Source organism: Noviherbaspirillum autotrophicum (assembly GCF_000818395.1).
In the GTDB taxonomy this organism is placed as follows: Bacteria; Pseudomonadota; Gammaproteobacteria; order Burkholderiales; family Burkholderiaceae_D; genus Noviherbaspirillum; species Noviherbaspirillum autotrophicum.
Map to the genome: position 1 here is coordinate 1,071,740 of NZ_JWJG01000028.1, position 56,164 is coordinate 1,127,903.

A 56,164-nucleotide genomic window follows, 5' to 3' on the forward strand; every position below is an offset into this window, starting at 1 on the left:
ATCCTTTGTCTTACCTGAGTCGGTGAAGCCAGTCCGTGTTTAGTTGGACTAGGCGGCAAACACTTCGGAATCGTCGCGACCCGTCGCGCTTACCGTGTCGTGTGGCAAGCAAGCCTCGCCGCCTTCGAACAAGGCTGCTCCTTGCTGCAATTGCTTCGGCGAGCGACCGAACCAGCGCTTGCATGCCCGGCAAAATGCGCTTGGCTCGGAGAATCCAAGCTGGAAGCTCATCTTCTTCAAGGACAGTTCGCCCTTGCTGAGATACTGATGCGCCAGTTCGCGCCGGGTGTCGTCCACCAGCTTGGTGAAATTTGTGCCCTCTTCCGCCAGCCGCCGCTGCAAGGTGCGTTCACTCATCCTCAACTGCTTGGCGACATCTTCGCGCAACGGTTCCCCCTTGGGCAGCATGCCAGAAAGTAGCTGCTGCACCTTGGAACTGAAGCTGACACTGGGTACGACACGCTGTGTCTGGTCCATTTTCGCCAGCATGCGGCGAGTCCAGTCGCGCTGGGATTGCGCCAGCTCCGCCAGCATGTTGAGCGCCCAGTCCGCCGCCATCGGGCGCGCGGTGGTAATTGGCGCCGTCAAGTCGGCATTGTCGAATTCCATCGCATTGGCCGGCATGTCGAAGCGCACTGGGCAGCCAAACGCCTCGGCATACGCTTGCACGATCTGCGGTTGATCGGGTTTCGGAAAGGCGTAGGTCACCAGCGCCGGTTTCAAGTCATTGCGTGCGGCGGCGCACTGGATGGTCCGCAGCACCATGCACCAAACGAAGTCATAGTATTGCTGCGGCGAGTTGCGCTGCCGTCCCTGCAGATACAGGCCGACGCGAATACGGCCAGGCACATGTTCAATCGTGCTTTGAATAGCCGGGGACACCAGAGGTGTATAGCGCACCAGATTTTCGATAGCCGACTTCACGTCCGGCGACGCCCGCAGGATATGCCCCATCAACCCGGAGCGGTCCAGCGGCTGCGGCGACGACACCTTCAATCCGACCAAGGCGTCGTCCGACGCGTGCATGACCAGCTCCCACAAGTGACTGAGCTTGTCGGACAGCGTCAATGCGTCGTCGGCAATGCATTCGCCCTCGGCGAGCCCTGCCTGCTTGAACAATGCGTCAACGTCGAAATGACGCTCGGCCAAGCGGGCCTTGATGCCATATACCAGATCTATCGCTGACGAGTACCTCATGTTGTCCCCTCACCAAAGATGCATTCGCTGTACAGGGCAGTGTCACTGCCCGTCCTGGCCTGAAACGTCTCAAACATTGCTCAGGGCATGGAGGCAGTGCGCAGGCGCAGGCCGATACGCTGTTTCAGATCGGTCAGCTTGGGATTGATCGTCGGGCCAACATCACTCGCAACCTTCTGCCCCAACGCCTTTTCCATCTCGGGCAGCAGTGCCTCGTATTTTTTCTTCAACGGCGACTCCAACATGGCGATAATCTGACGAAGTTCGTCTTCGGTAAACCGATCAGCCAGCAATGGCACGACCGTCAGAGGGATGTACTTTTCCGCGCTTTTCTGCACCAATGGACTATTTTCTTCAACGAATTTCTTGGCTTCGGCACCGATGTCCTTCAGCGCGGCTGCCTGTTTATCGGCAGTCACGCGTCCCTGAAGCACAGCGTCTGATTGTTGCATTGCGTCGGCAACCGGACGCAGAAGCATTGCTTGGGCGATCGCGTCGGAATGCGTCAGTTGGGCAACACGCTTGGCAAGCTCCAGCTTGGCCGGAGACGCTGCTGCCTTAGCGGGTTCGGCGGCATTAGCCGCAGCGGCGCTGGCTGCGACGACGATGACTGCAATAGCTGATTTGAACATGGCAGTACTCCTATAAAGAGGCAAAACAAATCCCGAAGAGCTATGGGCTCGTTCAGAAGCGCTTGGTGAAATTGAAGCCGATGTACTTCACGCGGATGCCGCCTGACACATCCATTCCTGCATAAGGGTTGTAGATCGCATTGAAAAATTTGTCGCAGTTCAGGTTGCAGCTCGACCTGGCGGGCGCATCGAAATCGCCTTTCAGATAGCTGGCGCCGACATTGATGTCGGTGTCGCGGTCGATCTTGAGATTGAACCCGACGCTGTAGAGCTTGGTGTCCGGCAGAAGTGTCATCAGTGACATCTTGTCGGCGGGGATTGAACTCTTGCGCGGCTCGTAACCGAAGCGCAGCGTCAGTTTCTTGGTCGCTTGCAGCTGCAGGCCGAAACCCCAGTGCACAACGCTGCGAAAGCCCGTATTGATACTGAGCTTGCTGGGGTCCGTGATGCCCAATATGCGTCCGGCCTCCAGCAGCTTGATGCTCTGATCAAATTGGAGCGTGAGCGCGTCCCATTCGCTCCACTTCGTGTAGTTCGCGTCCACGTTGAACTGGACGCGCTTGACTGGTTTGAACTTGAAGCCAACCTGCCAATGCGCCGGAAACGGTATGGTCGCCGTCACATTCCCCTTTTGAACTTCCGGTATCGAGGTCGGCATGCCAGTTACTGCAGCGGCAATCGGGCCGAGCAGACTCGCGTACATGCCCTCGACGAACTTGCGCATCATCGGGTCCGCCCTGAATTCATATGTCCCCGTATGCACGGCCTTCGACCCGCCCTGATACACGACACCCAGCGCAAACCAGTCCTTCGGCTCCCACAATACTCCCAGGTTGATCGTGGGATCGATGGGAGCCGTCATGTCGACGTTCAGGTTCGCTACCCGCTTGAACGGATTGATCCTCCCCTCCGGGCCGCCGCCGCACAAACCGAACGCCAGCGTGTCAACTGGATTGCCGCCATCCCCACACCAGCCTTCCTGCAGCTTGCCGATAATACCCAATAGCTTGTTGGGCAAGCGCATGTCGGTATTGATGACCATCGCCTGGTGCGAAATCGGCACCGAAACGCCGACGCGCAGCGTGTCGGACACCTGATAGCCTACCGCTGGCGACAGCAATGCCAAGCGCTGCATCATCATCCGCTTTCCGTCGAAACGCATCGGATCGTTCGGATCCTTTGTGTGATCAACGGAGAAGACCGATTGCGGATAGGTGAGAGTTCCGAAAGTGAACGGTGATCCTTCGTTATTGAATGAAAAGCCCAGTGTCGCGGCGGCTGCCGCAGGCAGACGCCATCCCGGCATGCCATACCCTGGTACATACAGGTTGAGGCGAGTCGGCCCGCCGGTAGTACCGTTTACCGGATCGTTCTTGAAGCCGCCAATGTCGAAGTTATCCGGCTGATGAAACTTCGCAGTCGTATTGAGGGTGGCGAGGAAAATGTTGTGAAACTCGCGGTCACCCTTCACACGCGCTAACCCAGCCGGATTGAAGTGGATCGACTCGATCCCCGGCGGGTCGGCGGTAACAGCATTACCCAACGACATTGCAGTAACGCTGGTTAACAGATTTTCGTTAACTGCAGCATGAGTAGCCAGCGGCATGCCGACGCCCAGCAAGGAAGCCGCTGCCATTGCCCGCCTGATTCGCGCCCTGCGACGCGTATTTCGCCGTGTGAAGGTGTGATCCATCGCAGTCGCTTCCGATCAGAATTCCAGTGGCAGGCTCAGGCCGAGGGTAAAGTTGGGCGAATCGGCAGTCAGGCCGATGCCCGCAGTCAGATTGACCGTGGTCTTCGGCGACAGGCGCACGCCGAGGCCGAAGCTCATCACGCCGCCGGTCTGGATTTTTGTCTTGCTGGTCGTGCCATCCGCGTAGGTGAGCTTGGTGGATGACGAAATCGATTCGCTGATCGAGAACGAGGTCGTGATGTCATAGGAAAGCGCATACGCGAAGCCGAGTCCAAAGCCGAAGCTATTACCCGGCGCTACCTTTTTCAAAACGCTGCCGTCGCTTCGGATCTGGGAAAGATGCTTGGCCGGCAGATTGTACGTATAACTCACGTTGCCGAACAAAGCGACAGGGTCGATCACGTGGTTCAGGCTCACGCCTCCGGTGAAAGACGTGTATCCCGACCCGGTTGCCACGCCCTGGTTGGCATCGACCTTGAACGGGCTGCGTCCGGTAGGCAGCCGCACGCCCCCGGTCAGAGTTACTTGCGGCTTGCCGCGCTGGACTTCGAAGGGCTGGAAGCGTGCGTTAACTCCGATATCGCCGAGCGAATGCGACAATCCACTGAACGATGGATTTTCCGAATACTTGCTCATGATCGGCAGGCTCAGGCTGGCGGTCAGGTTGTCGCGCACACCATAGTCCACTGTCAGCGTGTTGGTGATGGTGTGCGAACTGTCGTTCTCGATGTTGAACAAGGTCAGCGTGCCGGTATCCCTGGAAAAGTTGGCATTGATCTTGTCCTGGCCGATATAGGTGTAGCCCAGGTCATAGGTTGCAGCCAGCTTGCCGCGCTTGAGCAGCGAATACTGCTTGTCGACCGCCGTCAGCGTCTGCTTGAGCAGCGTAGTCTGATCGGTGTCACCCTCTTGCTTCTTGAGTGCTTCACGCGCTGCCGCAGTACCCGGCTCGCCTTGATTGGCGGTGCCCCCAGTCGATGCCGATCCGGCTTGCTGCGCATAGGCCGGCAACGCGAGCGCAGCAACGATAAACCCAAGAAGTGGATATTTTTTCATGACGACTCCCTTGTAGTGGTTGTAATGGCTAGGTACAAATGCCGGCTGCGCTTACTGCTTGCGGACGTACACACCGCCGAAGCCGGAATTGATTGCGCGCTCCAGACGGTAGGTTGTTGCCACCGACGACTGGAGAGTGGCCGAGTCTTTGACGCGGTCCATGTCAAATACACCCAGTTCCTTATCCGTTAGCGCAAGCTGGCGTGCCGGAGGGGTGCTCTTGGGGGGATATACGATGAACAGCGTGTTGCGATCCCAGTGCTTGGCAAAATCGCTGACCGAGAACACATAATTTCCCGTTGATGGATCGGCGATATAGACCAGCCCGTCGCGCAATCCGCGAAACACCACGAAATGCTTGAAACCGGCATAGTCGATCGGCACGATGGCGGGCTGATCCAGCGTTTCGAGATCCTTGACCTCGGCACGAAAGCCTGCGCTTTCCACACCGAGCGAAGCCACATACCGCTTCATGTCAAGCAGGGAAAAGCCGCGGCGCTCGACGATCTTCTCTTTCTCGCCGCGTTCGAGCATGCCTTCCATGCTTTGCTGTTCAGTCACATCAAGACCGATGTGATATTTCAGGAGCGTCACCAGCGCTGCCGACCCACAGCTGTAGTCGTATGCCTGGCGCACGATATGCCGGTATTTCAATTCGGAATACGGTTCGACCTTCACCGATTGCACGACCGGCCCCGCACCAACCATTTTTTGCGGCAGGTCGATCTGTCCCTGAAGGCGATCGGCCGGCTCGTGCCTCGACCATGCAGCGGAACCACCAATAAGCGCAGCGATGGCGCCCAGTACGATCATGAGCATGTCTTCATCCCCTTCATGTCCTCTCCTTGAGTTGATGCTTTTGCGATGTCGCGATGTGCCTCGCGATCACCACGGGAAGCCTGCCGGACCTGCCATGCTTCCTATGACGCTAAGTCGTTCGCAATTCAGCACGGCTATTTATCCGTGAATCAAATGTCAACAAAACTGCGAAGTGGCATTAATGTAAGAGGGAAATTGACTTACCGAACTCGTCCGATCGGACGATATATGCTTGTGAAGCATCAATTCCAGCTCTGTTCACGCGCAAAGCAGTGCGCAAAATTGCAGCAGAGAAATTAAAAGAATTCCCAATGGAAATATTTGTAGGGATTGCGTGGAATTAAGGAGATGTTGTGACACTCGCACACGCATCTTGGTATCGCCCGATGGGATGTCCAATTTGCTAGTGCGAGAGATTCAGGATAAGACGCAAGATGCCAAACGGCATCCTGCGCCTGTGCAGAGAGTTAAGTAATGATGGACAGCTTGCGGGCCACCGAGATTGCTTCGGTACGCGTGTGGGCCCCCAGCTTGAGATTGATATTGCGCAAGTGAGTCTTGACCGTGGTGACAGAGACGAACAGTTTTTCGGCAATCGCCTGGTTGCCATAGCCCTTTGCGAGCAAGGTCAGTACATCCAGCTCGCGCCCGGTCAATTCGTTTTCCATTGCGGCGCGGGGCATGCGAGGCTCCACGACGGCATTCTCGCCGCCATAATAGGTCACAGCCGAGGCCCCGTTCTTCATTGGATTAAGGATGCGCTCCGCAAAAAAGTGAAGCGCACCGTTTTCCGCACTGGACGCATCTTTCATGCTCTTAAGCATGTCATTTACCAGAACCAGCAAAGCCGGCCCTTCATCCTTGAAGACCCGCACAAAGCCCTCGTTCAAGGCATCCTGCAAGGCTTCCTTTATGGTCCGCAATGCCGGATTGCGTTGACCGGCTTGATGCAGCGCCAGCGCGTAAAGCGCCTTAACCCGCAACGCATAACGCACGCAACTGCGGGCCTGTGCATCCTGCAGGTGTTCCTTGAGTACAGGCAGTGTGGCGGCGGCTTGCCCACCGTGTACTTGCAAACGCATGGCACCGAGCACCGGAGTTTCGATGTCCTCGGCAATCATCTGCAGATCGCGATGGCGCCATGGCGGGGACATACCGACCAGTGAAAACATTGCCTTAGCCGCATCCATATCGCCGTCAAGAACGGCGCCCCGCACCCGCTCCAGACGTGCGGAATCAATGATCCGCTGCAGATTGCGCTGCATGCCAAGCTGCTCGAGTTCCAGCAAGATTTGCAGCGCATCGTTCACGTTGCTCTCGGCGCGCAAAATTCGTGCGTAAATCACATGGCTCGCAATCAGCTGATCTGGAATGCCAGCGTCCTTAATCAAGGGCAGGTACAGTTTCAGCAGGCGCTTCGATTCCTCCAGCGCATCCATCTCATACAGTACTTCTGCCAGATAAATACTTGCAAAGCCAGCGTCGGCGCCGTACCGGCGGTTCGACATGTCGGATTCAACACCCATGATTGCGCGCAAGCGCGGCGCCGTTCCCCGCAACCGCACCTGCGACTCGTCACCGATCAGGGCACGCAGGCGAGCCCCTGCGGCGCGCAATTGTCCTTGTCGCAAATCCAGCATGCCGTGCATATAACCAGCCAGCGTCACGCTGAACAAGGGCCCGACGGCCGAATGTTCACGCGTGGCCTGGTCAAGAAGCATGCGCGCTTCCTGATATCTCCCGGCCGTCGCATAGTAGTAGGCGCAACCGATCATCAACATGCTGCGCAAGAGCGGCTCTTGTGCGGCGCCTCCGAGGATGTGCAGGTCTTCCCACATCGGCGCCGTCTGCTCCACACGGTCAAGCATGACCAGGCTAAAGGCGCGGAGGACATGGTAAGTCGGATGCGAAATCGGCGAGGCGCCGTCTTCATTGGTCACCGTCTCCAGCAACGTCAATGCCTCTTCGCTGCGGTTGATATGAATGAGCACCCATGCATAAACCGATATCAGCTTTGGATACGCAGCCAGACTGGCACGGTCGAGTGCGTCGAGCCATCGTGCCAGCAGGCGAACGCGCCCCTGCAGAAACAAGGATTCCGCATTCTTGCTCAGCAAATCGAATAACAGGTCTTTATCCCCTGATGCAATCGCATGATCAATTGCCGGAATCGGACGTTCCTGTTCAACATACCACATCGCGGCGCGACGATGCAGCGACGATGCAAGTCCCGGATATTGCCGACCAAGCTGGGCACGTAAAAAACCCGCAAAAAGCGGATGATAACTGTACCAAACATGCTGCTCGTCAAGCGCGCTCATAAACATGTTGGAGCGCTCAAGCTCTTGCAACAAAACGCCGCTATCCTTGCGTCCAGTGACCGCATTGCAACTATCGGCGCAAAATTTGTGCAGTATGCTGGTTTGAAGAATGAAATCCTGCACAGGTTTGGGCCTATGGGACAGAACGTCCTCGGCAAGATAAGACGCAACGACCGTATTGGAGCCAGAAAACGTCCGGATATATTGCTTCGGGTTGTCGTTACTCTCCAGCGCCAGTGATGATAGCCACAGCGCCGCAGCCCATCCGCCAGTCACTTCGTACAGCCGCTCAACATCCTGGCCGTCAAGTATTAAATTACGCTTGGCTCGTAAAAATTGGCTCGTTTCTTCAAGACTAAACCGAAGCTGTGCAGCATCAATCTCCAGCATTTGCTGGCAGATGCGCAGGCGTCCCACGCTTAATGTAGGGAATTCGCGTGATCCGATCACGATTCTCTGTTGCGGACCGAGCATTTCGAGTAATTGCTGGACAACCGCGAGCGCGGCGGGATTATGCAGGTGCTCGAACTCGTCCAGCATCAACATGAATGGTAGTGGCGTCGCAGCGATGGCATGCGCCAGCTCAAATACCTGATCTTCATCGGGGCTTTCAAGCCCCTGCATTTCCATCAACTCGGATGGCAAAATCCGGCTGACTTGAGCAAATGCCTGGCCGAGGCAACTCATGAATCGATCCAGGTCATTATCCCCCGCATCAAGCGTCAACCATGCGATTGCGCAGCCATCAGCCCTGAATGAATCGTAAATATGGCGCAACAACGTCGTCTTGCCGAATCCCGCAGGCGCCTGCACCAATATAAGTTTGGCGCCTTCTGCCAGCCTGATCCGCTCGACCAAACGTTCACGTGCCATAAAGGGAGCTCCCATGGCGGGAGGCCTGAACTTGGAGGGCGGCGTCCGCAACACCATTATTTTTTTCCGTGCGCGTTAAAAGTTTCTTTTAATTTAATACCAACGTGCGTCAGCAGACCGCACATGATTATGCCGCCCTTGAAGCCTTTGGGAAATAAAAGCCGGGAGTGATTTCCCCAAAATACTAGAGGCATATATCTAATATGCACACAATTGTAGTGCCACGCCCAAAGCCAAGTATGGGGTAGCTACGACTGGCAAGAAGTCGTAGCCGGTGCATTCAAAATGGGAAATACCCTTCCCAAGGACAGAAAACCCTGCTTCTGGGCTGCCTGAAAATTACACGAAGCTGCCCCGGCCAGCGACAGTCTGGCGCTGGAAGGCATAACGAGGCCTTCTGGAATGCCGCTCAGAACGGAAGTACCCACTGACACCAGCATTCATAAAGGTGTCTTGATGCTATCCAGACTTACCCCACTGGCTCTCGAAGCCAATGCTTTGGCCTCAGCGGTCAGCGCGAAACGCTCGGTTCATTCTTAACAATATTCTAAGATGAAGTCTCTTAATATTGCTTCAATGTTAAGAGCAGCAAGACGCGATGCACCACCGAAATTTGACACGTTGACAATACGCGTCGGAGATCGCAAGCCCCCACAAGGAGCACAGAGCAAGCGTCTGCAAGACTGAAATAAAAACTTTATAGAAATTCTTTTACCATTTTGGAGACTACATAATGAAACTGATCAAGAAATCCGCTATCGCTCTGGCCCTGTCCGCAGTTTCCTTCGGCGCCTTCGCAATGACCTCCATCGACGACGCAGCACTGAGCCAAGTGAGCGGCCAAGACGGCGTGTCGATCGCTGCTGACCTGAACATCAACATCGGTTCGTTCACCTACACCGACAAGGGTGCAACCGCTGCTGAGAACGGTTCCGTATCGTTCAACAACATCGCCGTCCGCGGTGCGTTCATCATGCAAATCGACGTGCTGGCTGCTGCAGCTTTCAATACTGACGCAGTTGGCTCCTTGGCTGTTCTGCTGGCCCCCACCTCCGGCGCTACCGCCGTCGCCGACGCAACCACCCTGGCAATTGCTACCAGCAATGCCTTGGGCCGTACGGTTGACGCCACTGGTCTGGGTCCGGATGCTGGCGACGTAGTTCGTTTCGCCTTCCCGAAAGTTACCGGCGCAGAATCGCTGGCACACAATGCATCGATGTCGATCACGGTTGACTCGATCACTACTGGCAACGGCGGCAAGTCCTTCGGTAGCGTTGCTCTGAAGAACTTCGACCTGCAAGGCACCAAGGTCTGGATGTTCGGTCACTAATCTCTTCTTGTTGCTGAAACAAGAATCTGACCCGGTAGTATGAATACGCCCCCTTGCGCAAGCCGGGGGGCGTTTCTATCAGTAGGTTTGAAAATCTTTCTGCAAAGATACTGCGTCTGGTGACTAACATGATAAGTCTGATCCGAACTGGTCTTGTATGCTTGAGTGCAGCCGCAGCATTGCTCAATGCTGGCCCGGCCTCGGCACAGCTGCGTCCACTGTCGGAAAAAGAATTGTCGGCCACCTATGGTCAAGGTTTGCTGGATCTGACCAACAGCAGCTTCGTCTCCAACGGCGACACGCTTTACAGCACCCGCATCGCCATCGGCGCCGATGTCCTGCTGAATGCGAACTTTGGAAAAATCAACCTGGGCGCGAAGACGACCGGCGGCGTGACCGACTGGAGCACTGCCTATATCGACATGCCGGTGCTGCAGTTCGGCCGCCTGGACAGCACGGCAGACAAACGCCTGGTGCAAATTACCAATCCCTATTTCGAATTCGTCTACAAGAATGCGCCGGATGCAGCGACACGCGAAGTAATCGGCATGCGCATGGGCTTCGAGGGAATCAAGGGCGACATCGGGCTGACGATCAACACGCTGAGCGGATCGATGCTCATCGGCGGGGCGGAATACAAGGGTTCTAAAACTACAGGTCCTGCGGTCCCGGGCGTCACCGCCGGCGACGCGAACGGCGCCAGCCGCGACTTCTGGATTTCGGCGCTCAAGACCGCCGTGCAGTTTCCGACGACGTCCGGCATGGCCGAACCGCCGTCTGCCGCACAGGCGGGATTCTGGCTCAACTGGCGCGATAGGCTGACGGCCCTGAGCACCGCAAATGGCGCGCCGCCCCCCAATGCCTTCAGACGATAACGCAAGGTGCGCCCGATCATGAATCCCAGCCGATTTATGCCACGCACTCGCAGCATTACACTCGGCGCACTGCTTCTGTATTCGGCAATAGCGTGCCAACAGGCGGGTGCTGCCAGCATGGAACCGCTGAGCGATGCGGCACTGTCGACAGTGCGAGGGGGCGATGGCGTCAGCTTCGACTTGAACAATTTCTCGCTGTCCGGCAACGCGAAGATCACCTATACCGCACCGACAGGCGCCAGCGCGTATATCAGCAATATTTATCTTACGCGCTCGGACGACACCAGCAATCCGTTCGGCGATCCCTATACCCTGGATGTCAGAACGGCATCCGGGCTGTCAGACGTGATCGAGTTGATGTTCCCGAAAAATGCTGCGGGACTCGCGAAGTGGCAGTTCGCCTACGATTGGGGTGTCAATGCCAATGACATCGCTTTCGAGGGCGGCAGCACCGTTTTCAAGGATGTGGTGTTCTACGGTGGCGGTCTACAGCTTTTCCCGCCCCGCGTCGGCGAGGGCATTGGCTTCGGCCTTGGTCTGCGCATGGACATCGGTGAAATCCTGGTACGTCCGCGCGGACGCGACGACATAACGAATCCTGACTCGACCGCCGAACAAATGCGGTTCAGCAGGATTCGGGTAGGCGCCGTCGGCAGCGATGGCATCACCATTACCTCGTCGCCCTGGCAGATTGCGGATGCAGGCGCACAACCGGGCGTGATTAACGCCGTGACCGATCCCAACGATCCGTCCAAGTCGCGCCTCCACATTGGCATCGGCTGGCCGGACCTTGATCGCGCACCGAATGGCGCGGCGGTCGGTGGCATAGAAATCGGAAATATTTCATTCGGGAACAGCACGGCGCCATTCGATCTCGGTGCCAGCCGCATCGGCAATATACAGATTCAGTATCTCGACATTAAATTCAAGCCCTGACATGTACAAAAAATTGCTTAGCTTTGTTGCGGGATTATGTGTCAGCGCCGGAGCACTGGCCCAGGGCCTGCGTCCGCTCGACGATGGCGAGCTGTCCAAGGTGAGCGGCAAGGATGGCATCGGCATCATGATGGATCTGCAATTAAACATGACATCGCTGACCGACACCAGCGCCAACAGCCATGTGGCACTCGGCTTCAAAGGCGAGGATGGCAAGACCAACTACATTGTTGTCAAGAACCCACGCGGCGCACTGTTCACTAGCATAGGCATCGATGTCAAGAAGCGGACGGACGGCGGCCCCGACTACGTTGCTGTGAAACTGCCTAGTGATAGTATATTCAGCAACTTCGGCTTCGAGTCGATCAATGCACAACCCGATCCGACGACGGTAGTGCCGTTCAACCAAACCCTCGGCGGTTTGAAGATTGATGGCAAGATGTCCATGACGGGCGAACTCAGGCTCTGGTCGCATTAATCCGGATGCCAAACCCGCCACGCGATAGCGCCCGACCTGCCGAATGGAGCGCGTCCTCTTTGTCCATTCGCCTGCGACTTGTTAGACGTCATAAGCGCCTGCAACGTATTCGTCATCGATTCACCAGACGCGCCGCTGCGTTGCCGGCAAGCCGTCCCATCCCGTAACACCGACAGAAGCCCCCGAGGTCGTTCACTCCGGTATCGTTTTCCCTGATGCCGCCGTAGTCATACCGGGCAGGGAGAAGCGGCTTCCTTTTCTTGGAGGTGCATGGATGCGGCCTCCGGCTGCATGACGGCGTAAAATGCCTTTTTCAGAAACGCGTTGCCATCATGCTTTTCGACCTCACCGATCTGCGCCTGTTTATCGCCATAGCCGAGCTCAAGAGCATGACGCGCGCGGCCGAGCGCCTGCATCTGTCGCTGGCGGCGGCCAGCAGCCGCATCAAGGAACTGGAGGCGCGCTTCGGCGTGCGCCTGCTCTATCGAGAGAACAAGGGCGTGCAGCTGGCGCCGGCCGGCGAGACGCTGCTGGTCCATGCGCAGCAGTTCATGCAGCAAGTAGAGCGGCTGAAGAGCGACATGCAGCAGTACAACAATGGCATCAAGGGCCATGTCCGCATCTTCGCCAATACCACCGCCGTGACGGAATTCATGCCGGAACTGCTGGGCGACTTCCTGGCAAAACACCCACAGGTGAATGTGGCGCTGGAAGAAAGGCTGAATCACGATATCGTGCGCGCGGTCCATGAGGGCACCGCCGACATCGGCATCGTTGCCGGCGACATCCAGTCGCCCGGTCTGCAGATACTGAATTTTTCCACCGACCGGCTGGTGCTGGCGACCGCGTCCGCCCATCCGCTGGCCCAATCCGGCCATATCCCTTTCGCCGCCACGCTGGAATACGACCACATTGGCTTACATGAAGGAAGCACGCTGCAGCATTTCCTGAATCGCATCGTTGCCGAAAACGGCAAGCAGCTGAAGATGCGCATTCAGGTGCGCAGCTTCGAAGCAATGTGCCGCATGATCGAAGCGGGCGTCGGCATCGGCATCCTGCCGCAATCGGCGGCGCAGCGCCTGAGCCGCTCAATGCGGCTGGCGCTGGTGGAGCTGGACGAGCCGTGGGCGGTACGTGAGCGCAGCGTCGTGGTGCAACAGCTCGAGACGCTGCCGCATTACGCGCGCGAACTGGTCGATTGCATTTGCCGCTGGGAGCAGGCCAGGTAACACCGCCCCGGCGACAGCATCAGGCATCCTTGCGCAGCAGGTCGACCCGCATCGGGATCTGAAAGAAGGCGCCGTCCGGCGTCATGTGACGCTCGAATCGCTCGCGCACCTGGTCGTGCAGTTGTGGCGACAGCCGGTGCGCGGTGTGGGTGACGTTGAGCACGCCGCGCTCGAATTGCGCAAAGTCGCGAAAGCGCAGCGGCGCCTTGAAAAAGACTTGCCTGACCAGCGCCAAGCGACCTTCATCGACGGCACGCCGGATTGCGTCGAATGCGGCACGGCGCACCTGCTCCTCGTCATGAAACAGGCGCATGATTTCGTTATAGTCACCGGCAAAAATCGGTTCCGACAGATAGGCCAGGCCGCCCGGCTTGAGGACACGCCTGATTTCGTCGAGCGCCCTGTCCATTTCCGCCAGCGGTACATGGTGCAGCGACTTGAACATCAGCACGATGTCGAAGCTCGCATCCTCCGCCGGGATGACCTGCGCGCCGCCGGCGGCGAAGCGTACCTGCGGCAAGTCGGCGACTTGCATGTTCTTCGCATGCTGCACTTCGTCGACTTCGAGCGCGAGGATGAAGTCCGCCTTGCCACTCTCGGCGATCGCGCGGGTCTTTTCCGCCTTGCCGCAGCCCAGTTCAAGCACGCGTGCGCCGGCCGGCAGCACCTCGTTTACCAGTTGCATTTCGTCGCAGACGAGATCGATCGTGTCGGGCGACAGCAGCATCCGTTTCTCCTTTCGTGAATCAGCGGCGGGGCAAGCAGCACGGCGTGCCCATCCCCGCCCGTAGCGATTATTTGTAACCGAGTGCCGCCGATTCCTTGTTGACCGCATTAATCAAGTCCTTGCCGATACGGTCGGCCATCTGCGTCTGTACCGGCAACAGCGCCTTGCGCCATTCGGCGCGCTCATTGTCGTTCAGCACATAGACGTTCGTCTTTCCCGCCTTTTTGATGTTTTCCAGCGCCTGCTCGTTTTCCTGCTGTGCGATCGCATTGGTGTACTTGGTGGCGTCCTTCATCGCGCCTTCCAGCGCGGTGCGTATATCGGGTGGCAGGCCGTCCCAGAACTTCTTGTTGACGATCACCGCATAGCCGATGTAGCCGTGCTTGGACACGGTCATGTTGCTCTGGACTTCATGCATCTTCTGCGTATAGATATTCGATGGCGTGTTTTCAGTCCCGTCCACCACGCCGGTCTGCAGCGCCTGGTACACCTCGGAGAACGCCATTACCTGCGGGTTCGCACCGAGAGCGCGGAACTGCGCGTCGAGCACCTTGGACGACTGGATGCGCATCTTCAGGCCGCGAAAATCGGCGGGTTTATGCAGTGGCTTGTTGGCGGTCATGTCCTTGAAGCCGTTGTCCCAGTAGGCCAGGCCGCTGATGCCCTTCGACTCCAGCTTCTTGAACAGACTCTTGCCGATCGGGCCTTCGGTCACGCGGTACAGCACTTCCCGGCTCGGAAAAATATACGGCAGGTCGAACACCTCGAATTCCTTCACGCCGAGCGGGCCGAACTTGGCCAGCGACGGCGCCAGCATCTGGACCGATCCCAGCTGCAGCGCTTCGAGCTCTTCCTTGTCCTTGTACAGCGTGCTGTTCGGGTAGACTTCGACCTTCACGCGCCCGTTGGTCGCCTTTTCGGCCAGTTCCTTGAAGCGCACGGCCCCCTTGCCTTTCGGCGTGTCATTGGCCACCACGTGGCTGAACTTGATCACGATCGGACTTTGCGCAAATGCGCTGCCGCTGGCAATCAGTGCAGCGAACAGCGCAGCGTGCAATTTATTCAGTTTCATCCTTGTCTCCTTTGAATTGAACTATGTACTAGAGTGCATCCGATCCGCCGGGTGCCTGCGCGCCGCTTCGTCCGCAATCTGCCGTGCGCGCAGAATGACCGGACGGTCGACCATTTTTCCATCCACCGCCACTGCCGCGCCGCCGCTGGCGGCGCTCGCATCGAGCACCCTGTGCGCCCAGGCGACTTCCTCTTCCGACGGGCTGAAGCAGCGGTTCACCGTCGCCACCTGCTTGGGGTGTATGCACAGCTTGCCGCCGAAGCCGAGCCGGCGTGCGCGCAGCGTGTCGCGCGCCAGTTCGTCCGCGTCGTCGATCGCGGTGCTCACGCCATCCACCGGGGATTGGGCGTTCGCCAGGCGCGACGCCAGCACCAGCTGCGAGCGGAAATACAGCAGCGCGTCATCGTCGCCCTCGATACCCAGGTCAAGCTTGAAATCGATGGAGCCGAACATCAGGCGCTGCACGCCCGGCGCTTCCGCAAGCAGGCGTGCGTTGTCCAAGCCCTGTGCGGTTTCGATGAGCGGATAAATCTCTTTCGCGCCGGCGTTATGCAGCGCGAGCAGCTCGCCCGGCTCGCCTGCCTTGGGCAGTACGACACCGGCCACGCCCGGCATGCGGCACAAGGCCAGGTCATCATCGAACCAGCGCGTGTCGGCGCCGTTGATACGTACCAGCACGGAACGCGCGGGCGACAGCCAAGCCGCCAGCGCGGTGCGCGCCGCCTGCTTGTCGCCCGGCGGCACCGCGTCCTCCAGGTCGACGATCACGGCATCGGCGCCAGCGGCGCAGGCCTTGTCGAAACGCTCGGCGCGATTGCCGGGAACGAACAGATAGGAGCGTGCGACCAGTGAAGTTTCGGCTCGCGACATATTGGGCATCCCTCAGGTGAGGAAATAACCGACGGTGGGCGCATGTTCGATATCCCACAACTGGTGGAATGCCGTCTGCATTTCATGCACCGAGGCCCCGCCGCTGAACTCGGCCAGGCGCAGCGCCTTTTGCTCGAGCTCTTCGCGCGACAGAGTGTTGCCCGGATCGCCCTTCGGTTCGTCCACGCGGCCGGACAGCATGCGCCCATCCACGGTGTGCACCGCGACCTTGCCGATCCAGCGGGCCGGATAAGCGCCGTCGACTTCGGGATCGAGCACCATCGTGACCTTGCTGCGGAATGCGGCAACGCGCGCATCGTTGAAGTGATCCTCGAATTCCTTCATGCCGGCGCGCTGGAACTGCGCGATCAGGCCGAGCACGGTGCCCATCGAGAATTTCGCCTGGTGCACCGTCTGCGGATTGACGACCGGCCCGAGCACATCGATGGCGCCCTGGTGCACGTAGGCGGTCACGCTGGCGATCTGATCCGGAGCCAGCTTGTGTTCGGTGACGACCTGCAGCAAGGCGTCGGCAGCGGGATGGGTATGGCGGCACGAGGCGTGGAACTTGAACGAGGTTTCCGCCAGCGCCCAGCGCTGCCCGAGGCGGTCGACCAGCCGAGCCGCATCCGGCTCGCGCGACATGCCGGCGGCCATGCCCTGCGCGCCTTCCAGGATGCGCTTGGCGCCGGTGAATCCGTCCTTGGCGAGATAGGCGGCGGTCAGGCCGGCGGCGGCGGCATGCGCAGTATGCAGCTGCTTGGAATCGGCCGCATCGCGCAGGAATTCCCACAGGCCGGCGGCCTGGGTGCCGGCGGAGCCGAAGGCGTCGAGCATTTGTTCCGGCGTGAGCCGGAGCAGGCGGCCGACGGCGGCCGCAGCGGCGACGGTGCCGACCGTGCCAGTCGTGTGGAAAATTTTGTAGTGCGAACGCCCGAGGAATTCACCGATGCGGATGCCGACTTCGTAGCCGGCGACCGACGCCGTGAGCAGCTCGCGGCCGGAGCAGCGCAATTCCTGCGCCACCGCCAGGGCCGGCGAGAACACGACTGTTGCCGGATGGAATACGGAACCGTTATGCACGTCGTCCTGTTCGGCCACATGGGATGATGCCGCGTTCACCATCGCCGCAAATAATGGCGAGGTGCGGCGGCGTGCGATCAGGACTTCGGCGGCTCCACTGTCCGGCCCCATGTGCCGGGCGAAGCGCTCGATGGCTTCCACCGGGCGGGCGCCCTTGCCGGCGACGGCCGAGCCGAACCAGTCGAGGAGCAGGTCTTCCGCACGCCGCACCACCTCGTGCGGAATGTCTTCAAAGCGCAGGTTGGCGGCGAATGCCGCGAGGGTCTTGCTGGGATGATCGGTCATGTCGGCGTCTCGTCGATGTTGATTCAGATAGCTTTTTGGTCGCGCAGTTTCACGATGGCGTCGTCCGCATAGCCAAGTTCGCGCAGAATGCTGTCGGTATGCTGGCCCAGCGCGGGAATCGGATCCATGCGCGGCGCATAGGCGTCGGGCACGCCGGGCGGCAGCAGCGCGGGGATCTTGCCGACCGGTGTAGCGACTTCGGTCCAGCGTTCGCGCGCCTTCAGCTGCGGGTGCTGCCACAGGTCGTGCATGTCGTTCATGTGCGCATTGGCAATCTGGGCATCGTCCAGGCGGGCGATGACTTGCTCGGCGGTCATGGCGGCAAACACGTCGACGATGATCGCGCGCAGCTCCGCGCGCGCCACGGTGCGGCGCGAGTTCGATGAAAAGCGCGGGTCGGTCGCCAGTTCCGGCTGGCTCAGCACCTTGTCGCAGAAGGCCACCCACTCGCGCTCGTTCTGCAAACCGAGCATCACTGTCTTGCCATCGCCGGCAGGAAACGGACCGTAAGGATAGATCGTGGCATGGGCGGCGCCGGCACGAGGCGGCGGCGAGGCGCCGTTATAGGCGTAATACAGCGGATAGCTCATCCACTCGACCATACTTTCCAGCATCGATACATCGATGTTGCAGCCTTTGCCGGTTTTGCCTCGTTGAATCAGGGCCGCGAGAATATTGCTGTAGGCATACATGCCAGCCGAAATGTCGGCAATCGAGCAGCCGGCCTTGGCCGGTTCTTCCGGCGTGCCGGTAATCGACAGGAAGCCCGATTCGCTCTGGATCAGGAGGTCGTAAGCCTTGCGGTCGCGGTAGGGGCCGTCCGAGCCGTAGCCGGAAATGTCGCACACGATCAGGCGCGGGAATTTTTCGCGCAAGGCGTCATACGACAACCCGAGCCGGGCGGCGGCGCCGGGCGCCAGGTTCTGCACCAGCACATCGGCGCCTTCCAGCAGCTTGTTCAGTACCACGCTCGCCTCCTCGTGCTTGACGTCGAGGGTCAGGCTTTCCTTGGAGCGGTTGGTCCACACGAAGTGCGATGCCAGGCCGTTGACGCGTTCGTCGTAGGCACGGGCAAAGTCGCCGACGCCGGGGCGCTCGACCTTGATCACGCGCGCGCCGAGATCGGCCAGCTGACGTGTGCAGAACGGCGCGGCAATCGCGTGTTCCAGGGTGACGACGGTAATTCCATCCAATGGGCGCATGGTCATCTCCTCAGAACGAACGCGGCAGGCCGAGCACGTGTTCGGCCACGTACGACAGGATCAGGTTGGTCGAGATCGGCGCGACCTGATACAGGCGGGTTTCGCGGAACTTGCGCTCGACGTCGTATTCGTGAGCAAAGCCGAAGCCGCCGTGGAACTGCAGGCAGGCATTGGCCGCTTCCCACGAAGCGTCGGCCGCCAGCATCTTCGCCATGTTGGCTTGGGTGCCGCACGGCTGCTTCGCGTCAAACAGCTCGCACGCCTTGTAGCGCATCAGGTTGGCCGCCTCCAGGTTGATGTAGGCTTTCGCGATCGGGAACTGCACGCCCTGGTTCTGGCCGATCGGGCGGCCGAACACCACGCGCTCGTTCACGTACTTGGTCACCTTGTCGATGAACCAGTAGCCGTCGCCGATACATTCGGCAGCGATCAGCGTGCGCTCGGCGTTCAGGCCGTCGAGGATGTACTTGAAGCCCTTGCCCTCTTCGCCGATCAGGTTCTCTTGCGGGATTTCGAGGTTGTCGAAGAACAGCTCGTTGGTTTCATGGTTCACCATGTTCGGAATCGGCTGCACCGTCATGCCCTTGCCGATTGCGTCGTGCAGGTTGACGATGAAGATCGACATGCCTTCCGATTTCTTCTTCACGTCCGCCAAGGGCGTGGTGCGCGCCAGCAGGATCATCAGGTCGGAATGCTGCACGCGCGAGATCCACACCTTCTGGCCGTTCACCACATAGCGGTCGCCCTTCTTCACCGCCGTGGTCTTGATCTTGGTGGTGTCGGTGCCGGTGGTCGGCTCGGTGACCGCCATCGACTGCAGGCGCAGTTCGCCGGTCGCGATCTTCGGCAGGTACTGGCGCTTCTGCTGCTCCGAGCCATGGCGCAAGAGCGTGCCCATGTTGTACATCTGGCCGTGGCAGGCGCCGGAATTGCCGCCGGAGCGGTTGATCTCTTCCATGATGACCGACGCTTCGGTCAGGCCCAGCCCCGATCCGCCGTATTCCTGCGGGATCAGCGCGGCGAGCCAGCCGGCGTGGGTCAAGGCGTCGACGAACTGCTCGGGATAGCCGCGCTCTTCGTCGATCTTGCGAAAATATTCGGCCGGGAATTCGGCGCACAGGCTGCGCACCGCGTCGCGGATGTCCTGGTAGGCGTCATGCTGGACTGTCATTGATGTACTCCTTAATTATTTCTTGAGCGTGGCTGTGGCCTGCATCGCAAGCTCGCCGCGACTATTTTTGGCCCAGAGGTGAACGGTGCGGCCGTCGGCATCGGGTTGCCCGCACACCTCGAACGGCTCGATATCGAAGATCGGCCCGACGGCGCGGAATTCGAATGCAGCCAGTTGAGCGTCGGGCCGGTTGCGGTACAACAGGTCGACCAGCAGCGTGGCGATCAAGGGGCCGTGCACGATCAGGCCGGGATAGCCCTCGACCTCGGTGACGTAGCTGCGGTCGTAGTGGATGCGATGGCCGTTGAAGGTCAGCGCGGAATAGCGGAACAGCAGCACCGGGTCGGGCGTGACGGTGCGCGACCAGACGGCATCGGGCGGCGCCATTTTGGGCGCCGGTGCTTGCGCGCCCTTGGCCGGCATGTCGCGGTAGACGATGTCATGCTCTTCGGTGACGGCGATGGTGCCGCCGTGTGCGATCTGGTGCTGCACGGTGACGAAGGCCAGATTGCCGCTTCGGCCCTGCTTGGCGGTGACGCTCTTGATGCGCGAGGTGCGGGTGGCGGGCGCGCCGATCGGCAGCGGCGCGTCGAATGTCAGGCGGCCACCGGCCCACATGCGGCGCGGCAGCGGCACCGGCGGCAAAAATCCGCCGCGCTTCGCATGTCCGTCCGGGCCGACTTCGGATTGCGCATGGATGGACCAGAAATAAATCCAGTGCCACAGCGGCGGCAACGCGTCGCCCGGCTGTGGCGCAACCGCGCGATCGAGCACGGCAGCCAGCGCGGCGGCCATGTTGGTGGAGATGGTGTCGTGATGTTGCTCGGTTTTGCCTGTCCACTGTTGCAGAAAGGCCAAGTCGAGGGAAGGGCTATCCATGATGATCTGTGCAGGAATCGTGTGTTGACGGTCCTGCGCAGTGTGTGCCAGCGCTGGCGAAGTGACAATCTGGATTTTTGGAAGGGGGGCTTTGCCTGCGCTTGAGTAGAGGATGCTATGCCACGGACCGCACCAGTTGCACGGCCGGCGCGACCAGTTCTTCGAGCATGCCCACCCGGTCGCGCTCGATGGCGCGCAGCACCAGTTCGTGGATGCCGCCCACCACTGCCAGCGCCATGTCCGCCGACAGCGGGGGCCGTTCGCCATTGCCGGTGCGCTGCCCGTTCACCACGTCCAGCATGAACCGGACGATCTGGTCATGCGCGCGGCGCCGCGCCTCCAATCCAGCCGCGCCGAGGCCGAGAATCTCGATGAACAGGGTGCGGATCAGCACCGGATTCTGCGACAGACAGCCGAGGTAGGCGCGCATTGCCTGTTCCACCTGGTCGTGCCAGTCGCGGTCGGGATCGAGCGCATGGCGCAGCACATTAAGCGCATTGAGGCTGGCCGATTCGTACAGTGCTATCAGGCAATCGGCCTTGGTAGCAAAATGTTCGTAGAACGTGCGCCGCGACACACTTGCTGCGCGCACGATGTCGGCAATGGTGGTCTCGGCGTACCCCTTGCTGGCGACCGCATGGGCCATTCCCTCAAGCAAGCGTGCTCGATGTGGACTAGCGGCAACTTCGCTGCTGAATGTTTGATTCATCTTCGTGGCAAAGCAATCGGTACTTGACAGTACCAAGGATGTACACGACCATTATCGCATGGTACTGAGCAGTACCATTTCCGATGCCGAAGAATAATGTGCAATAAATGGGGACTCCATCATGACCGACCTCGTCGTGCGCCGCCTGCTGATCGATCTTGAAACGCCGTTTGAACGCCACTGGCATGGCGGGGATGCGTTCCGCTCCGCGTTTTTCAATGCGCTGTCGATGAGCTTCCCGGTCGGCGAGCAGTTCTTCATCGATGCGGTGCGCAACGGCTTCAAGGCGCTGCCGCTCCATAAGCAGGAACACTTCCGCAAAGAGGTGCAGGGCTTTGTTGGCCAGGAAGCAACGCATCGCCGCCTGCATGGCCTGTTCAACGGCCACCTTGAACAGCAGGGGCTGCAGAATGCGTGGGGACCGCGCGCCCTGAAACGCCAGAAGCTGATCGAGGGGCTCGATCCGCGGCATGCGCTGGCCATCACCACCGGCTATGAGCACTTCACGGCGATTTTTGCCGACTGGATGTTGCGCAACCATGACTTGCTGGATGGTGCCGAGCCACGCCTGAAAACCTTGTGGCTGTGGCACAGCGCCGAGGAGTCCGAACACAAGAGCACCGCGTTTGACCTGTACTATGCGCTGGGCGGGTCGCATGACCGCCGCCTCGCCTGGTTCCGCCGCGCGACCTTCTTCTTCCTGACCGATGTACTGCGCCAGACCATGAACAACCTGCAGCGCGACGGCACGCTGTGGCAATGGCGCACCTGGAAGAGCGGCGCTAGCTACCTGTTCGGCAAGCGCGGCGTGCTGCGGCAATCCTATCGGGCGTGGCGCGAGTATTTCCGAAAGGATTTCCATCCGTCGCAGCAAGAGAGCGACCTGTCGCGCCGTTGGCTGGAAAGCAATTCCAGAAACTTCTCCGTAGTCGGCGCCTGATCGCCTCTTTTTCCTTGCCCTGTCCTATCTCAGGATGCCCGGCCGGCCCGATTGCATAATCGTCGGGTCTTTTTACTCTTCGCATACCACTGGATATGGACAGGCAGGCGCAGCCGCTTACCTTTTTTCGGCGCGTGCGCGCGCTCGCCCTGTGCGCCGTCGAGCAATGGTTTGCCGACCGCGCTTCCAGCAAGGGCGCGGCGCTCGCCTACTACACCCTGTTTTCCCTGGCGCCGGTGCTGATCATGGTGCTGGCCATTGCCGGCGCCGTGTTCGGCGACGATGCGGCGCGCGGCGCCATCTTCGCGGAATTGAACGGACTGGTCGGGCCGGCGGGTGCCGAGGCGATCCAGCTGCTGCTTGCCAATGCGCGCAATCCGAAGGCCGGCGCCATCGCGACCGTCTCGGCGGCCGTACTGCTGTTCGTCGGCGCTACTACGGTGTTCAGCGAGCTGAAGGACAGCCTCGACGACATCTGGCGCGTGCCGCGCACGCACCAGTCGGGGATCATGGCCTTCGTGCGCACCCGCCTGCTGTCGTTCAGCCTGATCCTCGTGCTCGCTTTCCTGCTGCTGGTGTCGCTGACGGTCAATGCCGCGCTGGGCGCATTGCAAAAATACCTCGGCGGCTTCTGGGATGGCAGCGGCGGCATCCTGGTGCCGGTGTCGTCGCTCCTGTCGTTTGCGGTGATCGCCGCGCTGTTTGCCGCCATCTTCAAGCTGCTGCCGCAAACCCGCCTGCCGTGGCGCGACGTCGCCATCGGCGCGATCGGTACCGCCGCCCTGTTCACCGTCGGCAAGAACCTGATCGGACTGTATCTCGGCAACAGCAACATTGCGACCAGCTATGGCGCCGCCAGCTCGGTCGTCGTGCTGATGCTGTGGGTGTATTACTCGGCGCAGATTTTTTTCCTCGGCGCCGAATTCACACGGCAGTACGCGCTGTGGTTCGGCAGCCTGCGCGACACGCCACGCAACCCGCCGCCGTAAGCGGCGCGCTTATGGCACGTACCCCGGAATCCGGCTCTCGTCGACTTCGTCGATCTGCGCCGGGTCCATGAAGCGCCGCGCGTATTGCAGGTACACCTTCTCGCGCACGAACACGTCGAATAGGTCGGGGTCGATATGGTCGCGCACGCAAAAGCCGCCCAGGATCTGCAGCGATTCGCTCAGCGTCTTGCCCTTCTTGTACGGGCGGTCCTTGGCGGTCAGCGCCTCGAAGATATCGGCAATCGCCATCATGCGCGCCTGCACCGGCATCTGGTCGCCGCGCAGCCCGCGCGGATAGCCCTTGCCGTCCATGCGCTCGTGGTGGCCACCGGCGTATGCCGGCACGTTCTGCAAATGCTTCGGCCACGGCAGCGCTTCCAGCATGCGGATGGTGACGGAAATGTGATTGTTGATGATGTCGCGTTCGGCCGCGTTGAGCGTGCCGGCGCGTATCGTCAGGTTCTCGATTTCATCTGCATCCAGCAGGTCGCGCTCGTTGCCGTCGGGGCCGATCCAGCGCCGTTTCGCGATGTCGTTCACGCGCTGCTGGTCCTGCGGCGACATCGCCTCGGACCCGATATTGGCGCGGCGCAGGAAGTCGCGCTCCTCGTCCAGGCAAACCAGCTCCCGCGACAGCAGCGCGTCAATCTCCCCGTGGCGCCGCGCGTCGCCGCCGACAGTCAGTTTTTCCTTCAATGCGCGGATTTCGGCATCGCGCTTCAATACCTCGAAGCGGGTGTCGACCGTGTGGATGCGGTCGACGATGGTTTCCAGCTTGGTGCTCTTTTCGACCACGTGCACCGGCGTGGTGATCTTGCCGCAGTCGTGCAGCAGGCCGGCCAGCCACAACTGCTTGCGGTCGCGCTCGCGCATCGTGAATTCCGCGAAAGGGCCGCGTCCGGTGCGATGCACCGCGTCGGCCAACATCATGGTCAGTTCCGGCACATGCTCGCAGTGGCGGCCGGTGTGCGGCGACTTTTCATCGATGCCGATGTTGATCAGTTTGACAAAGGATTCGAACAGATTTTCCAGCAGCGCGATCAGCTGCTGGTTGGTGATCGCGATGGCGGCCTGCGACGCCAGCGCTTCGATCAGCCGCTGGTCGGTTTCGGAAAAAGCGCAGGTCTTGCCGGTCGCCGGATCGGTCGCATTGATCAGCTGCAGCACGCCGATCAGCTCGCCTTCATGATCCTGCATCGGCACAGTCAGAAACGATTGCGAGTGATAGCCGTAGGCCTGGTCGAACTTGCGCATCCCGGAGAAGTTGAAGACATCCACCTGGTAGACATCCTGGATGTTGACCGAGAGGCCGGTGTTGGCCGCATAGGCCGCGACCGCTCCCAGGTTCTCGCCACCCGACGCCGTAAACAGCGGGATGTTCGGGATGTCGACCGCGTTGCCGCTTGCGCCGCCCTGGTACATGCCGAGCGAATCGTTGATCGAGATGTGGAAGCACAGGCCTGTCCGGTCGGCGCTGACCCGGTACAAGGTGCCGCCGTCGGCATGCGTCATGTCCTTGGCCGCGCGCAGGATACGCTCGAGCAGCTGGCCCGTGTCGCGGTTGCGGCTCAGTTCCAGGCTCAGGTCGGTCAGCTGCTCGAGCCGCCTGGCGATGTCGGAATGCGTCAGTTCTGCCATGGGTTCTTCGGACACTGCCGCATGAGGGATGATTGGATATGCATCTGCTGGTCTTATTGTTTTTTCGGCAATGCCGTCGTTCGCTCAGAAAGTGAATGTGTCGCCGCACTGCAGCGCCCTGAGCGGGCGGCCGCCGGCAGCCGCCTTGAGTTCAGCCATGATCGCGTCCTCCTGCCCCGGCTTGAGGTGGTAGATCAGGAATTTGGTCGCATGCGGCATCGCAGCGATGTCGTCGAGCAGCGCCTGCGGGCAGAAATGCATGGATTTCCTTGCCAGTTCCGCTTCCCCATTCGGGAAGGAGCAATCGACGACCACCGTGCTCAGCCTGTGCTGTTCCAGCAGCGCGCGCCACAGTTCCGGCGTGCTGCTCATGTCGCCGGAAAACAGGAAACCGTCGCGCTCGTTCTGCACCCGGTAGGCAACTGCGCCCGGCATGTGGTTGACCGGGTGGGAAGTGATCGTGCGGGCGCCGAGCCGGATGGCCTCGCCCGGGACGAACGGCGCCCAGCGAAGGACCGGCGCTTGCGCGCTGGGGATGACGGAAAAATCGGGCCACAGCACCCAGTTGAACAGATGCTGCTGCAGCGCGGCGATCACGTCGCCGGAAGCGTGGACGGTCACCGCAGTGCTGCGCCGGCCCACCACCGAATCGGCCAGCAGTGCCAGGCCGGCGACATGGTCGAGGTGGCTGTGGGTGAGGAACACATGATCGATGGCGGCGAGTTGTTCGACGTCCAGATTCGTGACACCGGTTCCCGCATCGAGCAGGATGTCGTCATCGACGCGCAGACAAGTCGTGAACCGCTGCTGCCCGCCGATCCCGCCGGCGCAGCCGAGCACGTGCAGCTTCATGCGCGCCTCGTGCCACGCGCGCGTGTTCGCGCTGCACCGGCGCGCGCCGGAGAAAGTACCGCCATCCTGTCCTCCCATTGATGTTTTTTTGGATTGTAGACCGATTCCCGCGAATGTAGATCTATCCCGGCGGCCCCGGCAAAATGCGCCAATCTTCCATGCACCATTTTTACAACGGGAACTATAATTGAAAGCCGCCGCCTGCGGCGCCCCTGCCCGATGAAAACTGGATAAGACGAGATGAGCGCGGTCCCTGCAAACGGTACTCAGGATGAGGTCAACAACCGCCTGAATTTTTTCAAGAAACTCCAGGCCGTCACCAACAAGATCCATTCCACCAGCAACGTCGACGAGATCATGCTCGACCTGTCGCAGGATATCTGCGACCTGTTCAACTGTGACCGGCTGACGATCTACGCGGTGGCCGAAGACAAGAGCTCGATCGTATCGAAGGTCAAGACCGGCCTGAACTCGGTCAACCAGCTCAGGCTGGCGGTCTCCGACAAGAGCGTGGCAGGCTATGTCGCGCTGACGCGGCGTGTGGTCAATATCCGCGACGTGTACGACGACGCCGAACTGAAGTCGCACTCGCCGGAGCTGCACTTCCTGCGTGAAGTCGACCGCCGCACCGGCTACCGCACCAGGCAGATGCTAGTCGCGCCCGTCGTCGACGAGCGCAGCGGCGAACTGCAGGGCGTGGTCCAGCTCATCAACAACCGCGACGGCACCACCTTCTCCGGCATTGCCGAGGAAGGCATCAGGGAGTTGTGCAAGACGCTCGCCATCGCCTACGCGCAGCGCCTGCGCCCGGCATCCGTAGTGCGCTCGAAGTACGACCAGCTCGTCGCGGAAGCGGTGCTGTCGGCGCCCGAGCTGGAGCTGGCTACCCGCTCGGCGCGGCGCAAGAACGACGACATCGAGCAGGTGCTGGTGCGCGATTTCCAGGTCAGGTTGCCGGCCATCGGACAGGCGCTCTCGAAATTCTTCGGCGTGCCGTACGAGCCCTTCAAGGCGGACCGCATCAAGCCGGCGGACCTGCTGCGCAATCTCAAGCGCGAATACGTCGAGCAAAGCCACTGGCTGCCGGTGGAGGAAGGACCGGAAGGCATCGTGGTGCTCGCCACGGACCCGGAACAGGTAAGGAGCGCGCGCGTGATCGGCGACGTGTTCCCGAAAAAGAAACTGAGCTACCGGGTCACCACCAATGCCGAATTCCGGCAGACCATCGACCAGTTCTATGGCGCGGAAGCCGACATGGGATCGGTCGGCGACCTGCTGTCGGGGCTGGAGGAAGGCGACGAGGAAGGCGGCGAGCTGTCCGAATCGGACCTGTCGGCCGCCGCCGAAAACGAGCTGGTCAAGCTGGTCAACAAGATCATCGTCGACGCCTACCGCCAGGGTGCGTCCGACATCCACATCGAGCCGCGCCCGGGCAAGGAAAAAACCGTCATTCGCTTCCGCAAGGACGGCTCGCTGGAACCCTATATCGAAATCCCGGCCAGCTACCGCAACGCGCTGACCGCGCGCATCAAGATCATGTGCGACCTCGACATTTCCGAGCGCCGCAAGCCGCAGGACGGCAAGATCAAGTTCAAGAAATACGCATCGCTCGACATCGAGCTGCGGGTGGCGACCATTCCGTCGGCCGGCGGCGTGGAAGACATCGTGATGCGCATCCTGGCCGCGGGCGAACCGATCCCGCTCGACAAGCTGGGCGTGCTGCCGCATAACCTGGAGCGGCTCAAGAACACGGTGGGCAAGCCGTATGGCCTGTTCTTCGTGTGCGGACCGACCGGCTCCGGCAAGACCACCACGCTGCACTCGGTGCTCAATCATCTGAATACGCCCGACACCAAGATCTGGACCGCGGAAGACCCGGTCGAAATCACGCAGAAGGGCTTGCGCCAGGTGCAGGTGAACCGCAAGAGCGGCCTTGATTTCGCAACCGCGATGCGCGCCTTCCTGCGTGCCGATCCGGACGTGATCATGGTGGGCGAAATGCGCGACAAGGAAACGGTGGCAATGGGCATCGAAGCCTCGCTCACCGGCCACCTGGTGTTCTCCACGCTGCACACCAACAGCGCGCCGGAATCGATCGTGCGTCTGCTGGACATGGGCATGGATCCGTTCAACTTCGCCGACGCGCTGCTGGGCGTGCTGGCGCAGCGGCTGGCCAAGCGCCTGTGCGGGCACTGCAAGCTGGCCTACGAACCGGGTGCGGAAGAATTACAGCTGCTGCTATCGGAATATTGCGAGGAACTGCGCAACACCGAGCGCTTCCGCGAAGACGAGAGCGCCGCAAAAGACCAGGTCCTAGCCGGATGGCAGAAGCGTTACGCCGACGGCCAGGGCAAGTTCAAGCTGTACAAGGCCGTCGGCTGCGAGCAGTGCAATGGCGGCTACAAGGGCCGCGTCGGCCTGCACGAACTGATGATCGGCACCGACCGCCTGAAGCGCCTGATCCAGGAACACAGCCGGGTTGCGGTGATGCTCGCCGCCGCACTCGAAGACGGCATGCTGACGCTGAAGATGGACGGGATCGAAAAGGTCTTGTCGGGCATGACCGACATCAAGCAGGTGCGCGCGGTCTGCATCAAGTAGGCGCCGCTTACTCCCGCTGCCCCGCCAGTGCAGCCGTCTCGCGGCGCGCCGGATCCGGAGCGGCGGCAATATAGGCCTGGTAGGCGTTCGCAAACGCCGCCTTCGTCATCGGCTGCCGGTCTTCCAGCGCCGACTCGATCATCCGGTAAAAATGCCGCACGATGTCGGGATAGGCGGCGTCGATCGGATGCAGGCTGATGCGCAACAGCGGATTATCCTGCAGAGAACGCGACAGCACGGCGTTCCAGCCGCGCGACATGTGCCGCCGCCACGAACTGCGCACCGTGTATACCAGGCTTTGCGAGCGCAGCGCGCAATCACTGCGCAAGAGGTGAAAGCGGCGCAGGGTCGTGGTGTAGGAGAACGGGAAGTCGGCCAGCGCCCGCCATCCGCCCTCGCCCATCAGCCATGCCGGCGCAACGAACCCCTCCAGCGGCCAGCCGCGCTGGGCGAACCAGTCGCATCCGAGCTGCAGGCGGCGCCGCGCTTCGGTGCTGTCGATCGCGTAGAACTCGCCTTCGCGCCGGGTGTAAATTTCGCGCACCACGCTGTCGCGCCAGCCTTCTGCCCGCGGCGCTTCGTCGAGATGGGTATAGCCGTGCAGCACCAGTTCGTCGCCGCGCGCGAGGCGATATTCGAGCGCCCGTTCGAAGCGCCGGTTGCAGGCGTGCCGCTGGCGGTGATAGGCCGGCACCACCAGGAGGCTGACCGGAATGTCGGCGACGGAACGGACCGCGCGCAACAGCCGCTCGCACTGCAGCCAGGTGGCGGGCGCAACATCGTGAATCGACACGCACACGGCGCGCAGCGGCTCAGTCCGGTGCATACGAGCTTCCTACGCCGAACTCCACGTGGCGATGGGCGGCAAACAGGCTGGCGTAATGGTGCATCAATTGCGGCACGATCCGGCTCCAGTCGTATTGGGCAACAGTCCTGCGGCGCGCATTGCGACCCATCGCATCGATGTCCCTTTCGTAGAGATGGCGGATGCCTTCGGCCAGTGCGGACGCACTGCCCGGGCGCACCAGCACGCCGGTGCTGTCGTCGATCAGTTCGCTGATGCCGCCGGCGTCGGCACCGACCACCGGTATGCCGCAGGCCATCGCTTCCAGCACGATCAGGCCAAAGGTTTCCTGGTCGCCGGGATGAACCAGCATGTCGCAGCTGGCGATCAGTCCAGCCAATGCGGCGGCGTCGGGCTGGAAAGGCAGGTAGGTCACGCGGCTGGCCGACGGCAGGGTGCCGCCGCTGCCGACCATGACCAGGTGATAGGGATCGCCCAGGCGGCGCACTGCATCGAGCAGCAAGGGAAGCCGCTTTTCGCGCGTGAAGCGGCCGGCGTAAATGAGCAGCCGGGCCTCCTCCGGCAAGCCAAGTTCTTGCCGCAGCGCCGGATTCCTGCGCGCCGGGGAAAACGTCTGCGTGTCGACGCCCAGCGGCTGGTGGCGCGCCTGCGCGATGCCCATGTCGTGCAGCTGTCGTGTGACTGTCTGGCTGGGCGCAAGCACCATGTCGAAGTGACGGTAGAGCGAGCGCATGTAGCGATTGGCGAGGCGCTGCGCGGCGGGACCGAAGCGATGCGCGATCAGGCGCGGCAAGTCGGAATGGCAAAAGCCGACGGTGGGCGTGCCGGTGCGGTCGCGCACGCGCAGTGCCGCCCACGCCAGCTGATACGGGTCGCCGACCTCGATTAAGTCCGGTTCCAACTGCTGGATTTTATGCGCAGCAATGCGGCATGACAGCGGCATACGGTAACCCTTGGCATAAGGAATCGGCAAGCTCGGCACGCCGATGAAGCGCGCGCCCTTGGCCTCGATCATGGATGGCGCGACCACAACATGCTCGATGCTTGTCTGCCGTGCCAGCCAGTTTCCTTTCGCAGTCAGGTAGGTGCGCACACCCCCGCTTTCCGCGGTATAAAACATCGTGACGTCGACAAAGCGCAATTTGGGATGGGCTGTTGATAGTCAATACAAACACCGTAGCCGATAATCCGCCACCTCAGGTTGAGGCGTCTCAATCCATGCCGGCTCGCCAGACGAGCAGTCGATTGTTGGCCGGCATGGCATGGTCGGCCAGCAGGGTTAGTCCCTGCCTTGCCGCAAGGGCGTTCACCGCGTCGAAGTCGCGTATTCCCATGTGCGGCGCCTGGGCCTTTAATGCCGCGTCGAATTGCGCATTGCTGATGCTGGTGAACCGGCCGCCCTCATTGAACGGACCATAGATGCAGACAAGGCCGCCAGGACGCAGCACACGCCCGATTCCCACAAACATCGCCTCTACTTCCTGCCACGCCATGATGTGGCAGGTGTTGGCGGAAAACACTGCGTCATACGGCCCCTGCGGCCAGTCGGTGGATGCAACATCGAGCGCAAGCGGCGGCAGAACGTTGGGCAGGCGCGCCTCCTGCTGCCATGCAATGATGCTTGCATGATTGCATGGCAAATCACTGGTTTGCCATTGCAGGCGCGGCAGGTGCGCGCCAAAGTACACGGCGTGCTGCCCGGTGCCGCTGCCGATTTCGAGCACTTGCCGGCAGTCGGCCAGAACGTCGCGCAGCACGGCCAGGATCGGCTCGCGGTTGCGTTCGCAGGCGGCTGAAAATTGTTTGCTCATCGGGTGCGCAAAAAGCTTTCCTTATTCCGAAGCGCTGCACTATCCGCCGGCGCTGATGCCGGCCGCTCCCAGCATCTGTGCCACGCGACGGCGCATGCGCTCCACATGCGAACCTTCCCAGTACACCTGCGCGCAATCCTCGCACTCGTAGAAACGTTCGTAGAACTGGCGGCTGTGGTGCGGCACGCGGTGCTCGACAGCGGTTTTTTCCACGGTGCGCAAGACACCGTTGCAGTTCAGGCAGCGGCTGAAGGCGCGCACCAGGGGCGCGAGGTCGAAGCGGCCGATCACTTCCGCGATCTGGGCATCGCACGATATGGCGTGCAGGTAACAGCCGTAGACAATATCCTTGCGTATCAACAGGTCGCGGTCGCGCGTGAGCACGATGCGGTTTTCTTCGGCAGAAATGCGCGCCACGGCTGCGTCGCTGTAATCATTGCGGTACAGCACATCAAAACCGAGCATGCGCAAATTCTTCGCCAGCTGGCCGAGGTGGGCATCGGCGATGAAGCGCTCCGGCGGCAGCGGCCGCAGCCGGGGCAGCGTCGCCGCGTCGATGCCGGTAAAGCACGGATAGACGCTGACCGACTCGCGGTCGTGCAGGCGGTGCGAAAAATCGACCGGTGCACCGTCGACCAGGATCAGGTCGACTTCGGTGTGCGGCACGCCGAGCGCTTCGATCATGTGCTTGACGGAAGCATCGCGCGAACAGGTGTGTGCCACGCGGCGCTGCCGCTGCGCTGGCGGCAGGAAGTTGTTCAGCTCTGCATAAAAACGGAAATAGGCAGTGACCACGTCATCCATGCCCTGCGCGCGCGGCATGGGGCGCACTCGCCTGCACCGCCGCCGGCTGCGCTGCGCCATCCGCCATGCCGGCCAGGGGTTTCACCAGCGCTGTCATCAATGCGGTGCCGGACGGCGCCGCGCAGTCGAGATCGGCCAGCAAATCAAGCAGGCGGCGATTGGTGTCTGCCATACACATGCCCATTTCCCTGATGACTTCCTCTTGCATGGTGGAGGTGATATTCGCCAGGTAATAGCCGTAATCAAACACCCTTTCCGTATTTGGCCTGGCCTGGGCAGCAGCCAGCAGGAAGAATTGCCGTGCATTTTCCGCCGCAGCGAGTTGTCGGGCTACCAGATTCGACTGTTCGAACGTGGCGCGCGCAAGATTGAGATGCAAGTCGCTCAACCGTTCGATGCTGTCCACAGTTTTGTCCGCCAGCATGGCGGTGACCGTCCATTGCGAATCCAGTTGCGCCATCGCCGCTTGCGAGACACGGTCCCGGACTGAATGCATGCTGTCTCCTTATCGCTTCACTGTTCCGCCATTCCGGCGCTCCGATGCTGCAATGCCACGGGCCGCAGCGGAACTCGTTTCATCGATTCCATTTATTCTAAGTAAAGGTCTCCTGAAATCAAGGTCAAGCCGGTATCTCGTTTGATCTTGCTTACCCATTTGACGCCCGTCAAATTTCCCCGCATGCCTCCTTGTTTGGGTTGAAAAGGCTAGTCTAAGAAATTGTTCGGAGTTTGATTCAGGGTCGCGTCGCCGGAGATTGCCATGCCCTACAAGACCGTGCTCGTGCATGTGGATGAGTCTCGCCACGCGAGCGAGCGCATCAAGATCGCCGCCGCCATTGCGATGGCGGAAAACGCGCACCTGATCGGCACGGCCATGACCGGCGCATCGCGCTACCTGGCGCAGGCGCGCATGCTGGCCGAACTCGACCCGAACGTGAAGGCGCAGCTCGATTTCCTGCATGCACGCGCCATGCGCGGCCTTGACGATTTCGACGCCACCGCCCAAAAGCTGGGCCTGACTTCCTTCGAAAAGCGCCTGGTGGATGACGAAGCTGGCGGCGGCATTTGTTTGCAGGCACGTTATGCCGACCTGGTGGTGATCGGGCAAAACGATCCGAACGAATTGTCGCCAGTCGTGATGCCGGATTTCCCCGAATACGTGGTGCTCTATTCCGGACGGCCGGTACTGCTGGTGCCGTATTCCGGGCATTTCGAAGGCATCGGCAAGCATGTGCTGGTCGCCTGGGATGCCAGCATGCCAGCAACGCGCGCGGTGACCAGCGCCATCCCGCTGCTGCGGCGCGCCCAGACCGTGCAAGTCGTGGTCTTCAACCCGTATGCGCGGCCACAGGCTCACGGCAGCGTGCCCGGATCGGACATCGCGCTGTACCTGGCGCGGCATGATGTCAAGGTGGAAGTCTTGCAGCGCCAGGCCGAGCATGAAATCGGCGTGGCGCTGCAGGCGCTGGTGTCCGAATTGCAGGCAGACTTGCTGGTGATGGGCGGGTACGGCCACGCGCGCTTTCGCGAAATACTGCTGGGCGGCGTCACCAGCACGGTGCTGGATTCGATGCGGGTGCCGGTACTGATGGCCCATTAAGCACTCACATTAAGCACTCACATTAATGCGTTCATTGACATTCCTGCCGCGCTAGAAACCGCGCAGCAGGAATCGTTCGCCGCCGCTTAGGCGCCAGGACGTGACGTGCCGCGTTGTGCGCTTTCGCTGGCGCGGGATGCCACCATGTTCGATTCGAATGCCTGCATCTGCAATCCGATGGCTTGCAAGTCGAGGTTGGCTTGCCGTATCGCCGGGAATAGTTGCTGCTCCTCCACCTGGACATGCTGCAGCACTTCATCGCGCAATTGCTGGAATATGCGGTCGCACTGCGGATCGCTGTCATCCATGCCCTTGAGTTGCTGGATCAGCTGGTCGGCCTGCTCATGCTCGTTCTTGCACTGCTCGACGAGCGCGGTATTGGCCTGCGATACGGCGGGATAAAACGCGGCCTCTTCCAGCGCGGTATGCATTTCCAGCAATTCCAGGATGCGCCGGCCGGCTTCCTGCTTGACTTTCCGGTCCTGGGTATTGCAGTACCGATCGAACAGTTGCTTTACAAACTCGTGGTCTTTTTCCAGTGCCTGCATGGGCTGGTCCACAGGAAATGCGCCTTCGCCTCGTGTGCCAATAGGATCATCCGTCATCATTCGTTTCTCCATCCGTCGTCAAGCGACTCAAGTTGAACAATCGACGTCCCGCCGCACGTGCAAGCGGGCGTCCGGTCTCGCCTCAGTTGGATGCAAATCTCTCTACGGAATTCCGCCCGTGCTCAGAAAGTCGTGCAGGCATAAAAAAACCGGACACCTGTCACAAGGTGCCCGGCTGGCTGTCGTACCGGAGTTGCTTAGTACGAAGAAATTAAAACTCGGTCCAGTCTTCGTCGTTGCCACGCTGCGCATTGACGATGCGCTTCGGGCTTGGCGATAACGATGCCGAGCGCGTCTTGGCAAGCGGAATTACATGCGCGGAAGGCGCGGGCGCGACCTTGGCGGCTGCCGGCGCGGACTGCGGCACGTCGTTAAGCTTAAATACGCTCACCACATGCGACAGGTTGACCGCCTGCTCCTGCAGCGAGGCGGCGGCGGCGGCCGCTTCTTCCACCAGCGCGGCATTCTGCTGGGTGACTTCGTCCATCTGCGCGATGGCCTGATTGACTTGCTCGATGCCGTCGGTCTGTTCCTTGCTGGCGACCGAGATCTCGCCCATGATGTCGGTCACACGCCGGACGCTGTCGACGATTTCCTGCATCGTGGCGCCAGCCTGGTCGACCAGCTTGGCGCCGGTATCGACCTTTTCCACCGAATCATCGATCAGCGACTTGATTTCCTTGGCAGCCGCGGCCGAGCGCTGCGCCAGTTGCCGCACTTCGGTGGCCACCACCGCAAAACCCTTGCCCTGCTCGCCGGCGCGCGCAGCCTCGACTGCCGCATTCAGCGCGAGGATATTGGTCTGGAAAGCGATGCTGTCGATGACGCCGATGATGTCGACGATCTTCTTGGCCGACTCGTTGATCGAGCCCATGGTATCGACCACCTGCGACACCACGGCGCCGCCCTTGGTCGCCACTTCCGAGGCCGACATCGCGAGCCGGTTGGCCTGGATGGCGCTGTCGGCGTTCTGCTTCACGGTGGACGTGAGCTCTTCCATCGACGAGGCGGTTTCTTCCAGCGAACTGGCCTGCGTTTCGGTGCGGGCAGACAAGTCCATGTTGCCGGACGCAATCTGGCTTGATGCGGTAGCGATGGTTTCGGTACCGCCGCGCACTTCGCTGACGATGCGCACCAGCGCTTCATTCATTTCCTTCAGTGCCTGCAGCAGCTGGCCGGTTTCATCGCCGCTGGTGACCTCGATTCTGTTGGTCAGGTCGCCTGCCGCCACGCTCCTGGCCACCTTGACCGCGTCGGCCATTGGCTTGGCGATTGCGCGCACCAGCCAGATACAGATCGCGGCGCCGAGCAATACCGAGAACAGCATGCCGCTGGCGCACGAGTTGCGCACCCAGCGATAGCGCGTCTCGTTGTCCTCGAATTCCTTCTTGCCCATGTCGAGCTGGTATTGCACCAGGTTATTGGCGGCATCGCCAATCGCCACGGCCAGCGGATTCATCTTGTCGCGCATGATGCTGCCGGCCTTGGCGGTATCGGCTGCGCGCAGGGCGGCGACGGCCGGCTTCAATCCTTCCTCGACAAAGCTCTTGCGGGCGGTAATGAATTTGTCCGCCAGCTCCTTCTCCTTCGGTGAGAGCGGCGACGCCATGTAGGCGTTCCAGAGCTGGCTGATCTGCCCGATGCGCTGATCGACGGCATCCATTTCCTTGCCCACGGTCGACGGGTCGGCCGTCAGCGCCTGGGCCACGGCCAGTTCATTGGACTTGATCAGCCGAATGATCTGGTCGAGCTGCCCAGTCGGCACCAGCCGCTCCTGGTAGCTTGCCTTGAGTGATTCATTGGACATGTAAAGACTGGACAATCCGATGATCGCACCAGAAACACACATCAGCGACAGGAAACCGACGACAAAGATCAGCCGGGCCCTAATGGTGAGATTCTTAAACACGCGTACTCCCCCTATTTCTGCTTATCTTGTTTGCGCATGCAGCCTGCGGCGCAAATGTTGACTGAAATCAACAAGTTGTACGCAGAATATGTGCCACGAAAATGAAAAACGTTGATTGTCGTCAATATTATCATTGCGTTCAATGCTAGGAGGCAACTTTACAACGTGCCGTACCCTTCACGCCACTGCACAATAACAACATGAGACGCCTATTCCGATACCCGAGAATGACAAATTCAAAACACCCGGCCATTACCAGAGCCGTCCCACGGCGGCGTGTTTCCTGCTCCGGTAATTAATTGCAAGGCGCCAGTTCCACCTCCGGTGCCGCCTCCACCGGCCCGATGATGGCGGCCATGGCATGGCAAGCACCATCCCAGCACAGCTCGTAATCGGCAACGTACGGGGAACGCGCCAGCCGCAGGCGCGGCAGCGGCGGCAGTGCCGGCACGTAATGCCAGACGCCGTCCTTCAGCTGCGCGCCCTGCGGTGGTTCCATGCCGGCGCCGGAGCCGCGGATGCGCGCTTCCACCAGCTGCAGCCGGTCGCCGGCAATGCGGTAATCCTCTTCCCAGCGGATCTTTTCGATGGAATGGGTCCAGGCCAGCGTAAACGTTTGCAGCGGCAGCGCCACCGACAGCACGGCGGCCGCAACACACAAGGCGCTCACGCGACGGCCAGCTTGCGGCGCTGCATGATCTGCCAGGCCAGGAACACGGCAGCCAGCGCAAAACCGAGCTGGTCGGTCAACGGTACCGCCGCCACCAGCAGCGCCGCTGCCACGACGGCAATCAGCCGCTCCAGCAATTTCAGCGGCGCCCAGAGATAACCGACCGATGCTGCGCCCCACAACCCGATCGCCAACAATGCCTTGCACACCACGTAAACCACCGCCGCCACCGTCAGCTCGCCTTGCAGCATCAGCGCCGGATCGTAGACCGCCATATACGGGATCACGAAGCCGGCGATAGCAATCTGCGTAGCCTTGAACCCGATCTTCATCGGCGAATCCTTCGCAATCGACGCCGCGGCAAAGGCGGCCAGCGCCACCGGCGGGGTCAGGTCAGCCATAATGCCGAAATAGAACACGAACATGTGCGACACGATCAGCGGCACGCCCAGCTTGAGCAGCGCTGGCGCGGCGATCGAACTGGTGATGATGTAGTTCGGGATGGTCGGGATACCCATGCCAAGGATCAGGCACACGATCATCGTCAGCAACAGCGACAGGAACAGGCTGTTGGCGCCCACCTCGAGGATGAAGCCGGCAAAGCTGGAGGCGGCCCCAGTGAGCGTGAGCACACCGATGATGACGCCGACGATGGCGCAGGCCAGACCGACCGCCAGCGCCTGCTTGGCGCCGTCGACCAGGCTCGACTTCATCGTGTGCAGCGTCTTCCGCCCGCCCTTCACCCACAGGCAGGCCACGGCCAGCACCGCGATGATCGCCAGCACCGGATAAATGCCCAGCTTGACGAAGGTGGCGGCGCCCAGCCCCAGGGCGATCCAGAACACGTAGCGAAATGCCATACCGGACAGTTGCGCGGCGATGGCGGCGCCGAGAATCAGGATCGCGGTCAGCGCGAGGCCCGTCATGCCGGCGAACATCGGCGTGAAGCCGTGAAACAGCATGGCCACCAGTGCCGCCAGCGGCAGGACCAGGTACCAGTTCTTCTTCAGCGCAGCGACCGGGCTGGGACACTGCTCCTTCGGCAAGCCGGTCAATCCGGCGCGCCCCGCTTCCAGATGTACCATCCAGAACGCGGTTACGTAGTACAGGATGGCGGGAATGGCCGCCGCCTTGACGATGTCGACATAGGGCACGTTGAGCGTTTCGGCCATGATGAAGGCCACCGCGCCCATTACCGGCGGCATGATCTGGCCGCCCATCGACGAGGTCGCTTCCACCGCGCCGGCGAAGACCGAGGTGTAGCCGAAGCGCTTCATCAGGGGGATGGTGAACTGGCCGACGGTCAGCACGTTGGCCACGCCGGAGCCGGAAATGGTGCCCATGAAGCCGGAAGAAATCACCGCCACCTTGGCCGGGCCGCCCTTGGCATGGCCGACCAGGCCGAGCGCGATTGCGTTGAACAGGTTGATCATGCCGGCGTGCTCCAGGAAGGCGCCGAACAAGATGAAGAGGAAGATATAGGTTGCCGACACCATGGTCGGGATGCCGTAGATGCCCTCGGTGCCGGTGAACAGCTGGCCGATGACCTGGTCGTAGCCGAAGCCGCGGTGTGCGATCGCGTCCGGCAGGTATTGTCCGAACAGCCCGTACAGCAGGAAGGCGCCGCATACCAGCGGCAGCGCCAGCCCGAGGATGCGCCGCACCGCCTCGAACACCAGCGCCACCACGATCGTCCCCACCACCAGGTCAGCCGTGCTGGGGTCGCCAGCGCGCTGGATCAGGTCGGCTTCGAAAATCCACTGGTAGGTGCCGAGAGCAAAACCGGTCGCGGCCAGCAGCCAGTCGTACCATGGAATGTTGTTGTGCTTGCCGCGCTTGAGCGCCGGATACAGCAGGAAGCACAGCATCAGCAAAAAGCCCACGTGCAGCGAGCGGATCACCAGGCTCGAGAGCGGGTGAAAGGCGGCGACCACGAGCTGATAGCCGGAAAAGCTCAGCGCTGATGCGGTCAGGATCTTCAGCGGCAAGCCGCTCAGATGGCGTTGCACGCCGTGCTCCTGGAATTGCTCGCCTGCGTCCGGCGCGGCATCGCCCGCAGCGCCTCGGGATGGGGCCGCGTGAAGATTCAGTTCTGACATGAACGTGCTCCTTGATGGAATGGCGGCGCGGTTCGGCCGAAGCCGTCCGCGCTCTATCATTATTGCGTTACTTGATCAGGCCGGCCTCGCGGTAGTACTTCTCGGCGCCGGGATGCAGCGGCAACGGCATGCCCTTGATCGCGTTTTCCTTCTTGATCGCCTTGGCAGCGGCATGCGCGGCCAGGAGCTGGTCGGTATTGTCGAAGACGGCCTTGGTCATCTTGTAGACGGTATCGGCCGGCACGCCCTCGTGCGTCACCAGGAAGTTCTGCACGTACGCGGTCGGCACGTCCGCCGCCTGGCCTTCATAGGTCTTGGCCGGAATCACGCCGGACTGGTAGGCCCCATCGCCCACCTTGGCCACCACCTCGGCCGGCACCGGCACCACCACGATCTGGATCGAGGTGGCCAGATCGCGCAGCGAGGATACGCCCAGCCCGGCCGACTGCAGCGTCGCGTCGAGCTGGCGGTTCTTCATCAGCTCGACCGATTCGCCGAACGGCAGGTATTCCACCTTGGCAAAATCCTTGTAGGTCATGCCGGCCGCCTTGAAGATGGCGCGCGCATTGAGCTCGGTGCCGGACTTGGGCGCGCCGACCGAGATGCGCTTGCCCTTGAGGTCGGCCAGGGTCTTGATGCCGGAGTCGGCGGAGGCGACGATCTGGATATAGTTGGGATAGATGCCGGCCACGCCGCGCAGCTTTTTCAGCGGGGCCTTGAAGCCGGCTTCCGCGTCGCCCTTCCAGGCATCCGACAGCGAGTCGCCCAGGGAGAAGGCGAGTTCGCCGCGGCCGGCCTGCAGCAGGTTCAGGTTCTCGGCCGATGCCTTGGTCGCCTGCACCGAAGTCTTGGCGTTCGGGATCGCCTTGGCATAGAACTGCGACAGCGCCACGCCCATCGGGTAGTAGACGCCGCTGGTGCCGCCGGTCAGGATATTGATGTACTGCTGCTGCCCAAGCGCCGGTGCCGCAGCCAGCAGCGCCACGCCAGCCGTCGCCAGCAAGCGGCGAAGGAATACAGAAACCATGGTCATCTCCTCTATCGAATCGTTATTGGTGACGCTATTGGTCTGTCATGCACATTCGGTTACCAGACCAATCGTGCCTCGACCATTGTATTAGGAGTCGGCCAATCGGGTTTACGGGGAATAACAAGGAGAGATAACTATTTGAAAAGAAATGGTTTTCCGCAATCGCAGCGCGGATGGCACGGCAGCGGCGCCCCTTGCGCGGGAGGGCGCGCCATGCCGGAATCAGGCGCCGATCAGGCCCTGTCCGCATACGCGGATAGTGGCGCCGCTGATGCCGTACGCTCCCGGCGTGCACAGGAAGGCGATGAGTTCCGCCGCGTCCCTGGGCTTGCCGCCCTGCTTGAGCGAATTCATGCGCCGGCCGGCTTCGCGCATCATGAACGGCATGTCGTCGGTCATGGCCGTCTCGATAAAGCCGGGCGCAATGGCATTGATGCAGATGCCCCGCGACGCGAGTTTCGGCGCCTGCGCGGCGACATAACCGATCAGCGCCGCCTTCGTGAACGCATAGTTGGTCTGGCCGAAGTTGCCGGCCACGCCGCTGATGGAAGACAGGCAGACGATGCGCGCGCCCTCGCGCAGGACTTTTTCCGCCAGCAAGATCTCATCGATGGCGGCGATGGCGGCGAAATTGATATTCACCACCATGTCCCAATAGTGCTCCTTCATATTGGCGAGCGTGCGATCGCGCGTGATGCCGGCGTTGTGCACCAGGATATCCAGGCCGCCAAACTTTTCCTTAAAAAATTCGGCCAGCCGGTGCGGCGCCTCCGGCGCGGAAATATCCATCATCAAGGGAATTGCGCCGATCTCCGAGCAGGCCTGATGCAGCGCATCGGCCGCGCCGGGCACGTCCAGGCAAACCACCTGCGCGCCTTCCTGCGCCAGCCGGTACGCCGTGGCGCGGCCAATGCCGCGCGCGCTCCCGGTGACCAGCGCCACCTTACCCTTTAACGCAGCCGCGAACGGCAGCACCGCCGGTGCGGCGACCTGCGCCGTGATACGCACCACCTGCCCGGAAACATAGGTCGCCTGTACGCCGCAAAAGAACCGCACCGCTCCTGCGAGGCGGTCGAGCGCATCGCGTGCGACGCAGGCGAGATTGACGGTGATGCCGTCCTTGCCGAGCTCCTTGCCGAGGGCGCGGCTAAAGCCCTCGATGCCACGTGCGGCGGCCGCCGCCACCGCGTCCTGCGCCTCGTCCGGCGGCGCGGCGACAATCAGCACGCGGCCATTGCGGGCAATGCGGCGCATTAACGGATGAAAGACGTCGTAAAGCGCACGGCAATCCGCCGGGCTGGCGCAGCCGGTGGCATCCATGACGACGATGTCGACGCGTTCACGGCTGTTTTCCTGCAACGCCTCCAGCGGCGCGGCGCCAGCCTCCTCTATAGACGCAAGCAAGCTGTCGGCCGCATAGCCATTGCGGGAACGGGCAAGCAGCACCGTCTTGCCGGCAAACGGCCTGGCTTGATACCCTCCTTCGGCGCGCGCCAGTTCAACCGGGTTGGGCAAGCCGAGTTTCTTGACGATACCGGCCGTCGCCGGGTTTTTCGCCAGCGTCATGAGCAGATCGGACATGCGTGACTCTCCTTACTTTTCCAGAATCGCCGTCACGCCCTGCCCACCGGCGGCGCAAATCGAGATCAGCCCGCGCCCGCCGCCGGCCTCGTCCAGGATCTTCGCCAGCGTGGCGACCACGCGCCCGCCGGTGGCGGCAAACGGATGGCCCGTGGCAATCGAGCTGCCCTTGACGTTGAGCCTGGCGCGGTCGATGCTGCCGAGCGGCTGGTCCAGGCCGAGCTTGTCGCGGCAGAATTCCGGCGACTCCCATGCCGCTAGCGTGCACAGCACGACTGATGCGAACGCCTCGTGGATTTCGTAGAAGTCGAAATCCTGCAGCGCCAGCCCGTGCTTTTGCAGCATGCGGGCAATGGCATAAGCCGGCGCCATCAACAAGCCTTCGCGCTCGTCGATGAAATCGACGGCGGCCACCTCGCCCGCTGTGATGTAGGCGAGAATCGGCAAGCCCTTTTTCCTGGCCCAGTCTTCCGATGCCAGCAGCACGGCCGAGGCGCCATCGGTCAGTGGCGAGGAATTGGCCGCGGTAATGGTGCCGCCCTTGCGTTCGAAGGCCGGCGCCAGCTTGCCCATTTTTTCAAGCGAAGTGTCGGGGCGCAGATTGTTGTCGCGTTTCAGTCCGTGATACGGCATCACCAGGTCGTCGAAAAAGCCGACTTCATACGCCTTGGCGAGGTTGCGATGACTGGCCAACGCCAGTTCGTCCTGCGCCTCGCGGCTGATGCCGTAGCGGCTGGCGGTGAGTTGCGCATGCTGGCCCATCGACTTGCCGGTGCGCGGCTCGGCATTCGCCGGAATTTCGGGAATCAGGTGCGACGGCCTGAACAGGCCGAGCGCTGCCTTCAGCCGCTCGCCGCCGGAGCGGGCGGCATTGAGCTTCATCAGGCCGCGCTGCAGGCCAGGGTTGACGGCGATCGGCGCATCGGAGGTGGTGTCGGTGCCGCAGGCGATGCCGACCTCGATCTGTCCGAGCGCAATCTTGTTGGCCACCAGGATCGCCGCTTCCAGGCCGGTGCCGCAGGCTTGCTGGATGTCGTAGGCCGGCGTGTTCGGATGCAGGCCGCTCGACAGCGTGCACTCGCGCACCAGGTTCCAGTCGCGCGCATGCTTCATGACCGCGCCGCCTGCCACTTCGCCCAGCAGATCGCCCTGCAGGTTGTATTTCTGTACCAGGCCGCGCAGGGTATCGGTCAGCATGGTCTTGTTGCTCAGCTGCGCATAGGTCGTATTGGAGCGCGCGAACGGAATGCGGTTTGCGCCGACGATGGCGACGCGGCGAGGAGGTCCGTAATGCATGGAAGTTCCTTTATGTAAGGTACTGCCGGGAGCCGTCGGCCCGCCGCAGTCATTCAACCCGTCGCCGCCGACTGCGGTCAACATGGGGAACCCTATTTAAACATAGGGAACCCTATTTTACAAAACTCCCGCGATCCATGTACATCTGCGCCGCGGCGGGGGTACCATTGGCGCATCGCATGACGACAAAGGAATCTGGAGTGCAATCGGAAAAGAAAAAGCCCGAAGCCGGCGCGCGCGCCAAGCCCCGGCGCGTCCTGAGCGCCGACGACTGGATCGACGCAGCGACCGACTTGTTGGTCAGCAAGAGCGTCGACGCCGTGCGCGTCGAGACGCTGGCGAAAGAACTTGGCATCACGGTGGGCAGCTTTTATCACCACTTCAAGGACCGCAACGACCTGTTGTCGAAGATGCTGAAGCGCTGGCATGAAAGGACCACGGCCCAGGTGGTGCGCTCGTACGGCGAACTCGCGCCGGAAGAGGCGCTGCACGAAATCCTGACCCTGCCCTTCCATGGCTTGACGGCCCGGCGCGCAGCGATGGTGGAATTCGCGATCCGCGCCTGGGCGCGGCGCGACGAGATGGCACGGCAAGCGGTGCGGGAAGTCGACGAGCAACGGCTCGCCTACTACACCAAGGGTTTCCAGAAGCTGGGCTTCCGCAAGGCCGAGGCGGCCAACCGCGCCTTCCTGGTCTACAGCTACCAGATTTCCCAGTCCCTGCTCTGGGAAGTCAACGACGACAAGGCGCGGAAAAAGCAGCTCAACTTCGCCAAGGAGCTGTTGCTCACGCCGCTGCGCGAAAACTAGAACTTCCTTACCTTGAACTCGTGCTGCAGCACGATCCTGGTGGCGGTAATCAGAGGGCTCAATCCAAGCACCAGCTGCGTGAGCGTGTGCCCCGGCAGTGCCCAGATGCGCGAGGGCGGCGGCTCCACGCCGGTGGCGGCGCTGATCAGCGGCGCCACCCACTCTGCCTCGGGTGTCACGTCCAGCAGCACGTCGCCATCGGAGGTGGTGTGCAGGTAGATTTCCCCGCCGTGCCCGAGCCGGAAGCAGATCCCGTAGCCGACGGCGCGGGTATTTTCGATCGCGCGCTGCAGTTCGCGGTTGTAATTATCGATCCATGCCTCGACATCATAGGTTGTCGCCAGCACGATCCACGGGCGCTCGGCGAGCTCCGTGGGTTTTCCATTGTCCGTATCCTGCATGTAACCACCCTTTCAATGCCGCCTGGCGGTCGCGCGGCGACCATTACTCTTCTTCGCTGTCCGGCAGCTTGAGCCGGCCGGTATGGAAGTCGTATTCGTACGCTTCGCCGTAACGTCCCCATTCGATGGCGACTTCCAGCACGCGCTTGGCTTCGTCCGCCTTCAGGAATTCCTGCAGCAGTTCCAGGAAAGGCTTTTCCGGCAGCGTGCCGCTCGCTTCGGCTTCCAGGCGATGCCGGATATGTGCGGCCAGCGGCACGTGCGTGAGCAGCTGCTGGCCGAAGATTTCCTGCCTGAGCGCCTGGTCGGCCTCGGCATACCGGTGGCCGAGCGGGGTGAGCGCGATGTCGCCCTTTTCCACCTGTGCCAGCGCTAGCAGGGCGAGCGCTTCATAGGCCGGAAACAGCTCCTCGTCCGGCAGTTCGGCTTCCTGCGCCAGCTGCGGCAAGTCGGCGCGGCCATTGAACGGGGCGTCGGCGAGCAGGTCGAGCACGCCTTCGATGTGCTCGACATCGGTGGGCGGCAGGCGGTAGCCGAGGTGCATGCGCGCCAGCACCTCGGCCGCCGCCTCCTGCGCCGGGCGCATCGTCATCAGCCCGTAGACTTCGTCCACCAGCCCCCTGACCTCGACCGAGTCGGCGTCGCGCGGGCGCGGCAGATCGATCCGGAATTCGCTGCGGATGCGTCCCGGGTCGCTGGACAGGATGATGATACGGTCGGCCATCATCACCGCCTCCTCGATATTGTGCGACACGATCAGCATGCCCTTCGTCGGCATGCGCTTGCTGTCCCACAGCTCCAGGATATCGTCGCGCAGCGTTTCGCCGGTGAGCACGTCGAGCGCCGAGAAAGCCTCGTCCATCAGCAGCACGTCGGGATCGGTGACCAACGCGCGCGCAATACCGACGCGCTGGCGCATGCCGCCCGACAGTTCGCGCGGCAGGGCGCCGCCGAAACCGGCCAGCCCCATCAGCTCCAGCATGGCGTCGGCGCGCCGCGCGCGCTCGGCCGGCGGCACGCCTTGCGCCTCCAGGCCGAGTTCGACGTTCTGCTGCACCGTCAGCCACGGAAACAGCGCGAACGACTGGAACACCATCGCGATGCCGCCGACCGGCCCGCCAATAGCCTGCCCGCGATAGGCCGCGCGGCCGGCGTCGGCCGGAATCAGGCCAGCCATGATACGCAGCAGAGTCGACTTGCCCGACCCCGACTTGCCCAAAAGGGCGACGATCTCGCCCTCCTGCAGCGCGAAGTCGACCGATTCCAGCACCGTGCGCGGCGCGCCGTCGGCCGAGCGAAACGACTTGGCGACGCCCTTCAGTTCGATCAATTCATTACGGCTCATCACATCACCCTCATTATCGGCTGCGGTCCTCGGAAAGCAGGTACAGCTTGCGCCAGAAGAAGCGGTTCAACAGCATCACGAATACGCACATCACGCCAATCCCCAGCGCGATCCGGTGAAAGTCGCCGGCGTCGGTCATCTCCTTGATATAGCTGCCCAAGCCGTTGGCCACCAGCGTGGTCTTGCCCCAGGTGACGTACTCGGCCACGATGCTGGCGTTCCAGGACCCGCCGCTGGCGGTGATGGCGCCGGTCACATAGCTGGGAAACACCGCCGGCAGGTAGACGCGCTTCCATTTGAGCCAGCCTTTCAGGCCAAGGTTGTCCGCCGCCAGCCGCAGCTCGGTCGGCACGGTCGAGGCGCCCGCCACCACGTTGAACAGGATGTACCACTGGGTGCCGAACACCATCAGCGGACTGAGCCAGATGTCGGGATTGAGCCGGTATGCCACCAGTGCATAGACCACCAGCGGAAACAGCAGGTTGACCGGAAAGGCGGCCAGGAATTGCGCGACGGCCTGCACCCGCTGCGAATACTGCGGGCGCAGCCCGATCCAGACCGCCAGCGGCACCCAGATCAGCGACGCCAGTCCGATCAGCAGCAGCACCCGCAGCAGCGTGAGAAAGCCCAGCCCGACCACATGCGCCACCTCGCCCCAGCCGACATCGCTGTGGATGAACACGAGCAAGCGCAGCGCCGCCAGTGCGGCGGCGGCGACCACCAGCGCATCCCACGCACGCGGCAGCCATGGCGGGGCATGGCGCCAGCGCGGGCCGGTGGCATCCTGCCGCTGCGTGCCAAACCAGCCGAGCGCGCCGCGCATGCGCTCCCAGAAGCGCTCGTTGAGGGCGCGCGCCCAGCTGCTGCGCCGTATCCAGTCGAGCAGCCAGGACTGCTGCGCGGTCTCGCCCTGCGATTCCTCGAACCGGAACTTGTCGGCCCAGGCCAAGAGCGGCCGGAAGAACAGCTGGTCGTACAGCACGATGCCGGCCAACATGGCGGCGATCGCATAGGCGATGGCGCGGCCGTTTTCCTGTTCGATCGCGGTGGCGATCCAGGCCCCGATGCCGGGCAGCTTGATATCCTGGCCGGCCACCGAGATCGCTTCGGCCGCCACCAGGAAGAACCAGCCGCCCGACATCGACATCATCATGTTCCACAGCAGGCCCGGCATGGCGTACGGCAGTTCCAGGCGCCAGAAACGCTGCCACGCCGACAGGCGGAATACGCGCGCGGCTTCGTTGAGCTCGGACGGCACGGTGCGCATCGACTCGTACAGACTGAACGTCATGTTCCACGCCTGCGAGGTGAAGATGGCGAAAATCGCCGCGCACTCGACGCCCAGCAGGTTGCCGGGGAAAAGCGCAATGAAGGGCGCGATCGCGATCGCCTGGAAGCCTAGGATCGGCACCGACTGCAGGATGTCGAGCAGCGGGATCATCAATTTTTCGGCGGCGCGGTAGCGGGCGGCGACGGCCGCGAACGCGAACGAGAACAACAGCGAAAATCCCATGGCCGTAAACATGCGCAGGATGGTGCGCAGCAGGTAATACGGCAGATAGATTGGATCGAGCGCGATCTCGGTCGGCTGGCCGACGGTAAACGGCCGGCTCATCTGCATGGCGCCGAAGGCAAGCGCGGCCAGCAGCGCCAGCACCAGCGGCAGCAGCGCCCAGTCCCAGCGGTTGGGGCGCGATGCCAGCCAGTGACGGCCGCTGTCTTGCGGGTCGAACATTGCGAACATGGGAGCCTTTCTCAGATGCGCGGACTGGCCGACGCCGGCGCCACGGGCACGGGGTGGTCGATACGGTCCGCGCCGATCGCGCTGGCCGGCGGATTGCGTTGGATATACAACATCGGCAGCTCCTGTTCGGTTGACGGGAAGCGCCTTGCATCTGCACTTGTGCGTGCCCGCGCCCGCCATGTGGTGCGGCGGCCAGCGGCACTGCCTGAATGTTTTTGGGAATTCGGATGAGGCGGGCATGCGCCCGGCACATCAGGATATCGTCATCGGCCGGCGGCGCGACGACGACAGGAGGAAGAAAGCCCTGCGTTATCTTGCCGAGGCAGAACCGGAACAATTCCGGCAACAACTACCACTCGAACAAGTGCCCATGAAAGGGGCTCCATGAAATGAAAACAGGCGGATTCTAGGCGCGGATTGCTTGTTCCGTCAAGAAAGTTCCGTCCATCCAAAGTGCCCGCCACGAAGCTGGCGCGCCATGGGGATGGCGCACGAACCGACGCAACCCAGCTTCCTGCACGCCCGCGCCACCCGCAATCCGGCAAAACCGGATATGCCGGGCTAAAAGGTCGAGCCAGCCGCCGGATACCCGGCGGCTGGCGAGGCAGCGGCTTGACAGCGAATTATCGAGCGCGACGGGACATGAGTCACGGCCGCAAGGGCCGTGACGCGCCCTGCCGGCTTAATGCAGCGCGCCTTGCTGCTGCGCGGCTGCCTCCGGCACTGGCTTCGGCTTGCCTTGGGCGTCGCTGAGGCGATATTTGGTGCGCCGGTCGCCCATCAGGTCGCGCAATTCGCGAATGCTCATGTTGGTGGTCTCGTGCATGCGGATCAGCAGCGAGGCTCCGATCGGCAAGCGGCGATGCCGGATCTTGGAAATCACCGGCGGCGCCACTTCGAGCATGCGCGACAGCGCGGCATCGTTTTTCAGGTTCATCTTCTCCAGCAGGGTATCCAGCAGGCGATTCGGATCGTAGGTTTCCTGCCCTGCCAGTGCGTGTTCGTTCAGTTGTTCAGCCATGATGTACTCCTCGGGAAATGTGAAAGCTGTACTCCGGTGTAACAAATGACAGCTTGTCAGTGATTAAGTTTCCGAATGCAATAGATATTGTTTCAAAATATGTCGAAAACTTTTTCGCAACGCGCAAATTCTTGCCGCGACATCAACTTGAGCACCATCCGGCTTTGACGCTGGACATCTTTTCTCCCGCGCCCTGTATTGTTTTCAAAAGTCATTGGAACATTTACATCGGTTATGCCCGCAATTCCGGCTTTTGATACGGCATCAAACAGGCACAGGATTTGCACCATCGCTTTCGGCGCCGACATCCATCGGCGGCATGCATTGTTCAATAAGAGCGTCATTTCAAATCAGGAGGTCAGCATGAACTGGGACACTGTCGCAGGCAACTGGACGCAATTGAAGGGCAAGGTGAAGGAGCAATGGGGCAAGCTGTCCGACGATCAGCTTGACATGATTGCCGGCCAGCGCGACCAGCTCGTCGGCAAGATTCAGGAGGCGTACGGCATCAGCAAGGACGAGGCCGAAGACCAGATCAAGCGCTTCGAAAACCAGAGCTTGCATTGACACTTGCGGACTGCCGTGCGGACACCTGCTGGAAGATCGGGATGCCCTCGCAATCTGCGCCAGGACCAAGTGCAAGCAAGAGAGGCCTGAACCATTGAGCAGGACGCCCGCATGGAACGCGATCAGAACGAAGCCCCGGTGATCTGCATCTCGCCCGGCATCAACGGCAGATGGGACGTATCGGAAAAGGGATCGGAAGAACCGCTAGCGTCATTTGACGAGAAGGAGGATGCCTATGCCTATGCCACCAAATTAACGGAGTCGAAACAAGGCGCGACCGTGCTGGTCGAGGACGAGGAAGGCTTCTCGCCGCTTCCGCTCCGGCGCGATGGCAGTGGCGCATCGGAAGAGAACGACGGGCATTTCACTGGCTGACCGTGCGTTCCAGGGACGGGCTGAACCAATTCACTAGAGGCCAGTCTATTTCACATAGCAGTTTTTCAACATACAGGAGGTTTATATGAACTTCATTATCTGGATCGTTGTAGGCGGTATTCTGGGCTGGCTGGCCAGCCTCGTGATGCGGACCGATGCGCAGCAAGGCCTGCTGCTCAACATCGTGGTCGGCATTGTCGGCGCGCTGCTCGGCGGCTGGCTGCTTGCGCCGCTGTTCGGCACAGGCACCATCAACCAGAACGACTTCAGCATCTCGTCGCTGCTGGTGTCCTTCCTCGGCGCGGTGGTGCTACTCGCCATCGTAAACTTGCTACGCCGCGGCACGCCGCGCTAGCCGGGCCGCCAACGACTGCCCTACCGGCAGTCGCCTTCGGTGTCGAGCATCCAGTGCGGGACTGATTCACTGCCTGAGTCCCGCACGTCGACACCTCCCCCGTCAGTTCGCCGTTCCCTTCCTCGCCTCTTCCTCGTACAGCTCTTTCTTCGACAATTTCCCGACCGGGGTCTTGGGTAACTGGTCGCGGATTTCCAGCGCCTGCACCATCTCGTGCTTGCCGAGGCGGCGCTTGAGGAAGCCCTTCAGTTCTTCCAGCGTGAAATGCGGCGCGCCCGGCTTCAGCGTCACGAACGCCTTCGGCGACTGGCCACGGTACGCATCCGCAATGCCGATCACGCTCACTTCCGCCACGGCCGGATGCTCGTAAATCGCCTCCTCGATATTGCGCGGGTAGACGTTGTAGCCGCCGCACAGGATCATGTCCTTGGTGCGGTCGACGATGTACACGAAGCCGTCCTCGTCCATGTAGCCGACATCGCCGGTACGGAAAAAGCCGTCCGGCGTCATCGACTCCCGCGTGGCCTGCGGCTTTTTCCAGTAGCCCTTCATCACGTTCGGGCCCTTGATGCACAGCTCGCCGCGCTCACCCTGCGGCACCTCCCGCGCCGGATCGTCGATGCTGACGAACTTGATCGTCACGCCGACGGTGGGCATGCCGCACGATCCCACCTTCTGCATCCCGTACACCGGCGTGAAGGTGCCGGTGGGCGAGGTCTCGGTCATGCCCCAGCCCTCGACCAGGCAGCAGCCGGTCAGGCGCTGGAAACTCTGGTTCACCTCGACCGGCAGCGGGGCGCCGCCCGAACCGCAGAATTTCAGCGAGCTGAGATCGTAGTCCCCAATGGCTGGATAGTTAATGATCGCGGTGTACATGGTCGGCACGCCGGGAAAGATCGTAATCTTTTTCGCGGCCAGATCCTTCACCACGGCATCGACCTCGAAGCGGGTATGCAGCACCAGCTCGGCGCCCATGCGTATGCCGAACAGCATGTTGACCGTCAGTGCATAGATATGAAACAGCGGCAGCACCGCAAGCACGCGTTCCCGCCCCTCTTCCAGCACCCGGGGCTCGCCGCTGACGGTTGCATAAAACTGGCTGCATGCGGTGGTCAGGTTCGCATGCGTGAGCATGGCGCCCTTCGGCAAGCCGGTGGTGCCGCCGGTGTACTGCAATACCGCGATCGCCTCGTTCACATCGGCGATCGGATACGGCTGATACGCTCCGTCGTTGTCCAGCAGCTGCGCGAAACGCATGTGCCGCTCGTCGGCCGGAATTTCCGCCAGTTGCTGCGCCTTCTGCAGGTGGGCATGCACGGCGTCCGGCGCGGCGCTCATTTCCGCAATCGTCCCGATCACCAGCTTGCGCAGGCGCGTGCCGCCGAGCAGCCGGCCCATCTGCGGATAAAGCGCTGCCAGGTCGAGCGTGACGATGATATCGGTCTCGCTGTCCTCGACCTTATGCTCCAGCACTTTCTCGGCGTCGAGCGGCGAATAGTTCACCACCGTGCCGCCGGCTTTGAGCAGGCCGAAGAAGGCGATGACGTAATGCGGGGTATTCGGCAGGTACAGTCCGACATGCACGCCCGGTTTGACACCGAGCTGCTGGAACCCCTTGGCCGCACGGTTGACCAGGGCCTGCAATTCCCGGTAAGTGATGCGCTTCCCCATGAATTCGAGCGCCGGAAGATCCGCCCATTTGCGCGCCGCCTCATCCAGCAGTTGCGGCACCGGCATGACCGGCAGTTCGGCGTCCCAGTGCACGCCCGGCGGATAGGATTTAATCCAGGGAAGTTGCGTCATCTCGTGTTTCATCGTTTAGTCTGCCTCTTTATTCTTTTAAGTAAACGAAAAAAACTCCTTCCCTCATTGGCGGAGGAAAGGAGTCACCACTTTGTGGAAAGACATTTAGATTGCGGTCAGGCCGCCATCCACGGCCAGCTGGTGTCCGGTCACGAACGACGCCGCGTCCGAGCACAGCCACAATACCGCGCCGGCGATTTCCCCGGCTTCGCCGATGCGTCCGATCGGATGCGCGCGCACGATATGCTTTTCGCGGCGCGGCTCGCGCTCCAGCGCGCGTTCCAGCATCGCCGTGCGGATCACACCGGGGCACACCGAATTGATGCGGATGCCGGCCTTGCCGTACTCTGCCGCGGCGGTCTTGGTCATGCCGACCACCGCATGCTTGCTGGCCGCATATACGCCCTGCAAGGGAGCTCCGACCAGGCCGGCGACCGATGCGGTGTTGACGATCGCGCCGCCGCCCTGCCTGAGCATCTGGCGGATTTCGTGCTTCATGCACAGCCACGCGCCTTTGACGTTGATGGCCATGATGCGGTCGAACAGCGCTTCCTCGCATTCGCCGATCGGCTTGCTTTCCTCCTCGATGCCGGCATTGTTGAATGCGCAGTCGAGCCGTCCGTAGGTTGCGACCGTTTTCGCCACCAGCGCCTCCACCTCGGCATCGCGCGACACATCCGCCTTGACGAAGATGGCTTCGCCGCCGGCCTGCTTGATCAGGGCGACGGATTCCTCGCCCGCCTGCGCGCTGATATCGGACAGCACCAGCCGCGCACCGGCGCGCCCGAAGGCGAGCGCGGTGGCGCGGCCGATGCCGCCGCCGGCACCGGTAACCAGAACGACTTTCCCGGCATAGTTTTGCTCCGACATGACGGCTCCGATCACTGCGCCGGCTTGGCTGGCTTGTACTTCGCCAGTTCCAGCTTGCCAACCTGGTTGCGGTGCACCTCGTCCGGGCCGTCGGCGATGCGCAGCGTGCGCGCATTGGCATAGGCATGCGCCAGGAACTCGTCGGCCACTCCGCCGCCGCCGTGCGCCTGGATCGCCCAGTCGATCACCTTGCACGCCATGTTCGGCGCGGCGACCTTGATCATGCCGATTTCCTTGAGCGCAGCCTTGTTGCCGACCTTGTCCATCATGTCTGCCGCATTGAGCACCAGGAAACGGGCCTGGTCGATCATGATGCGCGCTTCGGCGATGCGCTCCAGCGTCACGGTCTGTTCCGCGATCGGCTTGCCGAAGGCGACGCGCTTGAGGGTACGCTGGCACATCTTTTCCAGTGCGCGCTCGGCCAGGCCAATCAGACGCATGCAGTGGTGGATACGGCCCGGCCCAAGGCGGCCCTGCGCGATTTCGAAGCCGCGACCTTCGCCCAGCAGAATGTTCGATACCGGCACGCGCACGTTTTCAAACAGCGTTTCGCCGTGGCCGTGCGGCGCGTCGTCGAAACCGAACACCGGCAGCGGGCGTACGATGGTCACGCCGGGGGTATCGCGCGGCACCACGATCATCGACTGCTGCTTGTGCTTGTTCGGGTTGTCCGGGTCGGTCTTGCCCATGAAGATGAACACCTTGCAGCGCGGATCGTTGGCGCCGGACGACCACCATTTGCGGCCGTTGATGACGTAATGATCGCCGTCGCGCACGATGCGGCTTTCGATGTTGGTCGCATCCGACGATGCGACGGCCGGCTCGGTCATCGCGAAGCAGGAACGGATCTCGCCTTCCAGCAGGGGTTTCAGCCATTTTTCCTTCAGCTCTTCGCTGGCGTAGCGTTCCAGCGTCTCCATGTTGCCGGTGTCCGGTGCCGAGCAATTGAACGCCTCGGCGGCCCAGCCGGCACGGCCCATGATTTCGCACAGCGGCGCGTATTCCAGATTGGTCAGGCCGGCGCCGTTCTTCGACTCCGGCAGGAACAGGTTCCACAGGCCGGCGGCCTTGGCCTTCTGCTTCAAGTCTTCCATGACCTTGGTCGGAATCCAGGCATCGCCCTTGGCGCGGTTTTCCGCGATTTCGGCGAAAAAGGCTTTTTCGTTCGGATAGACATGCTCGTCCATGAACGCATTCAGGCGCTTCTGAAGTTCCTTTACCTTGGGGCTGTAGTCAAAGTCCATGTTTCACTCCGTTGTGTATGCGCCAGGCGCGATTGTGTGTTGTGCTGCTTATCCGATCAGATAGCCGCCGTCGACATTGATGGCGGTACCGGTGGTGTAGCTCGATGCATTCGACGCCAGGTACAGCACGGTGCCAGCCATTTCGTCCGGCTGCGCCACGCGGCGCATCGGCACGTGCGGCATCATGCGGTTCAGAACCGCCGGGTTATGCACCAGGGCGGCGGCGAACTTGGTGTCGGTCGGCCCCGGCAGCAAGGCATTCACGCGCACGCCGGATGCCGCGCATTCCTTGGCAAACGCCTGCGTCATCGAAATCACGGCCGCCTTGGTGATCGAATAGATGCCCTGCCCTTCGCCGGGGATGACGCCGTTGACCGAGGCGACATTGACGATGCTGCCGCCGCCGTTCTTCGCCATCAGTTTCGCGCCATGCACCGAGCTGTAGAAATAGCCGCGGATGTTGACGTCGACCGTCTTCTGGAACGACGAGATATCGGTATCGACGATCGGGCCGAAATAGGGATTGGTCGCGGCATTGTTGACCAGGATGTCGAGCCGGCCGTGCTTCTTCTCGATGGCGGCATACATCGCCTCGATCTGCGCCATTTCACCAATATGGCAGGCGATCGTCTCGGCCGAACCGCCCGCTTCGCGGATGGCGGCCACGACGGCGTCGCACGACTCCGCCTTGCGGCTGGAGACGAGCACGTGCGCGCCATAGGCGGCCAGAGTCTTGGCGATCGATTCGCCGATGCCGCGGGAAGCGCCGGTCACCAGCGCGATTTTTCCGGAAAGGTCAAACAGGTTTGCGTTTGTCATAGCTTAGCGATAGGTAATGGTATGGGGCTGCCCGAGCCATTCGAGGTGGGCGTAGTTGTTGAGATAGCTGAGCGACACGCGTCGCGACGACGCACCGCCCGTCTGGTACAGCAGCTTGGTGAGCCCGCAGTTGGCCAGGGTCCAGTTCAGCTGCGCCATCTGCTTGTCTTCCAGGCCGAGCACATGCTGGCAAATGGTGGCAATCGTGCCGCCGGAGGTAAAGACGATGATCGATTGCGACTTGTCGGCGCCATCGACCAGGCGCTGCAGGCCGGCGATACAGCGCCGGCGGAATTGCGTCCAGGTTTCGCGGTAGTCGGCGTCATGTTCACCGCTCATCCAGCGCGTCATTGCGGCCTGGAAGATCTCCTGGAATGCTTGGCGCGCATTCGGGCTGGCGGCCAGGAAGCGCTTGATCTCGGCCGGGTCCTCGAACGACGGATGATGGCGCACCAGCACTTCGTGGTGGTCGTACTCGTTGAAATCCGGGTCGGTATGCCAGTCGGTATCGATGCGGTGCGCCTTGGGCAGCACCGCCATGCAGGCATCCGCCGTCTGGCGGTGGCGCTTCAAGGCGCCGGTGACGACGCGATGGAATTGCTGGCGCGAGTTGGCGAACCATTCGCCCAGCAGGCGAGCCTGTTCCAGGCCGAGTTCCGACAACTGGTCATAGTCGGCGCTGCCGAACGATGCTTGTCCGTGCCGGACCAGGTAGATTTGTCCCATGCCGCGCCTGCCTCCCCAAACTGCCGCCGCAATTGGCGGGTTGTGAAGAGCATATCGCCGGGTATAGAATCGATCAAATGAATAGTTATTATTAACTCAAATAAATTCCATGCATATATCGCGGGTCGACTTGAACCTCTTCACGGTCTTCGAAGCCATCTATACCGAGGGCAGCGTCACGCGCGCCAGCCAGAAGCTGAACCTGACGCAACCGGCGATCAGCCATGCGCTGGGGCGGCTGCGCCAAATGTTCGACGACCCGCTGTTCGTGCGCCAGGGCCATGCGATGGTGTCGACGCCGATGGCGCGCAACATGATCGAGCCGGTGCGACGCGCCTTGCGCGGGCTGGAAGTCACGCTGAACGGCTTGCACGTGTTCGATCCGGCCAGCACGCCAAAGCAGTTCAATATTGCGCTGCGTGACGTGCTGGAAGCGACCATCCTGCCGCCACTGATGCTGCGCGTGCGGCAAGCCGCGCCGCTGGTCGACATCGCAGCCAGCCATGTGGAGCGGCGCGAACTGGAAGGTGAATTGGCGGCCGGCACGCTCGACGGCGCCATCGACGTGCTGCTGCCGCTGTCGGGCGACATCATGCGCACCCGGATCTATCAGGATTCAACGGTCGTGGTCGTGCGCAAGGGACATCCGGCGATCGACGGCAAGCTCGACCTCGACACCTACATGAAGCAGGACCACATCCTTGCCAGTTCGCGCCGTCGCGGCCCCGGCCTGGAGGATTTCGAGCTGAGCCGCTTCGGCCTGGAGCGCCAGATCCGCCTGCGCTGCCAGCACTACTTCGCCGCCTGCCGCGTCGTGAGCGAGACCGACATGCTGCTGACCATGCCGGGGCGCTATGCGCGCATCGCTAACCAGCAGTTCGACAACCAGATCCTGCCGTTTCCGCTGGAAGTTCCGGCGTTCGACGTGTTCCTGTACTGGCATGCGAACATGGATAACGACCCGGCCAACCGCTGGTTTCGGGAACAGGTCATGGAGTCGGTCCGGGAGTGAGGGCACCATTGGCGCCCCGGCCCGGACAGCCCGCCGTCAGCGCGCCAGGCGCTTGACGCTTGCCTGGCCGCTGGCGATGGCGGGCGCCGCGGCCTTTTCCGCCGCCGGCGCGCTGGACCGGTATCCGACCCGAAATCCGCCCCAGTGCCGCCCCTTCACATAGATCGGGACCGACAAGTCGTGCATCACCTCGCCGGTATCCCGCTTATAGGTCTGCAGCAGGAACGGCTTCGTATTCGATCCGCAGCGCGCGCCGGTGGCGTCGTTGAAGATGCGCTTGGTGCGGTTGTTGACCAGGTCGACGTCATAATTGCCCGTCAGCGGTTTGGAAAACTTGTGATTATGGGTCGGGAAGTAGCCGTTGTTGTCGACTGCGCCGGCATATGCCAGTTGCGACATCGAC

The 56,164-nt window shown here is 61.7% G+C and carries 54 protein-coding genes (1 of these 54 only partly in view); 15 read left to right on the plus strand and 39 right to left on the minus strand.

Annotation, left to right across the window (positions count from 1 at the left end; all coding sequences use genetic code 11):
* Positions 1–48 precede the first annotated feature (48 nt).
* The 6 genes from TSA66_RS25410 to TSA66_RS27980 all read right to left on the minus strand — a co-directional run bounded on the left by TSA66_RS25410 (position 49) and on the right by TSA66_RS27980 (position 8,591).
* A complete protein-coding gene (locus TSA66_RS25410; RefSeq protein ID WP_084199362.1) occupies positions 49–1,197 on the minus strand; it encodes an AraC family transcriptional regulator in 1,149 nt (382 codons plus the stop codon).
* A gap of 80 nt (positions 1,198–1,277) precedes the next feature.
* Positions 1,278–1,829, minus strand: coding sequence for a DUF2059 domain-containing protein (locus TSA66_RS06220; protein WP_040039403.1), 552 nt, complete (start codon positions 1,827–1,829; stop codon positions 1,278–1,280).
* 52 nt (positions 1,830–1,881) lie between these two features.
* Positions 1,882–3,465 (minus strand): OmpP1/FadL family transporter, encoded by a 1,584-nt coding sequence (locus TSA66_RS06225; protein ID WP_232429414.1) that lies wholly within the window; start codon positions 3,463–3,465, stop codon positions 1,882–1,884.
* Between the two features lie 72 nt (positions 3,466–3,537).
* The gene (locus TSA66_RS06230) at positions 3,538–4,578 is read right to left on the minus strand and encodes a transporter (protein ID WP_040039405.1); all 1,041 of its coding nucleotides are present in this window, start codon (positions 4,576–4,578) and stop codon (positions 3,538–3,540) included.
* Between the two features lie 51 nt (positions 4,579–4,629).
* On the minus strand, positions 4,630–5,397 hold the full coding sequence (locus tag TSA66_RS06235) for a C39 family peptidase (RefSeq protein WP_040039406.1): 768 nt from the start codon (positions 5,395–5,397) through the stop codon (positions 4,630–4,632).
* 467 nt (positions 5,398–5,864) lie between these two features.
* Positions 5,865–8,591 carry a LuxR C-terminal-related transcriptional regulator gene (locus TSA66_RS27980; protein ID WP_040039407.1) on the minus strand — a complete coding sequence of 909 codons (2,727 nt, stop codon included), beginning with the start codon at positions 8,589–8,591 and terminating at the stop codon, positions 5,865–5,867.
* 733 nt (positions 8,592–9,324) lie between these two features.
* On the opposite strand from TSA66_RS27980, the gene TSA66_RS06245 reads away from it, so the two are divergent.
* From TSA66_RS06245 to TSA66_RS06265, 5 genes are all read left to right on the plus strand, one after another.
* Positions 9,325–9,921, plus strand: coding sequence for a DUF6160 family protein (locus TSA66_RS06245; RefSeq protein ID WP_040039408.1), 597 nt, complete (start codon positions 9,325–9,327; stop codon positions 9,919–9,921).
* Between the two features lie 128 nt (positions 9,922–10,049).
* The gene (locus TSA66_RS06250) at positions 10,050–10,796 is read left to right on the plus strand and encodes a hypothetical protein (protein ID WP_040039409.1); all 747 of its coding nucleotides are present in this window, start codon (positions 10,050–10,052) and stop codon (positions 10,794–10,796) included.
* A gap of 117 nt (positions 10,797–10,913) precedes the next feature.
* On the plus strand, positions 10,914–11,732 hold the full coding sequence (locus tag TSA66_RS06255; RefSeq protein ID WP_232429415.1) for a hypothetical protein: 819 nt from the start codon (positions 10,914–10,916) through the stop codon (positions 11,730–11,732).
* A gap of 1 nt (position 11,733) precedes the next feature.
* Positions 11,734–12,210: a DUF6160 family protein gene (locus tag TSA66_RS06260; RefSeq protein WP_040039411.1), complete on the plus strand. Its 477-nt coding sequence runs from the start codon at positions 11,734–11,736 to the stop codon at positions 12,208–12,210.
* Between the two features lie 332 nt (positions 12,211–12,542).
* Entirely contained in the window at positions 12,543–13,439 is an 897-nt protein-coding gene (locus TSA66_RS06265) for a LysR family transcriptional regulator (protein WP_040042267.1), read from the plus strand.
* Positions 13,440–13,458: 19 nt separating this feature from the next.
* On the opposite strand, the gene TSA66_RS06270 is transcribed toward TSA66_RS06265, so the two are convergent.
* From TSA66_RS06270 to TSA66_RS06305, 8 genes are all read right to left on the minus strand, one after another.
* Positions 13,459–14,166: a class I SAM-dependent methyltransferase gene (locus TSA66_RS06270; protein WP_040039412.1), complete on the minus strand. Its 708-nt coding sequence runs from the start codon at positions 14,164–14,166 to the stop codon at positions 13,459–13,461.
* Between the two features lie 67 nt (positions 14,167–14,233).
* Positions 14,234–15,238 (minus strand): TRAP transporter substrate-binding protein, encoded by a 1,005-nt coding sequence (locus TSA66_RS06275; protein ID WP_040039413.1) that lies wholly within the window; start codon positions 15,236–15,238, stop codon positions 14,234–14,236.
* A 21-nt stretch (positions 15,239–15,259) separates the two neighbouring features.
* Entirely contained in the window at positions 15,260–16,108 is an 849-nt protein-coding gene (locus TSA66_RS06280; RefSeq protein ID WP_040039414.1) for an HpcH/HpaI aldolase/citrate lyase family protein, read from the minus strand.
* A gap of 12 nt (positions 16,109–16,120) precedes the next feature.
* Positions 16,121–17,476, minus strand: a complete 1,356-nt coding sequence (locus TSA66_RS06285; protein WP_040039415.1) for an MmgE/PrpD family protein — start codon at positions 17,474–17,476, stop codon at positions 16,121–16,123.
* A 23-nt stretch (positions 17,477–17,499) separates the two neighbouring features.
* Positions 17,500–18,678 carry a CaiB/BaiF CoA transferase family protein gene (locus TSA66_RS06290; protein WP_040039416.1) on the minus strand — a complete coding sequence of 393 codons (1,179 nt, stop codon included), beginning with the start codon at positions 18,676–18,678 and terminating at the stop codon, positions 17,500–17,502.
* Between the two features lie 10 nt (positions 18,679–18,688).
* Positions 18,689–19,849 carry an acyl-CoA dehydrogenase family protein gene (locus TSA66_RS06295; protein WP_040039417.1) on the minus strand — a complete coding sequence of 387 codons (1,161 nt, stop codon included), beginning with the start codon at positions 19,847–19,849 and terminating at the stop codon, positions 18,689–18,691.
* Between the two features lie 15 nt (positions 19,850–19,864).
* Complete coding sequence (locus TSA66_RS06300; protein ID WP_040039418.1) at positions 19,865–20,728, minus strand: FAS1-like dehydratase domain-containing protein; 864 nt, start codon at positions 20,726–20,728, stop codon at positions 19,865–19,867.
* A 115-nt stretch (positions 20,729–20,843) separates the two neighbouring features.
* Positions 20,844–21,437 carry a TetR/AcrR family transcriptional regulator gene (locus TSA66_RS06305; protein WP_040039419.1) on the minus strand — a complete coding sequence of 198 codons (594 nt, stop codon included), beginning with the start codon at positions 21,435–21,437 and terminating at the stop codon, positions 20,844–20,846.
* Between the two features lie 121 nt (positions 21,438–21,558).
* On the opposite strand from TSA66_RS06305, the gene TSA66_RS06310 reads away from it, so the two are divergent.
* Both TSA66_RS06310 and TSA66_RS06315 read left to right on the plus strand, forming a co-directional pair.
* Complete coding sequence (locus TSA66_RS06310) at positions 21,559–22,377, plus strand: metal-dependent hydrolase (RefSeq protein WP_040039420.1); 819 nt, start codon at positions 21,559–21,561, stop codon at positions 22,375–22,377.
* A 95-nt stretch (positions 22,378–22,472) separates the two neighbouring features.
* Positions 22,473–23,366, plus strand: coding sequence for a YihY/virulence factor BrkB family protein (locus TSA66_RS06315; protein WP_040039421.1), 894 nt, complete (start codon positions 22,473–22,475; stop codon positions 23,364–23,366).
* Positions 23,367–23,375: 9 nt separating this feature from the next.
* Here the strand turns inward: TSA66_RS06315 and TSA66_RS06320 are convergent, their stop codons facing one another.
* Together TSA66_RS06320 and TSA66_RS06325 are read right to left on the minus strand one after the other, a co-directional pair.
* Positions 23,376–25,004 (minus strand): HD family phosphohydrolase, encoded by a 1,629-nt coding sequence (locus tag TSA66_RS06320; protein ID WP_040039422.1) that lies wholly within the window; start codon positions 25,002–25,004, stop codon positions 23,376–23,378.
* A gap of 84 nt (positions 25,005–25,088) precedes the next feature.
* Entirely contained in the window at positions 25,089–25,856 is a 768-nt protein-coding gene (locus TSA66_RS06325; protein ID WP_040042268.1) for a 3',5'-cyclic-nucleotide phosphodiesterase, read from the minus strand.
* Between the two features lie 240 nt (positions 25,857–26,096).
* Here TSA66_RS06325 and TSA66_RS06330 point away from each other — a divergent pair, with 240 nt between their 5' ends.
* Entirely contained in the window at positions 26,097–28,457 is a 2,361-nt protein-coding gene (locus TSA66_RS06330) for a GspE/PulE family protein (RefSeq protein WP_040039423.1), read from the plus strand.
* Between the two features lie 7 nt (positions 28,458–28,464).
* On the opposite strand, the gene TSA66_RS06335 is transcribed toward TSA66_RS06330, so the two are convergent.
* From TSA66_RS06335 to TSA66_RS06355, 5 genes are all read right to left on the minus strand, one after another.
* Complete coding sequence (locus TSA66_RS06335; RefSeq protein ID WP_040039424.1) at positions 28,465–29,283, minus strand: DUF2334 domain-containing protein; 819 nt, start codon at positions 29,281–29,283, stop codon at positions 28,465–28,467.
* Positions 29,270–30,382, minus strand: a complete 1,113-nt coding sequence (locus tag TSA66_RS06340; protein WP_040042269.1) for a glycosyltransferase family 4 protein — start codon at positions 30,380–30,382, stop codon at positions 29,270–29,272. Before TSA66_RS06340 ends, TSA66_RS06335 begins: the two co-directional genes overlap by 14 nt.
* A 91-nt stretch (positions 30,383–30,473) precedes the next feature.
* On the minus strand, positions 30,474–31,073 hold the full coding sequence (locus TSA66_RS06345) for a DUF938 domain-containing protein (RefSeq protein ID WP_040039425.1): 600 nt from the start codon (positions 31,071–31,073) through the stop codon (positions 30,474–30,476).
* A gap of 39 nt (positions 31,074–31,112) precedes the next feature.
* Positions 31,113–31,895 carry a Mut7-C ubiquitin/RNAse domain-containing protein gene (locus TSA66_RS06350; RefSeq protein WP_232429416.1) on the minus strand — a complete coding sequence of 261 codons (783 nt, stop codon included), beginning with the start codon at positions 31,893–31,895 and terminating at the stop codon, positions 31,113–31,115.
* On the minus strand, positions 31,870–32,373 hold the full coding sequence (locus TSA66_RS06355) for a phasin family protein (RefSeq protein ID WP_040039426.1): 504 nt from the start codon (positions 32,371–32,373) through the stop codon (positions 31,870–31,872). Before TSA66_RS06355 ends, TSA66_RS06350 begins: the two co-directional genes overlap by 26 nt.
* 264 nt (positions 32,374–32,637) lie before the next feature.
* Here TSA66_RS06355 and TSA66_RS06360 point away from each other — a divergent pair, with 264 nt between their 5' ends.
* Positions 32,638–33,477 carry a universal stress protein gene (locus TSA66_RS06360; protein WP_040039427.1) on the plus strand — a complete coding sequence of 280 codons (840 nt, stop codon included), beginning with the start codon at positions 32,638–32,640 and terminating at the stop codon, positions 33,475–33,477.
* 86 nt (positions 33,478–33,563) lie between these two features.
* On the opposite strand, the gene TSA66_RS06365 is transcribed toward TSA66_RS06360, so the two are convergent.
* The 7 genes from TSA66_RS06365 to TSA66_RS06395 all read right to left on the minus strand — a co-directional run bounded on the left by TSA66_RS06365 (position 33,564) and on the right by TSA66_RS06395 (position 42,670).
* Positions 33,564–34,085, minus strand: coding sequence for a hemerythrin domain-containing protein (locus TSA66_RS06365; RefSeq protein ID WP_040039428.1), 522 nt, complete (start codon positions 34,083–34,085; stop codon positions 33,564–33,566).
* 211 nt (positions 34,086–34,296) lie between these two features.
* Positions 34,297–35,994 (minus strand): methyl-accepting chemotaxis protein, encoded by a 1,698-nt coding sequence (locus tag TSA66_RS06370; RefSeq protein ID WP_040039429.1) that lies wholly within the window; start codon positions 35,992–35,994, stop codon positions 34,297–34,299.
* A gap of 295 nt (positions 35,995–36,289) precedes the next feature.
* Positions 36,290–36,664, minus strand: coding sequence for a DUF1850 domain-containing protein (locus tag TSA66_RS06375; protein WP_040039430.1), 375 nt, complete (start codon positions 36,662–36,664; stop codon positions 36,290–36,292).
* Positions 36,661–38,763, minus strand: coding sequence for a TRAP transporter permease (locus TSA66_RS06380; RefSeq protein WP_084199372.1), 2,103 nt, complete (start codon positions 38,761–38,763; stop codon positions 36,661–36,663). The genes TSA66_RS06375 and TSA66_RS06380 overlap by 4 nt, the downstream gene beginning before the upstream one ends.
* A gap of 67 nt (positions 38,764–38,830) precedes the next feature.
* Positions 38,831–39,790 (minus strand): TAXI family TRAP transporter solute-binding subunit, encoded by a 960-nt coding sequence (locus TSA66_RS06385; RefSeq protein WP_094298992.1) that lies wholly within the window; start codon positions 39,788–39,790, stop codon positions 38,831–38,833.
* A 225-nt stretch (positions 39,791–40,015) separates the two neighbouring features.
* On the minus strand, positions 40,016–41,374 hold the full coding sequence (locus tag TSA66_RS06390; RefSeq protein WP_040039432.1) for a 3-oxoacyl-ACP reductase: 1,359 nt from the start codon (positions 41,372–41,374) through the stop codon (positions 40,016–40,018).
* A gap of 12 nt (positions 41,375–41,386) precedes the next feature.
* Positions 41,387–42,670 carry an acetyl-CoA C-acetyltransferase gene (locus TSA66_RS06395; RefSeq protein WP_040039433.1) on the minus strand — a complete coding sequence of 428 codons (1,284 nt, stop codon included), beginning with the start codon at positions 42,668–42,670 and terminating at the stop codon, positions 41,387–41,389.
* A gap of 179 nt (positions 42,671–42,849) precedes the next feature.
* On the opposite strand from TSA66_RS06395, the gene TSA66_RS06400 reads away from it, so the two are divergent.
* Complete coding sequence (locus TSA66_RS06400; protein ID WP_232429417.1) at positions 42,850–43,479, plus strand: TetR/AcrR family transcriptional regulator; 630 nt, start codon at positions 42,850–42,852, stop codon at positions 43,477–43,479.
* Here TSA66_RS06400 and TSA66_RS06405 read toward each other — a convergent pair.
* Genes TSA66_RS06405 through TSA66_RS06415 form a run of 3 tightly spaced genes read right to left on the minus strand, consistent with a single transcriptional unit; the run spans position 43,476 to position 46,969 of the window.
* On the minus strand, positions 43,476–43,880 hold the full coding sequence (locus TSA66_RS06405) for a hypothetical protein (RefSeq protein ID WP_040039434.1): 405 nt from the start codon (positions 43,878–43,880) through the stop codon (positions 43,476–43,478). The two genes, TSA66_RS06400 and TSA66_RS06405, sit on opposite strands and share 4 nt — an antisense overlap.
* Before the next feature lie 43 nt (positions 43,881–43,923).
* A complete protein-coding gene (locus TSA66_RS06410) occupies positions 43,924–45,225 on the minus strand; it encodes an ABC transporter ATP-binding protein (protein WP_040039435.1) in 1,302 nt (433 codons plus the stop codon).
* Between the two features lie 13 nt (positions 45,226–45,238).
* Complete coding sequence (locus TSA66_RS06415; RefSeq protein WP_040039436.1) at positions 45,239–46,969, minus strand: ABC transporter permease; 1,731 nt, start codon at positions 46,967–46,969, stop codon at positions 45,239–45,241.
* A gap of 145 nt (positions 46,970–47,114) precedes the next feature.
* Between TSA66_RS06415 and TSA66_RS06420 the strand changes: the two genes are divergently transcribed.
* Positions 47,115–47,357, plus strand: coding sequence for a hypothetical protein (locus TSA66_RS06420; protein WP_040039437.1), 243 nt, complete (start codon positions 47,115–47,117; stop codon positions 47,355–47,357).
* A gap of 294 nt (positions 47,358–47,651) precedes the next feature.
* On the opposite strand, the gene TSA66_RS06425 is transcribed toward TSA66_RS06420, so the two are convergent.
* On the minus strand, positions 47,652–47,990 hold the full coding sequence (locus TSA66_RS06425; protein WP_040039438.1) for a hypothetical protein: 339 nt from the start codon (positions 47,988–47,990) through the stop codon (positions 47,652–47,654).
* Between the two features lie 92 nt (positions 47,991–48,082).
* Positions 48,083–48,334, minus strand: coding sequence for a hypothetical protein (locus tag TSA66_RS26780; RefSeq protein ID WP_157691622.1), 252 nt, complete (start codon positions 48,332–48,334; stop codon positions 48,083–48,085).
* Positions 48,335–48,353: 19 nt separating this feature from the next.
* Between TSA66_RS26780 and TSA66_RS06430 the strand changes: the two genes are divergently transcribed.
* The 3 genes from TSA66_RS06430 to TSA66_RS06440 all read left to right on the plus strand — a co-directional run bounded on the left by TSA66_RS06430 (position 48,354) and on the right by TSA66_RS06440 (position 49,287).
* Positions 48,354–48,557, plus strand: coding sequence for a CsbD family protein (locus TSA66_RS06430; protein WP_040042273.1), 204 nt, complete (start codon positions 48,354–48,356; stop codon positions 48,555–48,557).
* A gap of 111 nt (positions 48,558–48,668) precedes the next feature.
* Positions 48,669–48,932, plus strand: coding sequence for a DUF2188 domain-containing protein (locus TSA66_RS06435; protein ID WP_040039439.1), 264 nt, complete (start codon positions 48,669–48,671; stop codon positions 48,930–48,932).
* A gap of 85 nt (positions 48,933–49,017) precedes the next feature.
* Complete coding sequence (locus TSA66_RS06440) at positions 49,018–49,287, plus strand: GlsB/YeaQ/YmgE family stress response membrane protein (protein WP_040039440.1); 270 nt, start codon at positions 49,018–49,020, stop codon at positions 49,285–49,287.
* 102 nt (positions 49,288–49,389) lie between these two features.
* Here the strand turns inward: TSA66_RS06440 and TSA66_RS06445 are convergent, their stop codons facing one another.
* The 5 genes from TSA66_RS06445 to TSA66_RS06465 all read right to left on the minus strand — a co-directional run bounded on the left by TSA66_RS06445 (position 49,390) and on the right by TSA66_RS06465 (position 54,749).
* Complete coding sequence (locus tag TSA66_RS06445; RefSeq protein WP_040042274.1) at positions 49,390–51,090, minus strand: long-chain-fatty-acid--CoA ligase; 1,701 nt, start codon at positions 51,088–51,090, stop codon at positions 49,390–49,392.
* A 105-nt stretch (positions 51,091–51,195) separates the two neighbouring features.
* Positions 51,196–51,960 carry an SDR family oxidoreductase gene (locus TSA66_RS06450; protein ID WP_040042275.1) on the minus strand — a complete coding sequence of 255 codons (765 nt, stop codon included), beginning with the start codon at positions 51,958–51,960 and terminating at the stop codon, positions 51,196–51,198.
* A gap of 11 nt (positions 51,961–51,971) precedes the next feature.
* On the minus strand, positions 51,972–53,204 hold the full coding sequence (locus TSA66_RS06455) for an acyl-CoA dehydrogenase family protein (RefSeq protein ID WP_040039441.1): 1,233 nt from the start codon (positions 53,202–53,204) through the stop codon (positions 51,972–51,974).
* 48 nt (positions 53,205–53,252) lie between these two features.
* A complete protein-coding gene (locus tag TSA66_RS06460; protein WP_040039442.1) occupies positions 53,253–54,023 on the minus strand; it encodes an SDR family oxidoreductase in 771 nt (256 codons plus the stop codon).
* 3 nt (positions 54,024–54,026) lie between these two features.
* Complete coding sequence (locus TSA66_RS06465) at positions 54,027–54,749, minus strand: histidine phosphatase family protein (RefSeq protein WP_040039443.1); 723 nt, start codon at positions 54,747–54,749, stop codon at positions 54,027–54,029.
* Between the two features lie 109 nt (positions 54,750–54,858).
* Here TSA66_RS06465 and TSA66_RS06470 point away from each other — a divergent pair, with 109 nt between their 5' ends.
* Positions 54,859–55,761 carry a LysR family transcriptional regulator gene (locus TSA66_RS06470; protein ID WP_040039444.1) on the plus strand — a complete coding sequence of 301 codons (903 nt, stop codon included), beginning with the start codon at positions 54,859–54,861 and terminating at the stop codon, positions 55,759–55,761.
* Positions 55,762–55,797: 36 nt separating this feature from the next.
* Here TSA66_RS06470 and TSA66_RS06475 read toward each other — a convergent pair whose 3' ends face one another.
* A protein-coding gene (locus TSA66_RS06475; protein ID WP_040039445.1) for a methyl-accepting chemotaxis protein crosses the window boundary here: on the minus strand, positions 55,798–56,164 show its 3' portion. It continues 1,250 nt past the right edge of the window; the window shows 367 of its 1,617 coding nt (coding positions 1,251–1,617); its start codon lies off the right edge, out of view; it ends in the stop codon at positions 55,798–55,800.

Excerpts from the sequence above, each read along its gene's own strand:
- TSA66_RS06405 (WP_040039434.1), bottom strand. The coding sequence starts at position 43,880 with ATGCAGGATACGGACAATGGAAAACCCACGGAGCTCGCCGAGCGCCCG.
- TSA66_RS06220 (WP_040039403.1), bottom strand. The coding sequence starts at position 1,829 with ATGTTCAAATCAGCTATTGCAGTCATCGTCGTCGCAGCCAGCGCCGCT.
- TSA66_RS06450 (WP_040042275.1), bottom strand. The coding sequence starts at position 51,960 with ATGTCGGAGCAAAACTATGCCGGGAAAGTCGTTCTGGTTACCGGTGCC.
- TSA66_RS06315 (WP_040039421.1), top strand. The coding sequence starts at position 22,473 with ATGGACAGGCAGGCGCAGCCGCTTACCTTTTTTCGGCGCGTGCGCGCG.
- TSA66_RS06225 (WP_232429414.1), bottom strand. The coding sequence starts at position 3,465 with ATGGCAGCGGCTTCCTTGCTGGGCGTCGGCATGCCGCTGGCTACTCAT.
- TSA66_RS06245 (WP_040039408.1), top strand. The coding sequence starts at position 9,325 with ATGAAACTGATCAAGAAATCCGCTATCGCTCTGGCCCTGTCCGCAGTT.
- TSA66_RS06345 (WP_040039425.1), bottom strand. The coding sequence starts at position 31,073 with ATGAGCAAACAATTTTCAGCCGCCTGCGAACGCAACCGCGAGCCGATC.
- TSA66_RS06395 (WP_040039433.1), bottom strand. The coding sequence starts at position 42,670 with ATGCATTACGGACCTCCTCGCCGCGTCGCCATCGTCGGCGCAAACCGC.
- TSA66_RS06340 (WP_040042269.1), bottom strand. The coding sequence starts at position 30,382 with ATGTTTTATACCGCGGAAAGCGGGGGTGTGCGCACCTACCTGACTGCG.
- TSA66_RS06460 (WP_040039442.1), bottom strand. The coding sequence starts at position 54,023 with ATGACAAACGCAAACCTGTTTGACCTTTCCGGAAAAATCGCGCTGGTG.
- TSA66_RS06425 (WP_040039438.1), bottom strand. The coding sequence starts at position 47,990 with ATGGCTGAACAACTGAACGAACACGCACTGGCAGGGCAGGAAACCTAC.
- TSA66_RS06360 (WP_040039427.1), top strand. The coding sequence starts at position 32,638 with ATGCCCTACAAGACCGTGCTCGTGCATGTGGATGAGTCTCGCCACGCG.
- TSA66_RS06440 (WP_040039440.1), top strand. The coding sequence starts at position 49,018 with ATGAACTTCATTATCTGGATCGTTGTAGGCGGTATTCTGGGCTGGCTG.
- TSA66_RS06365 (WP_040039428.1), bottom strand. The coding sequence starts at position 34,085 with ATGATGACGGATGATCCTATTGGCACACGAGGCGAAGGCGCATTTCCT.
- TSA66_RS06455 (WP_040039441.1), bottom strand. The coding sequence starts at position 53,204 with ATGGACTTTGACTACAGCCCCAAGGTAAAGGAACTTCAGAAGCGCCTG.
- TSA66_RS06390 (WP_040039432.1), bottom strand. The coding sequence starts at position 41,374 with ATGTCCGATCTGCTCATGACGCTGGCGAAAAACCCGGCGACGGCCGGT.
- TSA66_RS06325 (WP_040042268.1), bottom strand. The coding sequence starts at position 25,856 with ATGAAGCTGCACGTGCTCGGCTGCGCCGGCGGGATCGGCGGGCAGCAG.
- TSA66_RS06430 (WP_040042273.1), top strand. The coding sequence starts at position 48,354 with ATGAACTGGGACACTGTCGCAGGCAACTGGACGCAATTGAAGGGCAAG.
- TSA66_RS06270 (WP_040039412.1), bottom strand. The coding sequence starts at position 14,166 with ATGCTGCTGTCGCCCGACACGATCGATCTCGTCTGCGACGAAATGCAA.
- TSA66_RS06275 (WP_040039413.1), bottom strand. The coding sequence starts at position 15,238 with ATGAAACTGAATAAATTGCACGCTGCGCTGTTCGCTGCACTGATTGCC.
- TSA66_RS26780 (WP_157691622.1), bottom strand. The coding sequence starts at position 48,334 with ATGACGCTCTTATTGAACAATGCATGCCGCCGATGGATGTCGGCGCCG.
- TSA66_RS06290 (WP_040039416.1), bottom strand. The coding sequence starts at position 18,678 with ATGCGCCCATTGGATGGAATTACCGTCGTCACCCTGGAACACGCGATT.
- TSA66_RS06350 (WP_232429416.1), bottom strand. The coding sequence starts at position 31,895 with ATGCCGCGCGCGCAGGGCATGGATGACGTGGTCACTGCCTATTTCCGT.
- TSA66_RS06380 (WP_084199372.1), bottom strand. The coding sequence starts at position 38,763 with ATGTCAGAACTGAATCTTCACGCGGCCCCATCCCGAGGCGCTGCGGGC.
- TSA66_RS06445 (WP_040042274.1), bottom strand. The coding sequence starts at position 51,090 with ATGACGCAACTTCCCTGGATTAAATCCTATCCGCCGGGCGTGCACTGG.
- TSA66_RS06280 (WP_040039414.1), bottom strand. The coding sequence starts at position 16,108 with ATGTCGCGAGCCGAAACTTCACTGGTCGCACGCTCCTATCTGTTCGTT.
- TSA66_RS06295 (WP_040039417.1), bottom strand. The coding sequence starts at position 19,849 with ATGACAGTCCAGCATGACGCCTACCAGGACATCCGCGACGCGGTGCGC.
- TSA66_RS06235 (WP_040039406.1), bottom strand. The coding sequence starts at position 5,397 with ATGCTCATGATCGTACTGGGCGCCATCGCTGCGCTTATTGGTGGTTCC.
- TSA66_RS06300 (WP_040039418.1), bottom strand. The coding sequence starts at position 20,728 with ATGGATAGCCCTTCCCTCGACTTGGCCTTTCTGCAACAGTGGACAGGC.
- TSA66_RS06335 (WP_040039424.1), bottom strand. The coding sequence starts at position 29,283 with ATGCACCGGACTGAGCCGCTGCGCGCCGTGTGCGTGTCGATTCACGAT.
- TSA66_RS06355 (WP_040039426.1), bottom strand. The coding sequence starts at position 32,373 with ATGCATTCAGTCCGGGACCGTGTCTCGCAAGCGGCGATGGCGCAACTG.
- TSA66_RS06400 (WP_232429417.1), top strand. The coding sequence starts at position 42,850 with ATGACGACAAAGGAATCTGGAGTGCAATCGGAAAAGAAAAAGCCCGAA.
- TSA66_RS06265 (WP_040042267.1), top strand. The coding sequence starts at position 12,543 with ATGCTTTTCGACCTCACCGATCTGCGCCTGTTTATCGCCATAGCCGAG.
- TSA66_RS06435 (WP_040039439.1), top strand. The coding sequence starts at position 48,669 with ATGGAACGCGATCAGAACGAAGCCCCGGTGATCTGCATCTCGCCCGGC.
- TSA66_RS25410 (WP_084199362.1), bottom strand. The coding sequence starts at position 1,197 with ATGAGGTACTCGTCAGCGATAGATCTGGTATATGGCATCAAGGCCCGC.
- TSA66_RS06465 (WP_040039443.1), bottom strand. The coding sequence starts at position 54,749 with ATGGGACAAATCTACCTGGTCCGGCACGGACAAGCATCGTTCGGCAGC.
- TSA66_RS06330 (WP_040039423.1), top strand. The coding sequence starts at position 26,097 with ATGAGCGCGGTCCCTGCAAACGGTACTCAGGATGAGGTCAACAACCGC.
- TSA66_RS06310 (WP_040039420.1), top strand. The coding sequence starts at position 21,559 with ATGACCGACCTCGTCGTGCGCCGCCTGCTGATCGATCTTGAAACGCCG.
- TSA66_RS06470 (WP_040039444.1), top strand. The coding sequence starts at position 54,859 with ATGCATATATCGCGGGTCGACTTGAACCTCTTCACGGTCTTCGAAGCC.
- TSA66_RS06385 (WP_094298992.1), bottom strand. The coding sequence starts at position 39,790 with ATGGTTTCTGTATTCCTTCGCCGCTTGCTGGCGACGGCTGGCGTGGCG.
- TSA66_RS06410 (WP_040039435.1), bottom strand. The coding sequence starts at position 45,225 with ATGAGCCGTAATGAATTGATCGAACTGAAGGGCGTCGCCAAGTCGTTT.
- TSA66_RS06415 (WP_040039436.1), bottom strand. The coding sequence starts at position 46,969 with ATGTTCGCAATGTTCGACCCGCAAGACAGCGGCCGTCACTGGCTGGCA.
- TSA66_RS06250 (WP_040039409.1), top strand. The coding sequence starts at position 10,050 with ATGATAAGTCTGATCCGAACTGGTCTTGTATGCTTGAGTGCAGCCGCA.
- TSA66_RS06255 (WP_232429415.1), top strand. The coding sequence starts at position 10,914 with ATGGAACCGCTGAGCGATGCGGCACTGTCGACAGTGCGAGGGGGCGAT.
- TSA66_RS27980 (WP_040039407.1), bottom strand. The coding sequence starts at position 8,591 with ATGGCACGTGAACGTTTGGTCGAGCGGATCAGGCTGGCAGAAGGCGCC.
- TSA66_RS06305 (WP_040039419.1), bottom strand. The coding sequence starts at position 21,437 with ATGAATCAAACATTCAGCAGCGAAGTTGCCGCTAGTCCACATCGAGCA.
- TSA66_RS06230 (WP_040039405.1), bottom strand. The coding sequence starts at position 4,578 with ATGAAAAAATATCCACTTCTTGGGTTTATCGTTGCTGCGCTCGCGTTG.
- TSA66_RS06320 (WP_040039422.1), bottom strand. The coding sequence starts at position 25,004 with ATGGCAGAACTGACGCATTCCGACATCGCCAGGCGGCTCGAGCAGCTG.
- TSA66_RS06260 (WP_040039411.1), top strand. The coding sequence starts at position 11,734 with ATGTACAAAAAATTGCTTAGCTTTGTTGCGGGATTATGTGTCAGCGCC.
- TSA66_RS06285 (WP_040039415.1), bottom strand. The coding sequence starts at position 17,476 with ATGACCGATCATCCCAGCAAGACCCTCGCGGCATTCGCCGCCAACCTG.